This window comes from Kitasatospora sp. NPDC048194, from assembly GCF_043202455.1.
Taxonomy (GTDB): Bacteria; Actinomycetota; Actinomycetes; order Streptomycetales; family Streptomycetaceae; genus Kitasatospora.
In genome coordinates this window covers 112086-169756 of sequence record NZ_JBIDAK010000002.1, presented here as the reverse complement: position 1 = coordinate 169756, position 57671 = coordinate 112086, and the positions used below count along the sequence as shown (strand labels likewise).

Annotated in this window: 47 protein-coding genes and 1 pseudogene (1 of these 48 only partly in view); 23 read left to right on the top strand and 25 right to left on the bottom strand. The window is 73.9% G+C overall.

All coding sequences use genetic code 11. From position 1 onward, the window contains the following. The first annotated feature begins 3 nt into the window (after window positions 1-3). Window positions 4-723, top strand: a complete 720-nt coding sequence (locus tag ACGF07_RS03260) for a TetR/AcrR family transcriptional regulator (protein ID WP_392894908.1) — start codon at window positions 4-6, stop codon at window positions 721-723. Window positions 724-859: 136 nt separating this feature from the next. Here the strand turns inward: ACGF07_RS03260 and ACGF07_RS03255 are convergent, their stop codons facing one another. Then, window positions 860-2497 (bottom strand): amidohydrolase, encoded by a 1638-nt coding sequence (locus tag ACGF07_RS03255; RefSeq protein ID WP_392894906.1) that lies wholly within the window; start codon window positions 2495-2497, stop codon window positions 860-862. A gap of 193 nt (window positions 2498-2690) precedes the next feature. Further along, a complete protein-coding gene (locus ACGF07_RS03250; protein WP_392894904.1) occupies window positions 2691-4169 on the bottom strand; it encodes an APC family permease in 1479 nt (492 codons plus the stop codon). Between the two features lie 192 nt (window positions 4170-4361). On the opposite strand from ACGF07_RS03250, the gene ACGF07_RS03245 reads away from it, so the two are divergent. The 3 genes from ACGF07_RS03245 (at window position 4362) to ACGF07_RS03235 (ending at window position 9256) form a co-directional block, all read left to right on the top strand. Continuing rightward, complete coding sequence (locus tag ACGF07_RS03245; RefSeq protein ID WP_392894903.1) at window positions 4362-6362, top strand: glycoside hydrolase family 5 protein; 2001 nt, start codon at window positions 4362-4364, stop codon at window positions 6360-6362. A gap of 191 nt (window positions 6363-6553) precedes the next feature. Then, window positions 6554-7051, top strand: a complete 498-nt coding sequence (locus ACGF07_RS03240) for a signal peptide protein (protein WP_350744734.1) — start codon at window positions 6554-6556, stop codon at window positions 7049-7051. A gap of 366 nt (window positions 7052-7417) precedes the next feature. Next, window positions 7418-9256 carry a phospholipase C gene (locus tag ACGF07_RS03235; protein ID WP_392894901.1) on the top strand — a complete coding sequence of 613 codons (1839 nt, stop codon included), beginning with the start codon at window positions 7418-7420 and terminating at the stop codon, window positions 9254-9256. A 122-nt stretch (window positions 9257-9378) separates the two neighbouring features. Here ACGF07_RS03235 and ACGF07_RS03230 read toward each other — a convergent pair whose 3' ends face one another. Further along, window positions 9379-10281, bottom strand: a complete 903-nt coding sequence (locus tag ACGF07_RS03230; protein ID WP_392894899.1) for an RNA polymerase sigma-70 factor — start codon at window positions 10279-10281, stop codon at window positions 9379-9381. 260 nt (window positions 10282-10541) lie between these two features. On the opposite strand from ACGF07_RS03230, the gene ACGF07_RS03225 reads away from it, so the two are divergent. The 4 genes from ACGF07_RS03225 (at window position 10542) to ACGF07_RS03210 (ending at window position 14593) form a co-directional block, all read left to right on the top strand. Further along, window positions 10542-11024, top strand: coding sequence for a carboxymuconolactone decarboxylase family protein (locus tag ACGF07_RS03225; protein ID WP_392894898.1), 483 nt, complete (start codon window positions 10542-10544; stop codon window positions 11022-11024). 210 nt (window positions 11025-11234) lie between these two features. Beyond that, the gene (locus ACGF07_RS03220) at window positions 11235-11927 is read left to right on the top strand and encodes a Tat pathway signal sequence domain protein (protein ID WP_350736034.1); all 693 of its coding nucleotides are present in this window, start codon (window positions 11235-11237) and stop codon (window positions 11925-11927) included. Window positions 11928-12206: 279 nt separating this feature from the next. Further along, complete coding sequence (locus ACGF07_RS03215; RefSeq protein ID WP_392894896.1) at window positions 12207-13109, top strand: oxidoreductase; 903 nt, start codon at window positions 12207-12209, stop codon at window positions 13107-13109. A 230-nt stretch (window positions 13110-13339) separates the two neighbouring features. Beyond that, window positions 13340-14593: a threonine/serine exporter family protein gene (locus ACGF07_RS03210; protein ID WP_350736042.1), complete on the top strand. Its 1254-nt coding sequence runs from the start codon at window positions 13340-13342 to the stop codon at window positions 14591-14593. Between the two features lie 147 nt (window positions 14594-14740). On the opposite strand, the gene ACGF07_RS03205 is transcribed toward ACGF07_RS03210, so the two are convergent. The 3 genes and pseudogenes from ACGF07_RS03205 to ACGF07_RS03195 form a co-directional block, all read right to left on the bottom strand. Continuing rightward, a complete protein-coding gene (locus ACGF07_RS03205) occupies window positions 14741-15886 on the bottom strand; it encodes a PP2C family protein-serine/threonine phosphatase (protein WP_392894894.1) in 1146 nt (381 codons plus the stop codon). 546 nt (window positions 15887-16432) lie between these two features. Then, entirely contained in the window at window positions 16433-17839 is a 1407-nt protein-coding gene (gene lpdA / locus ACGF07_RS03200) for a dihydrolipoyl dehydrogenase (protein WP_350736047.1), read from the bottom strand. Between the two features lie 457 nt (window positions 17840-18296). After that, window positions 18297-19738, bottom strand: a pseudogene (locus ACGF07_RS03195) (M28 family peptidase); the annotation flags it as partial. 273 nt (window positions 19739-20011) lie between these two features. On the opposite strand from ACGF07_RS03195, the gene ACGF07_RS03190 reads away from it, so the two are divergent. The 5 genes from ACGF07_RS03190 (at window position 20012) to ACGF07_RS03170 (ending at window position 25166) form a co-directional block, all read left to right on the top strand. Continuing rightward, window positions 20012-20188 carry an antitoxin gene (locus ACGF07_RS03190; RefSeq protein WP_350736053.1) on the top strand — a complete coding sequence of 59 codons (177 nt, stop codon included), beginning with the start codon at window positions 20012-20014 and terminating at the stop codon, window positions 20186-20188. 469 nt (window positions 20189-20657) lie between these two features. Continuing rightward, window positions 20658-21248, top strand: a complete 591-nt coding sequence (locus ACGF07_RS03185; protein ID WP_392894892.1) for a TetR/AcrR family transcriptional regulator — start codon at window positions 20658-20660, stop codon at window positions 21246-21248. Between the two features lie 50 nt (window positions 21249-21298). Next, window positions 21299-22618, top strand: coding sequence for an MFS transporter (locus ACGF07_RS03180; protein WP_392894890.1), 1320 nt, complete (start codon window positions 21299-21301; stop codon window positions 22616-22618). 348 nt (window positions 22619-22966) lie between these two features. Next, window positions 22967-23371, top strand: a complete 405-nt coding sequence (locus tag ACGF07_RS03175) for a hypothetical protein (protein ID WP_392894888.1) — start codon at window positions 22967-22969, stop codon at window positions 23369-23371. A 502-nt stretch (window positions 23372-23873) separates the two neighbouring features. Continuing rightward, the gene (locus ACGF07_RS03170) at window positions 23874-25166 is read left to right on the top strand and encodes a hypothetical protein (RefSeq protein WP_392894886.1); all 1293 of its coding nucleotides are present in this window, start codon (window positions 23874-23876) and stop codon (window positions 25164-25166) included. A 383-nt stretch (window positions 25167-25549) separates the two neighbouring features. Here ACGF07_RS03170 and ACGF07_RS03165 read toward each other — a convergent pair whose 3' ends face one another. Further along, window positions 25550-26551 carry a GlxA family transcriptional regulator gene (locus ACGF07_RS03165; RefSeq protein WP_392894884.1) on the bottom strand — a complete coding sequence of 334 codons (1002 nt, stop codon included), beginning with the start codon at window positions 26549-26551 and terminating at the stop codon, window positions 25550-25552. Window positions 26552-26670: 119 nt separating this feature from the next. Here ACGF07_RS03165 and ACGF07_RS03160 point away from each other — a divergent pair, with 119 nt between their 5' ends. Continuing rightward, entirely contained in the window at window positions 26671-27582 is a 912-nt protein-coding gene (locus ACGF07_RS03160; protein ID WP_392894883.1) for an NAD-dependent epimerase/dehydratase family protein, read from the top strand. Window positions 27583-27743: 161 nt separating this feature from the next. On the opposite strand, the gene ACGF07_RS03155 is transcribed toward ACGF07_RS03160, so the two are convergent. Both ACGF07_RS03155 and ACGF07_RS03150 read right to left on the bottom strand, forming a co-directional pair. Further along, complete coding sequence (locus ACGF07_RS03155; protein ID WP_392894881.1) at window positions 27744-28211, bottom strand: DUF4279 domain-containing protein; 468 nt, start codon at window positions 28209-28211, stop codon at window positions 27744-27746. Between the two features lie 541 nt (window positions 28212-28752). Then, complete coding sequence (locus tag ACGF07_RS03150; RefSeq protein ID WP_392894879.1) at window positions 28753-30096, bottom strand: MATE family efflux transporter; 1344 nt, start codon at window positions 30094-30096, stop codon at window positions 28753-28755. A 148-nt stretch (window positions 30097-30244) separates the two neighbouring features. On the opposite strand from ACGF07_RS03150, the gene ACGF07_RS03145 reads away from it, so the two are divergent. From ACGF07_RS03145 to ACGF07_RS03120, 6 genes are all read left to right on the top strand, one after another. After that, complete coding sequence (locus tag ACGF07_RS03145) at window positions 30245-30784, top strand: PadR family transcriptional regulator (protein ID WP_350736079.1); 540 nt, start codon at window positions 30245-30247, stop codon at window positions 30782-30784. A 78-nt stretch (window positions 30785-30862) separates the two neighbouring features. Beyond that, a complete protein-coding gene (locus ACGF07_RS03140; RefSeq protein ID WP_392894877.1) occupies window positions 30863-31822 on the top strand; it encodes a WGR domain-containing protein in 960 nt (319 codons plus the stop codon). A 257-nt stretch (window positions 31823-32079) separates the two neighbouring features. Then, on the top strand, window positions 32080-32955 hold the full coding sequence (locus ACGF07_RS03135) for a class I SAM-dependent methyltransferase (protein WP_350736088.1): 876 nt from the start codon (window positions 32080-32082) through the stop codon (window positions 32953-32955). A 462-nt stretch (window positions 32956-33417) separates the two neighbouring features. Then, on the top strand, window positions 33418-34302 hold the full coding sequence (locus ACGF07_RS03130) for an isocitrate lyase/PEP mutase family protein (protein ID WP_350736093.1): 885 nt from the start codon (window positions 33418-33420) through the stop codon (window positions 34300-34302). Next, complete coding sequence (locus ACGF07_RS03125; protein ID WP_392894875.1) at window positions 34299-34721, top strand: hypothetical protein; 423 nt, start codon at window positions 34299-34301, stop codon at window positions 34719-34721. Before ACGF07_RS03130 ends, ACGF07_RS03125 begins: the two co-directional genes overlap by 4 nt. Next, window positions 34718-35797, top strand: coding sequence for a bile acid:sodium symporter family protein (locus tag ACGF07_RS03120; protein ID WP_392894873.1), 1080 nt, complete (start codon window positions 34718-34720; stop codon window positions 35795-35797). The genes ACGF07_RS03125 and ACGF07_RS03120 overlap by 4 nt, the downstream gene beginning before the upstream one ends. Window positions 35798-35958: 161 nt before the next feature. Here the strand turns inward: ACGF07_RS03120 and ACGF07_RS03115 are convergent, their stop codons facing one another. The 3 genes from ACGF07_RS03115 to ACGF07_RS03105 all read right to left on the bottom strand — a co-directional run bounded on the left by ACGF07_RS03115 (window position 35959) and on the right by ACGF07_RS03105 (window position 38383). Next, window positions 35959-36402 (bottom strand): GNAT family N-acetyltransferase, encoded by a 444-nt coding sequence (locus ACGF07_RS03115; RefSeq protein WP_392894872.1) that lies wholly within the window; start codon window positions 36400-36402, stop codon window positions 35959-35961. A 131-nt stretch (window positions 36403-36533) separates the two neighbouring features. Next, complete coding sequence (locus ACGF07_RS03110; RefSeq protein WP_392894870.1) at window positions 36534-37580, bottom strand: TIGR03617 family F420-dependent LLM class oxidoreductase; 1047 nt, start codon at window positions 37578-37580, stop codon at window positions 36534-36536. Window positions 37581-37750: 170 nt separating this feature from the next. Next, entirely contained in the window at window positions 37751-38383 is a 633-nt protein-coding gene (locus ACGF07_RS03105) for a TetR/AcrR family transcriptional regulator (protein WP_392894868.1), read from the bottom strand. Window positions 38384-38507: 124 nt separating this feature from the next. Between ACGF07_RS03105 and ACGF07_RS03100 the strand changes: the two genes are divergently transcribed. Then, window positions 38508-40010, top strand: a complete 1503-nt coding sequence (locus tag ACGF07_RS03100) for a carboxylesterase/lipase family protein (protein ID WP_392894866.1) — start codon at window positions 38508-38510, stop codon at window positions 40008-40010. 30 nt (window positions 40011-40040) lie between these two features. Here the strand turns inward: ACGF07_RS03100 and ACGF07_RS03095 are convergent, their stop codons facing one another. The 10 genes from ACGF07_RS03095 to ACGF07_RS03050 all read right to left on the bottom strand — a co-directional run bounded on the left by ACGF07_RS03095 (window position 40041) and on the right by ACGF07_RS03050 (window position 52165). Then, window positions 40041-41639: an adenosine deaminase gene (locus ACGF07_RS03095; protein WP_392894865.1), complete on the bottom strand. Its 1599-nt coding sequence runs from the start codon at window positions 41637-41639 to the stop codon at window positions 40041-40043. 110 nt (window positions 41640-41749) lie between these two features. Further along, window positions 41750-42583: an ABC transporter permease subunit gene (locus ACGF07_RS03090; protein ID WP_392894863.1), complete on the bottom strand. Its 834-nt coding sequence runs from the start codon at window positions 42581-42583 to the stop codon at window positions 41750-41752. Continuing rightward, a complete protein-coding gene (locus ACGF07_RS03085; RefSeq protein WP_392894862.1) occupies window positions 42580-43524 on the bottom strand; it encodes an ABC transporter ATP-binding protein in 945 nt (314 codons plus the stop codon). The genes ACGF07_RS03090 and ACGF07_RS03085 overlap by 4 nt, the downstream gene beginning before the upstream one ends. A gap of 231 nt (window positions 43525-43755) precedes the next feature. After that, window positions 43756-45192 carry an RtcB family protein gene (locus ACGF07_RS03080; RefSeq protein ID WP_392894861.1) on the bottom strand — a complete coding sequence of 479 codons (1437 nt, stop codon included), beginning with the start codon at window positions 45190-45192 and terminating at the stop codon, window positions 43756-43758. A 35-nt stretch (window positions 45193-45227) separates the two neighbouring features. After that, entirely contained in the window at window positions 45228-45701 is a 474-nt protein-coding gene (locus ACGF07_RS03075; RefSeq protein ID WP_392894859.1) for an archease, read from the bottom strand. Between the two features lie 334 nt (window positions 45702-46035). Beyond that, complete coding sequence (locus ACGF07_RS03070; protein WP_392894857.1) at window positions 46036-46548, bottom strand: hypothetical protein; 513 nt, start codon at window positions 46546-46548, stop codon at window positions 46036-46038. A gap of 465 nt (window positions 46549-47013) precedes the next feature. Further along, on the bottom strand, window positions 47014-48558 hold the full coding sequence (locus ACGF07_RS03065) for an RICIN domain-containing protein (protein ID WP_392894855.1): 1545 nt from the start codon (window positions 48556-48558) through the stop codon (window positions 47014-47016). A gap of 587 nt (window positions 48559-49145) precedes the next feature. Then, on the bottom strand, window positions 49146-49829 hold the full coding sequence (locus ACGF07_RS03060) for an alpha/beta fold hydrolase (RefSeq protein WP_392894853.1): 684 nt from the start codon (window positions 49827-49829) through the stop codon (window positions 49146-49148). Window positions 49830-50022: 193 nt separating this feature from the next. Next, window positions 50023-51309 (bottom strand): styrene monooxygenase/indole monooxygenase family protein, encoded by a 1287-nt coding sequence (locus ACGF07_RS03055; RefSeq protein ID WP_392894851.1) that lies wholly within the window; start codon window positions 51307-51309, stop codon window positions 50023-50025. Window positions 51310-51370: 61 nt separating this feature from the next. Beyond that, a complete protein-coding gene (locus ACGF07_RS03050) occupies window positions 51371-52165 on the bottom strand; it encodes a thioesterase II family protein (protein WP_392894849.1) in 795 nt (264 codons plus the stop codon). 289 nt (window positions 52166-52454) lie between these two features. On the opposite strand from ACGF07_RS03050, the gene ACGF07_RS03045 reads away from it, so the two are divergent. Next, complete coding sequence (locus ACGF07_RS03045; RefSeq protein ID WP_392894847.1) at window positions 52455-53957, top strand: carboxylesterase/lipase family protein; 1503 nt, start codon at window positions 52455-52457, stop codon at window positions 53955-53957. 138 nt (window positions 53958-54095) lie between these two features. On the opposite strand, the gene ACGF07_RS03040 is transcribed toward ACGF07_RS03045, so the two are convergent. Continuing rightward, complete coding sequence (locus ACGF07_RS03040; protein WP_392894845.1) at window positions 54096-54737, bottom strand: AAA family ATPase; 642 nt, start codon at window positions 54735-54737, stop codon at window positions 54096-54098. A gap of 473 nt (window positions 54738-55210) precedes the next feature. Here ACGF07_RS03040 and ACGF07_RS03035 point away from each other — a divergent pair, with 473 nt between their 5' ends. Further along, window positions 55211-55390 carry a hypothetical protein gene (locus ACGF07_RS03035; protein ID WP_350736149.1) on the top strand — a complete coding sequence of 60 codons (180 nt, stop codon included), beginning with the start codon at window positions 55211-55213 and terminating at the stop codon, window positions 55388-55390. Between the two features lie 6 nt (window positions 55391-55396). Here the strand turns inward: ACGF07_RS03035 and ACGF07_RS03030 are convergent, their stop codons facing one another. Both ACGF07_RS03030 and ACGF07_RS03025 read right to left on the bottom strand, forming a co-directional pair. Continuing rightward, a complete protein-coding gene (locus ACGF07_RS03030) occupies window positions 55397-56386 on the bottom strand; it encodes an ABC transporter ATP-binding protein (RefSeq protein WP_350736152.1) in 990 nt (329 codons plus the stop codon). 283 nt (window positions 56387-56669) lie between these two features. Beyond that, on the bottom strand, window positions 56670-57671 hold the 3' end of the coding sequence (locus tag ACGF07_RS03025; protein WP_392894843.1) for a hypothetical protein. 1815 nt of this gene lie beyond the right edge of the window; only the last 1002 of its 2817 coding nucleotides appear in the window; its start codon lies beyond the right edge, outside the window; it ends in the stop codon at window positions 56670-56672.

Here is a 57671-nt window from a genome sequence, read left to right as displayed (position 1 = left end):
GGCATGAGCGAACGCGTGGTCCCCGAACCCGAGCGCCGGCGCCGCAGGCCCACCAAGCACGGGGTCGTCCTCTCCCGGGAGCTGATCGTCGACACCGCACTGCGGCTGATCGGGCAACACGGCGCCGAGGCCCTCACCGTGCGGCGCCTCGGCGCCGCGCTCGGTGCCGACCCCAGCGCCGTCTACCGGTACTTCCACAGCACCGACGACCTGCTGCTGGCCGTCGCCGACGAGCTGATCGGGCTCGCCCAGGCGGGCTGGCAGCCCACCGGCGACTGGCGGGCCGACCTGCGGGCCATCGGGCTGCGGATCCACTCCGCCTACCAGGCCCACCCGCAGGCCGCCGTCCTGGCCGCCCACCGCACCACCGGCCGCACCCACGAGACCGCCGCCGTCGAGGCGATCCTCGGGGTGCTGCGCAGGGCGGGCTTCCCGGACCGGGAGGCCGTGCGGATCTACCACGCCTTCGTCGACCAGAGCCTGGGTTTCGCCGCACTGGACGCCGCCGCCCTCGCCCTGCCCGCCGCCGCGGCCCGGGCGGACCTCGAGGTCTGGCAGGCGTCCTACGCCCAGCTCGACCCCGCGACCCACCCCCACATCGCGGCGACCGCCCACCTGCTGACCGCCGACATGCGGTCCAGCGGCTACCCGTACGCCCTCGAGCTGCTCCTCGACGCGGCCGCCGCCCGGCTCGCCGCGGCGGGTCACGCCGGGACGAGCTGAGCGGCGGGCCGGGCCGGGGAGCGCGCCGAGCCGCGAGCCGGGCGGGGCCGGGGAGCGCGCCGAGCCGCGAGCCGGGCGGGCAAGCCAGCGCGCCGAGCTGGGCCGGGAGCGCGCCGAGGTGGGGCGGGCGCGCAGGTCAGTCCGCCGTGTGGACCAACTGGCCGCCCACGTACGTCCGCAGCACCCGGGCCGCCGCGATCTCCTCGGCCGGTCCGGTCAGGATGTCCCGGTCGAGCACGACCAGGTCGGCCAGCCGGCCGACCGTCAGCGTCCCCGCGTCGTCGTGGCCGTTCACATGGGCGGAGCCGGCCGTGTAGGCGGCGACGGCGGTGGCGAGGTCGAGGCGCTGCTCGGGCAGGAAGACCCGCCCGTCGACGGTCCCCGGTTCCATCCGGTTGACGGCGACGTGCAGGCCGGCCAGCGGGTCCGGGCTGCTGACCGGCCAGTCGCTGCCTGCCGCCAGGGTGGCCCCCGCGCGGTGGAGCGCGCCGAACGGGTACTGCCAGGCGGCGCGTTCGGGACCGAGGAACGGGATGGTCAGCTCGTCCATCTGCGGCTCGTGGGCGGCCCACAGCGGCTGGATGTTGGCGATCGCGCCGACTTCGGCGAAGCGCCGGATGTCGTCCGGGTGGACGACCTGGAGGTGGGCGAGGTGGTGCCGCGTGTCGCGGCGGCCGTTCGCGGCGCGGGCCGCCTCGACGGCGTCCAGCGCCTCGCGGACCGCGCGGTCCCCGAGGGCGTGGAAGTGCACCTGGAAGCCGAGCGCGTCCAGCTGGGTGACGTAGCCGCGCAGTTCGACCGGGTCGACGAAGCTGAGGCCCGAGTTGGCGGTGGCGCAGCCGCAGCCGTCCAGGTAGGGGCTCGTCATCGCAGCGGTGAAGTTCTCCGCGATGCCGTCCTGCATGATCTTCACCGAGCCGGCCCGGAACCGGCCGTGGCTCGACTCGGCCCGGCGCGCGACCAGTTCGGGGATCTGCTCGGCGCCCCGGTCGCGGTCCCACCAGAGCGCGCCGGTCACCCGGGCGGTGAGCGCGCCGGAGCGGGCGGCCGCGAGATAGGCGTCGGTCGGGTCCGGCTGGCCGTTGAACTCGCCGAGCAGCGCGTCCTGCCAGCCGGTGATGCCGAGCGAGTGCAGGAGGCGCTGCGCCCGCAGCAGGCCGTCCAGCCGGTCCGCGGCGGTGCCGGCCGGGACCAGCCGGGCGACCAGCGCGGTGGCGCCCTCCTGGAGCATGCCGGTGGGCGTGCCGTCGGCCTCCCGCTCGATCCGGCCGTCCGCCGGGTCGGGGGTGTGGCGGGTGAGGCCGGCCAGTTCGAGGGCGCGGGTGTTGGCCCAGGCGCCGTGGTGGTCGCGGTTGGTGAGGTAGACCGGGCGGTCGGCGACGGCGGAGTCGAGCAGGTGGCGAGTCGGCAGTCCGCCGTCGAAGGCCTCCAGCGACCAGCCGCTGCCGGTGATCCACGCCTGACCGGGATTGGCCTCGGCGTAGGCGCGGATCCGCTCCAGGCACTCGGCCGCGGAGACCGTGCCGGTGAGGTCGCAGGCGGCCGACTCCGTTCCGCCGAACACCGCGTGGATGTGGGCGTCCTGGAAGCCCGGCAGCAGCAGCTTGCCGGAGAGGTCCACCACCTCGGTGCGCGGCCCGATCAGCTCGCGGACCTCGTCGTGCCCGACGGCGGTGATCCGCTCGCCGGTCACGGCCAGGCTGCTCGCCCGGGTGCGGGCGGCGTCGCCGGTGTGCACGGGGCCGTGGGTGAAGACCAGGTCGGCCTGGGTCATGGGTGGTGCTCCGTTCTCGGGTCGTGCGTCAGCGGGGGCGACAGCGGTCGTCGTGCGTCAGCGGTTGTCGGACACCGGCGCCCCCGCGACAGCGGTCGTCGGATGCCGGCGCCCCCGCGACAGCGGTCGTCCGGCGTCGGCGGTCGTGCGTCGGCGGTCCCCTGTCGGCGGGGCGGGTGCGCCGGGGAGGGGATCAGTTCGTCGGGTCGAGGAAGTACGGGGAGCGCCGCCGCCAGCGCGCCCAGGCCGCCGAGGGGAGGCCGGTGACGACCATCAGCGTCACCACGGTCAGCTCGAACCAGCCGTTGTCCGCAGCGAGTTCGAAGTGGTCCGTCGAGTCGTAGAAGGTCCAGGCGAGGTAGCCGCCGACGGCGAGCAGCACGGCCGCGCCGAGCAGCGGCCCGACCACTGCGCGCAGCCCCTGCAGCGGGTCGTCGCGCAGCAGGTGGCGGAAGCGGACGGCGGCCGCGACGGCGGTGAGTGCGTAGTAGAGCGCGACGATGACGCCGATCGCGTTGACGGAGGCCGAGATGAGGTCGTTGACGGTGGGGATGACCAGCGAGGCGAGGGCGAGGAGCACGGCGACACCGGTGATCAGCAGGGTGCCGACGGCGGGGGTGGCGTGCTCGCGGTGCAGCCTGGTCCAGACCCGGCCGAGCACGCCGTCGCGGCCCATCGCGTACATCCCCCGCGCGGTGGGGATCACCGAGGACTGGAGCGAGGCCACCGCGGAGAACGTCAGCGCGACCAACGGGAGTGCGGCCAGCGGCTGGTGGGCGAGCCGGGTGCCGAAGTAGGTCAGCCCGTGCGCACCGTTGTCGGCCAACTCGTCGAGCGGCAGCACGCGTTGGAAGGCGGTGCCGGCGAGCAGGAAGAGCAGCAGCATCACCACCAGGGCGAGGAAGCCGCCCCGGGAGGCGTCGCGCGGTTCGCGCACCTCCTCGCCGACGCTGAACACCGACTCGAAGCCCCAGTAGCAGAACACTGCCAGCACCATGCCCTGCGCCACCGCGTCGAGGGAGGGCAGGTCGAAGGGGTTGTACCACTGGAGCGAGAACGGCTGGTCGCCGGCGAACAGGCCGTAGCCGCAGAAGCCGAGCAGCACCAGGTACTCGAAGACCAGCAGCGCCTTCTGCAGCCGGGCGGCGAGGTCGAGCCCGCGCACCGCGACGAGTGCGGCGCCGATCAGGACGGCGAGGCCGAGCACCGTGCACTGGACGGTGGAGTCGGCGTCCAGTCGCAGTCCGGCGACGCTGTGCAGGTGCGCCTCGTCGAGCAGTTGGATGACCGCCGAACCGGTGACGGTGGTGGTGTACGCCATGAAGACCACCGTGCCGACGGTGTTCACCCAGCCGGTGAGGAAGCCCAACCAGGGGTTGAGGATCCGGCCGACCCAGCGGTAGCTGCTGCCGGCGTCCGGTTCGACGGCGTTCAGCCGCCCGTAGCCGCCTGCGATGGCGAGCACGGGCAGGAAGGCCAGCAGCATGATCGCGGGGAGGTGCAGGCCGACGACTCCGGCCATCAGGCCCAGGCCGATGCCGATGCTGCTGGTGGCGGCCGTGCTGGAGGCGGCTATCACCGCGCCGTCCAGCAGGCCGATGGACTTGTGCAGGGCGCCGTGGCCCGCGTCCGCTCTCGGACCGCTGCCCGTGTCCTTCACCGTGGATGCCAACGGATCACCGCCTTGCTCGTGGGGGGGTGGGGGTGGGGCGGGGGAAGTGCGAGCCATGAAACCGGCGGCTCCGGTCACACGTCAATGATGTTGTCATAAGGATTTCCTCCACTCCACGGCCTCGTATCGGCGAGCTTTCTTGACGTACCGTCAACAAGCTCTTCCCCCGGCCGCCCTCGCCCTGGAGGATCCGTGAAACCCGTCCGCTCTGCCCGTACGGCCGCCCTCACGACTGCGGCCCTGCTGGCCGCCCTGGTGAGCGCCGCCCCACCGGCACCAGCCGCAGCAGCCCCGCCCTCACCGTCCACCCCGCCCGCGCGGACCGCGCCCTCCCCCTCACCCGTGCAGGCCGCACCGCCCGCCGGTTCCTCACCGGTGCTGACCGGTGCTCAGCTCGCGGCCTCCTGGGCCGGCCCGCTGAGCACCCGCGGGCGGTACGTCGTCGACGCCGACGGCAACCGGTTCAAACTGAAGGGCGGCAACTGGGACGGCGCCCAGGGCCACTACCTGGGCAGCGGCGACCCGGCCGACCCGGCGAACAACGAGCACGGCGAGGTCTCGTACAACACCCCGCTCGGGCTGGACCGCGCGCCGATCGGTGAGATCCTGGACGGCTTCCACCGACTGGGGATCAACAGCATCCGGCTGCCCTTCGCCGACGCGATGATCCACGACAGCACGCCCGTGCCGGACGCGGCGGTGGCGGCCAACCCCCGGCTCAGGGGCAGCACCCCGCTGGAGGTGTACGACGCGGTGGTGGCCGCGCTGACCGCCGACGGCTTCGCGGTGGTGCTCAACAACCACACCACCACCTACCGCTGGTGCTGCGGCCTGGACGGCAACGAGCGCTGGAACAGCGGCCAGAGCACCGCCCAGTGGGAGGACGACTGGCTGTTCATGGCCCGGCGCTACGCCGGCAACAAGCGGGTGGTCGGCGCCGACCTGCGCAACGAGGTCCGCCGGGACACCTGGGACGACCCCAACTGGGGCCTGGGGGACGCCCACGACGAGTACGCCGCCTTCGAGGAGGCCGGCAACCGGATCCTCCAGGCCGACCCGGACCTGCTGATCATCATGGAGGGCATCAACTGGCAGGGCATCCCCGCCGCGCTCTTCCCGCACGGCCGCCCGATGCTCACGCCGGTGGCGACGCTCTCCAACACCCTCGTCCGCTCCGGGAAGCTGGTCTACTCGGCCCACTTCTACGGGTTCACCGGCCCCGCCAACTCCGGCGCCGGCAGCGGCCCGGGCGCCACCGACGACCCCCGCTACCAGGACTTCAGCCCGGACCAGCTCGCCCAGGTGGTCGACCAGGAAGCCCTGTTCGTCACCCGGACCGGGCAGCACTTCACCGCGCCGGTGTGGATCAGCGAGTTCGGCGCGGCCGGCCGCGGCTCGACGGACGCCAAGGAGCAGGCCTGGTTCCACACCTTCACGGACATCCTGGCCAGGAACGACACCGACTTCGCCGTCTGGCCCCTCACCGGCTGGTTGGATGCGGGCGGTCGAACGATGGACAACTGGGCCCTGCTCCACTTCGACACAGCGGGCCGCCCGCTCGGCCTGGACGACCCCGGCGACTGGCGCGCGGCCGACTGGCACAAGCTGGTCGACGCCCCCTCGCTCACCGGCCCCGTCCCGGCCGTCCCGCACTGGAACCTGCTCGACCTCGACCACGCCGACCAGAACGTCTCCGCCGTCATGCTCGCCCAGCCCGACTGGTCCACCGGCAACCGCAAGGGCGACTGCCCCGACAGCCAGCGCCTGACCGGACTCGGCCGTGGCAGCAGCCGGGGCCTGTGCACCGACGCCGGCCAGCCGGCCCGCGCCGACGGCCCCTGGACCACCGTGACCGACGAACGGTACGTGACCGAGGGCGACTGGGCTCCGGGCTACAGCAAACTCCAGTGCCCCGACCGCACCTTCGCCGTCGGCTACAGCGTCCGCTCCAACGCCATGGCGGCCCTGCTCTGCGCCCCGGCCGCCGCCGCGCTCCCGCTCACCGGTCGCAACGTCTGGTTCGACCGCGGCGACAACCGCCCCGCCACCGGGGGCGCCACCCCGGGCGACTGGGCACCGGGCTCCTACAAGGGCCAGTGCGCCGACGGCGAGTACCTGGCCGGCGTCGCCTACACGTGGCGCTGGAACCACGGCGGCGTCCCGGACGCCCTGCTCTGCCGACCGCTGGCCTGATCCCCGGCGCACTCCGAGGAGCGCCCACGTGCCCGGCGGATGCGGCATCCGCCGGGCACGTGCAGGGTGGAGGGGTACGAACCGCCCGACCGGCGAGCGAACCGCCCGACCGGCGACCGTCCGTAGCGATACGGACACCGTCCGCCGGGCGAGCCGCCTCCGGCCGCCGCCCTCGACCGAAGGAGGGGCCCATGCGCACCCGGACGATCCCCCGCCGGGCACTGGCGCTGACCGCCGTCGCCCTCGCCGCCCTGCCGGCCGCCGCGCTCGCTTCCCCCGCCGAGGCCGCCGTCTCCGCGCCTCCGGCCGCCACCGCTGCCGCCGCCCCGGTCGACTTCGTCGACCTGCCGAGCAGCCCGCTGCCGCGCGACCACGCAGCACACCGGATCACCGTCACCTACCGCAACCCCTCGGCGACGGACCGGACGGTGGCCCCGCAGATCCTGATCGAGTCCCCCGACCGGGGCCCGGCCCTCAGCCCGGCGCAGATCAGGCTGGAACTGCTGGGGACGGACGGCCGCTGGCACGCCGTGCCGCTCGCCAGCCAGACCGGCACGCTGTTCAGCTCCCTCCTCCCGGCGAAGATCGTCCTGCACGGCCACCACACGCTCACCGAGCACTACCGGCTCACCGTCCTCGACGGCCCGGCCCGGGGCACGATCGCTCCCCGGATCGCCCTCTACGCCTGAGGCCGGTCCGCTCCGGCGCCCGAGGCCGGTCCCTTTCGGCGCCGGGTACGGCACCGCCCCCGTGTGCCGTACCCGGCGCCGATCCGTCGGCGTGCGGCCGTGGGCATCCGCACGCCCTGACGGGATGCCATGACCCCGGGGAGATGTCCCGTTCGCGGGACATTCGGCGGACATCAGCACTCTTGTCCCCCGAGCCCGAAGCCCTGACGACCCGTTCCGTACAGCCCTGGTCAACCCATGGTTAACATGGACCCGTCAACGCCGTTCATCTGGTACTTCTAGCTTCTAACCGCCGCGCCGCTGGAAGCTACGCGCGTCACGGCGCCCACTCCTGACCCAGATGACGATGACGTCGAGGTACCAACCATGCACGCAGTTCCCAGCCGCCGGCGGCTCCGCCACGGTGCCGGTCTGATCGGCGCGGCCTGCCTGACCGCCTTCGCCGGCGCGCCCGCCGCCCTCGCGGCCGACGGCCCGCAGACCGCCACGCCGATCAAGCACCTGGTGGTGATATTCCAGGAGAACGTCTCCTTCGACCACTACTTCGGCACCTACCCGAACGCGGCCAACACCCCCGACGACAAGGTCAGGTTCACCGCCAAGCCCGGCACCCCCAAGGTCGACGGCCTCACCGACGACCTGCTGCACAAGAACCCCAACCGGAACAACCCGCAGCGCCTCGGCCCAGCCCAGGCCGTCACCTGCGACCAGGACCACACCTACAAGGACGAGCAGCTCGCCGTCGACGGCGGCAAGATGGACAAGTTCGTCGAGCACACCGACATCGAGAACTGCAAGGCCCCGATGTACACCGCGCCCGGCCTGGTGATGGACTACTACGACGGCAACACCGTCACCGGCATGTGGAACTACGCCCAGCGCTTCGCGATGAGCGACAACTCCTTCGGCACCAACTACGGGCCCTCCACCCCGGGCGCGATCAACCTGATCTCCGGTCAGACCCACGGCGGCTACCCGGTGGACCCGAAGACCGGCCAGAAGACCACCGACGCCTACGTGGTCGCCTCCCCCGACGCCAACGGCGTGGGCACCGTCATCAACGACCCGGACCCGGGCTACGACGAGTGCTCCAACCCGCAGCACAACCAGCTGGTCATGACCGGCAGGAACATCGGCGACCTGCTCAACGAGAAGGGCGTCAGCTGGGGCTGGTTCCAGGGCGGCTTCAAGCCGACCGGCACCAAGGACGGCAAGGCCGTCTGCGGCGCCGCGCACGACAACATCGTCGGCGCCTCGCAGACCGACTACAACCCGCACCACGAGCCCTTCCAGTACTACAAGTCCACGGCGAACCCGAAGCACCTGGCGCCCAAGGACGTGAGCGAGATCGGCCACGACGGCCAGGCGAACCACCAGTACGACCTGACCGACTTCGACGCCGCCCTCCAGCACGGCGACCTGCCCGCCGTGAGTTACCTGAAGGCCGCCAACTACCAGGACGGCCACGCCGGTTACTCCGACCCGCTGGACGAGCAGCACTTCGTCGTCGACACCCTGAACAAGCTGCAGAAGTCCAAGGACTGGGCCTCCACCGCCGTCGTCATCGCCTACGACGACTCGGACGGCTGGTACGACCACAAGTTCGCCGAGCCCGTCAACGGCTCGCGCGACGGCGCCAACGACGGCCTGAGCGGCGCCGGCCAGTGCGGCAAGGACGCCGGCTGGGGCGGCTACGCCGACCGCTGCGGCTACGGCCCGCGCCTGCCGCTGCTGCTCGCCTCCCCGTACGCCAAGTCCAACTTCGTCGACCACACCCAGACCGACCAGACCTCGATCCTGCGCTTCATCGAGGACAACTGGAAGACCGGCCGGATCGGCGACCACTCCTTCGACGACCACGCCGGCTCCATCGAGGGCATGTTCGACTTCAAGAACGCCCAGCCGGCCACGCTGATCCTCGACCCGACCACCGGCCAGCCCGCCGGCGGCGACTCGACCCCGACCGACCGGCCCACCGGCGGCTCCTCGGCCACCACCCCGGCCGCCCCAGCGACCACCGGCGGCAACCCGGGCACCGGCACCGCCACCGTCGCGGGCGCCACCAGCAGCACCGGAGGCCCCGCGCTGGCCGCGACCGGCGCCGACTCCAGCACCGGCCCGGTCGCGGCCGCCGCCGTCGCCCTGCTCGCCCTCGGCGGCGGCGCGGTCTACCTCGCCCGCCGCAAGCGCGGCCGCCGCGCCTGAGTCCTGCGTGCTCGACCCGCGACACCGCCGGGCCCTCCCCCGAGGGGCCCGGCGGTGTCCGTCCTTCCGGCGGCACGCACCGGCGGCCCCGCCGACCGGCGCGGGTCACCGCCGGCGGCAGGTCAGCGGCCGAGCGCGGTCTCCCGGGTCATCCGGGACAGCTTCTCCGGGTTGCGCACCGCGTACAGACCGGTGATCAGGCCCTCGTCCAGGCGCAGCGCCAGCACGGTGTCCACCTCGCCGTCCACGCGGGACACCAGCGCCGGGCGGCCGTTGACCTGTTCGATCGTCAGCGAGACCGGCAGCCGGGAGATCCGGCACAGCAGCGCGGCCACCGACTCGGCGCCCACCACGGGGGCCGGCGCCGCCTGGACCACTCCCCCACCGTCGCCCAGCAGAACGGCGTCGGGTGCGAGGAGGCCGAGCAGAGCCCGCAGGTCGCCGGTCTCGACGGCGCGCCGGAAGGCCGTCACCGCCTGTCGGGCCTCGGCCGGCGAGACCGCCCCGCGCGGTCGGCGCGCGGCGACGTGGGCGCGGGCCCGGTGGGTGATCTGCCGGACGGCGACGGGGGACTTGTCGACGGCCTCCGCGATCTCGCCGTACTCCAGCCCGAACACCTCGCGCAGCACGAACACGGCGCGCTCGGTCGGCGTGAGGGTCTCCAGCACCAGCAGCATCGCCAGCGAGACGCTCTCCGCCAGTTCGACGTCCTCGGCGACGTCGGGTGCGGTCAGCAGCGGCTCCGGCAGCCACGGGCCGACGTACGACTCGCGGCGGCGGGCGAGCGTCCGCAGCCGGTTCAGCGCCTGGCGGGTGCAGATCCGCACGAGGTAGGCGCGGTGCTCTCGGACGGTGGACAGATCGACCCCCACCCAGCGCAGCCACGTCTCCTGCAGCACGTCCTCGGCGTCGGCCGCGGAGCCGAGCAACTCGTAGGCGACGGTGAACAGCAGGTTCCGGTGGGCGAGGAAGACGTCGGTCGCGGCCTCCACCGGGTGTTCGGCCGCCGTGGGGTCCTGGTTCATGTCCGGCTCCTGCCTCTCGCCATCGGGTTGTGCTGGTGCGCTGGGGTGCGCTGGGGTGCGCTGGGGTGCGCTCGGGTGCGCTCGGGTGTGCTGGAGTGTGCTGGAGTGTGCTGTTCAGTGGACACCGGTGGCCGTCGGCCCGTGACACCGCCCGGCGGTGGCGTCCGTCACAGCCGTCCGCCGTCACGGGCGCCGCGCCGTCCGTGTCCTGTGGTCGTCCGGCGCCGATGCGCACGACGACAACGAGTGAGGACGTCACCGTGGAAACCCGCTTCAACCTGTTCGACAGCCCGACCGCCGCCAAGGTCGCCAGGCGCTTCTCCAGCACCTCGCTGGCCCTCCAGGAGTCGACGCTCCCCAAGGGTTTGCAGGACCTGGTCATGCTGCGCGCCAGCCAGGTCAACGGCTGCGGCTTCTGCATCGACATCCACGCCAAGGAGGCTACGGCCCTCGGGGAGAGCGCGCTGCGGATCAACCTGGTCGCCGGTTGGCGGCACAGCACCGTGTTCACCGAGGCCGAGCGTGCCGCGCTGGCGCTCGCCGAGGAGGGCACCCGGATCGCCGACGGCGCCGGGGGCGTCTCCGACGCGACCTGGGCCGAGGTGCGCAAGCACTACGACGACGACCAGGTCGGCGCGCTGGTCTGCCTGGTCGCGCTGATCAACGCGGCCAACCGGATGGGCGTGATCGTCAACAGCCTCGGTGGTGCCTTCGAGCCGGGTGCCTCCGCCGCGCTCGGCTGACGCCGCCGCGCCCCGCCCGGGCCAACTCCGGCCCGGGCGGGGCGCTTTCCGCATCGCAGGCTCGCTGACGAAATGTCAGCAACTTCCGCGCACCGCCTTGACGGCACACCGACACGGCCCTAGAACGTAGTCAGCTCCCCCGCATCCCCCCACCAGCGGGAGCACTGGCAGTTCGCCTTCTCGCCCCCTCATCGAGGAAGAGGCCTTCCCATGCGCATTCGCCCCCACCTCACCGTGCCCGCCGCCGCTGCCGCCGCGCTCGCGCTGGCCGCGATCGTCCCCGCCGCCGTCCCCGCCTCCGCCGCCCCGTACGCGGCCGGGGCCGTACTGACCGCCGGCAGCGCGGGCGGCACCGCCGTCGCGGCGGGCGACGCGCTGGCGGCTCCGCTCGCCGCGCACACCTCCGCGACCTTCTACTCGACCGCGACCAGCACCACCGGCGTCACCTGTGCCACCTCCCGGCTCGCCGCCACCGTGCTGACCAACCCGGCCGCCCCCGGCACCGCCACCGAGTCCCTCACCGGGCTCACCTTCGGCTCGTGCACCAGCAACGTCACCGGTGTCACCTCGGTGCGGAGCCTGACCGTCGACACCCTCCCCTACGGCGTGACCGTCTCCGACGGCCCGGGGCTGCCCGTCACCCTCACCGGCGGCACGGCCGGCCCGATCCGGGCCACCGCCGTCCTCAACTCCTGGTTCGGCACCATCACCTGCACCTACCAGCTCAGCGGAGCCTTCACCGGCACCGCCGACAACACCGCCCACAGCCTGACCTTCACCAACGAGCACTTCGCCAAGAGCGGCGGCTCCGGCCTCTGCCCCGCCGACGGCTACTTCTCCGCGAGCTACGGCCCGGTCACCGACACCACCCAGTCCGGCTCCCCCGCGGTCTACGTCAACTGACCCGCTCCCGGTCGGCCCGGATCCGCAGGCCCCCCGCGCGGATCCGGGCATCCGCCCCTCAGTGCACCTGCGGGCGCGCCTGCCGCCGTCACGTGGAGGTGCCCCCGAACGACTCTCGCCAGCTCCAACGGCCGGGCGGGCGCGGTTCGTTCCCGATCCGGACGGGACGATCCGCGCATCCCGTACCCGTATCGGAACGCCCTGCGGCTGCCCCATACTCCACCTCCGGCCAGGACGGCCGGACGGCCGTCCGCCGGGACGAAGGGGAACGGGGACACGATGACAGCAGCAGCCGCGGGGACATGGGGACTGGGTGACCGGGAGGTCAGCCGCATCGGATACGGGGCGATGCGGCTGACCGGCAACGGCATGGCCGGGAACTCGGACGGGCCGCCGATCGACCGCGACCTCGCCGTCCGCCTGCTGCGCCGGGCGGTCGACCAGGGCGTCGACCACATCGACACGGCCTCCTTCTACTTCTCCCCGCTGCGCTCGGCGAACGAGCTGATCAACCGCGCGCTGTCGCCCTACCGGGACGACGTGGTCGTCGTCACCAAGGTCGGGCCGGGCCGCGACGCCTCCGGCGAGTGGCAGGGCATGGCCCGCCCCGACCAGCTGCGCGGTCAGGTGGAGGAGAACCTGCGGCAGCTGGGCCGGGACCACCTCGACGTGGTGAACCTGCGCCACGGCGGTGGCGACGGGCGTTCCGTCACGGAGCACTTCGGCGCGCTCGCGGACCTGCGCGAGGCGGGCCTGATCCGGCACCTGGGCCTCTCCAACGTCCGGCCCGAGCACGTCACCGAGGCCCGGGCGATCGCCCCGGTGGTCTGCGTGCAGAACCCCTACGGGCTCGACTGGCGCCAGGCCGACGAGAACGGCCTGGTCGACCTCTGCGGCGAACTCGGCATCGCCTTCGTCCCCTTCTTCGCGCTCTCCGGGCGGCGCCGCGAGGCGGCCGCCGGGCAGGAGCGGGACGACCGGGTTCGTGCGGTGGCCCGCGCCCACGCCGCCACGCCGGCCCAGATACGGCTCGCCTGGACGCTCCACCGCGGGCCGCACGTGCTGGCCATCCCCGGGACGGCCGACCCGGTCCACCTGGACGAGAACATCGCGGCGGCCGGCCTGCGGTTGACCCCGGAGGAGTGGGAGGCGCTCGGGGCGCCGGTCGCTGACGGGCGGTGACGGACGGGCCCGCCATGCTGGGCCGGTACGCCAGGGAGCCGGGCTCGGGGCTCGGGGGCGCTGGCCCTGGGACGCCGGGACTGCGGCGCCGGGACTGGGGCGCCGGAACAAGGGCTGCGGGGCCCTCCCTGCCCGAAGGCGTCCGGACGGGCCCGTCCGGAACCTGCCCTCGCCGCGAACAGACCGGGGCAGAGTCGGACCGATCCGGGCGGGATGGGACGATACCTGCCATGTCCAGCACGTCTCCGTCGGTCCGGGGCCCCGAGGCCCCGCCGGACCAGCTCCGCCGCCTGCTGCTCGAACTGGGCGAAGCCCTGCTGGGCGGCGGCCTCCCCGTCCATGACGTCGAGGAGGAGCTCCACGGTCTGGGGCGGTCGATGGGAGCGCCGGACGCCCGGGTCGCCGCCCTGGCGAACGGGCTGTTCGTGGCGCTGGACGCGGACGAGGCCACCCGGTTCCAGCCGGTCGGCGCCGCCCTCAGGTTCGAGCAGACCGCCGACGTCCTGCACCTGGTCCACCGACTGCGCGCGGGCGAGGTCGACGGCCCGCGGGCGCTGGCCGAGCTGGACCGGATACGCCGGGCCCCGGCCCGCTGGCCCGGCTGGGTGGCGGACCTCGGGGCCCTGCCGGTCGGCGTGGGCGTCTGCGTCTTCCTCCAGCCGGTGCCGGCGAACGTGCTGGCGGCCGGGGCGGGCTCCCTGATCGTGGTGGGTCTGACCATGCTGGCCCGCCGACTGCCGCGACTGCGTCCGCTGCTGCCCGTCACGGCCGGGTTCCTGGTCGCGCTGCTCGTCCTCGCGCTCGCCCGGGCCTCCCTGCTGGACGGCCCGCTGCGCACCATCGTGGCCACCCTGGCGATCCTGCTGCCGGGCGGGCTGCTGGTCACCGGGCTGTCGGAGATCGCGGCGGGCGCGGCCAGCGCCGGGTCGGCCCGACTGGTGTCCGGCGCGGTTCAGCTGGCCCTCTTCCTGGCCGGGGTGGCCGCCGCCGCGACCGCGATCGGCATGCCGGCCTCGGCCCTCGCCAACATCCAGGTGGCCAAGCCCAGCTGGTGGGTGATCGGGCTGGGGCTGGCGCTCGCGGTGGCCGGCGTCGTGATCAACGTCCACACCCCGCCGCCGGCCATTCCGTGGATCGTCGCGGTGATCGCGGTCAGTGTCACCGTGCAGGTCGTGGTGGGCTCCGCGCACGGCGCGGCGATCGGCGGCCTGGCCGGCGCGGTCAGCGCCGCGGTCGCGGCCACCGTGGTGCACTGGCTGCCCGGCGGCCCGCTCTGGCGGGTGCTGTACCTCCCGGCCTTCTGGATCGTGGTGCCGGGTTCGTTCGGTCTGCTCAACACCGCGCAGATCGAGGTCGGCAACGGGGCGCAGTCGGTGCTGGCCGCCGTGTCCGCGGTGTTCGGTGTCTCGATCGGCACCCTGATCGGCTCGGTGATCAGCCGGATCCCGCGCCCCTCCCTCGCGGTGGCCCAGCTGCGGGCCTGAGCCGGCGCGGCACCGACGGCCGCCCCGGAACCGCCGCAGCGGGTCGGCCGTCCAGTGCCGCGCTGGACAGGCCGGGCTCGGGCTGAGCGCCGCCGTCCCGCGCCTGCGTCGCAGGGGTGGCCCGGCCGGGCCGCGCCCCGGCGGTCCTCAGCCCCACTGCGTCTCCTCCGGCGAGACCCCGGCGGACCTCCGGACGGCCAGCAGCGCCGTGTCGTCGGTGCGGCGGCCCCCGGTGTGGCGAACGACGGCGGCGGCGACCTCGTCCACCAGGTGTTCGGGGTCGCCGGCACCGGGCTGACCGGACAGCTGCTCCAGGTGTGCGCGGAGGTCGAAGAAGTCACCCTGCCGGTCGCGGGCCTCGGTCACCCCGTCGGAGACGATCAGCACGGTCTCGGCCGCGGCGAGGCGCAGCCGCTGGGCCTCCGGAAGCCCGCCGGCCAGTTGGGCGAGGCCGATCGGCGCTCCGTTGCCCGAGGGCAGTTGCCGTACCCCCGCCGGTCCCAGGACGTGGGGGCTGTCGTGGCCGAAGTTGACCATCCGGATCTCCCCCGGCGCGCCGTCGGGGAACCAGAGGACGACCGCGGTGACGAACCGTTCCTCCCGTTCCCCCAGCCGGGCCGACATCCGGTTCTGCCGCAGCAGCCGCTCCTCCAGCCGGTACGCGACGCTCGCCAGGTCCTCCAGTTGGAAGGCGGCCTCCCGGAAGCAGCCGACCAGCGCCGCCGCCGTGGAGACGGCCGGCAGTCCCTTGCCCTGCACGTCCCCCAGGATGACCCTGGCACCGAACGGGGTGGCCACGACGTCGTAGAAGTCACCGCCCACTCGCGCCTCGACGTCCGCCGCCAGGTAGCGTGCCGCCGAGTCGACTCCGCCCCAGCCGTGCGGCACCGGACGCAGCATCACCTGCCGGGTGGTCTCGGCGGCGCCCTGGAGATGCCGGACGTAGGCGGCGGCCCGGGCCCGGGCGAGGCTCAGCGGCAGGGCCAGGGCGGCCCCGGCGATCACCAGCAGGAAGTCCTCGATCCCCTGGGACTTGGCCCAGATGCTGTCCACCGCCGGGTAGACGGCGATCGACGCGCAGGAGAAGGCCACGGTGAGCAGCGGGCCGCACAGCCCGGCGGCGACCACGGGAACCAGGACCAGCCAGCTCACGGACGCGAAGGAGTGCGGCGTCAGCCCGTCCACGACCACGACCGCCACCAGCAGCGCGGCGGGCACCAGCCAGGAGCGGTGGCCGTACCGGACCAGCACCGGGAGCGACTGCTGCTGCACCTCTGCGGACTGTTCCGGCACCCGCCCCTCCACTCATCCGCCCATCCGGCGTCCCGGCTCCCCGGTCGCCGTCCCGGCCATCCGGCCGGCTCACGGGCTCACGGCTGTCGGCCTTCCGCTCCCGGCGCCCGCCACTGGCGCGGCTCTCGGCTCCGGCTTACCGCTTACGGCTTCCGGCTTCCGGCTTACGTTGCGGGCTTTCGACGGTCCGCGCGGCCCTTCCGGAAGACACGTCGGTCCCCGCCGGGCGCGTGGCTCCGGGGCGGAGACGTCGGGCCCCACGTTAGGCGGCGCAGCCCGCAGAAGGCCGCGCAACGGGCCCGTGCCCCGGACCGTCGCCCGTTCGGCCCAACCGCCGGGCGCGGTGGCCGCCTGGCTCCTCCCACTCGGCCGACCGCACACACGCGCCCCGCCGGGCCCCGTGCACGGCGCCCGACCGCCTCCCGCGGGACGCCCGCCGCCGGGGCGTGGCGGAGCCCGCCGAGCACGTCCCGCCCGGCCGACCGCACGCATGCGCGCCCCGCCGGGGCACTTCCCGGCGGGGCGCGGTGTCGGACGGGCGGTCCGTCACATGTTGATCATGTGGCCGGCCAGGCCGTGGATGGCCTCCTTGACCGCCTCGCCCAGCGTCGGGTGGGCGTGCACGTTGCGGGCGACCTCGTGGACGGTGAGGTCCCACTGCTGGGCCAGGGTCAGCTCGGGCAGCAGCTCGGTGACCTCCGGGCCGATCAGGTGGGCGCCGAGCAGCTCGCCGTACTTGTTGTCGCTGATGATCTTGACGAAGCCGATCGGGTGGCCGAGGCCGTGCGCCTTGCCGTTCGCGGTGAACGGGAACTTGGCGACCTTGACGTCGTACCCCATCTCGCGGGCCTGCGCCTCGGTGTAGCCGAAGGAGGCGATCTGCGGCTGGCAGTAGGTGGCGCGCGGGATCATGGCGAAGTCGACCTCCATGGTCTCGGCCCCGCCGATGGTCTCGGCAGCGATCACGGCCATCGTCTCGGCCGCGTGCGCGAGCATCAGCTTCGCGGTGACGTCACCGATCGCGAAGATGTGGTCGACGCTGGTGCGGCCCCGGCCGTCCACCGCGATGGCGTTGCGGTCGGTGAGCTTGACCCCGGTGTTCTCCAGGCCGTAGCCGTTCACCCGCGGCGCGAAGCCGATCGCCTGGAGCACCTTGTCGGCCTCCAGCACCTGCTGCTGGCCGTCCTTGGTGACGGTGACGCGGACCTTGGCGTTGGGGTCGCTGTCGTCGATCGACTCGACCCGGGTGGAGGTGAGCACCTGGATGCCCAGCTTGCGGTACTGCTTGGCGAGCTCGGTCGAGACCTCGACGTCCTCGAGCGGGACCATGCGGTCCAGGAACTCGACGATGGTGACCTTCACGCCGTAGTTGTGCAGCACGTAGGCGAACTCGACGCCGATCGCGCCGGCACCCGCGATGATGATGCTCTCCGGCAGCTCCTCGGTGAGGATCTGCTCCTCGTAGGTCACCACGCGCTCGCTCAGGCTGGTGCCGGGCAGCAGGCGGGTGGTGGCGCCGGCCGCGATGATGCAGTGGTCGAAGGTGACGACCTCGAAGCCGCCGCCGCTGAGCGCGACCTGGAGGGTGTGGTCGTCGACGAAGGTGCCCCAACCGTCGTACTCGGTGATGCCGTTCTTCTTCATCAGGTAGTGGACGCCCTTGACCCGGCCGTCGGCCACCGAGCGGCTGCGGCGGAAGGCCTCGCCGAAGTCGAAGCTCACCTGGCCCTCGACCTTGATGCCGAAGGTCTTGGCCTCCTTGGTGAAGATGTGGGCGAGCTCGGCGTTGCGCAGCAGGGCCTTGGAGGGGATGCAGCCGACGTTGAGGCAGACGCCGCCCCAGTACTTGGCCTCGATGACCGCCACCTTCAGGCCCAGCTGGGCCGAGCGCACGGCGGCGGTGTAGCCGCCGGGGCCCGCGCCGAGGACGACGACGTCGTAGTGCGTGCTCATGTTGCTGACTCCTCCGAGGGTGTCACGGTGTCGTGATCTCGGTCCCATGGTGTCAGGACCGGATCCGGCGCACCCATCGGGTCTCGGTGGATGCGCTCCGCGCGGCACCGTACAGCGCCCGGGGCCGGATTGTCAGTGGTGCCCGCTACGGTGGCTCGTACCCGGCCCCACCAGGGGCGATGTCGGAGGGGAGGCTCCGGATGGATGGTGTGCGCACGGCAGGCGGGTGGGCCCGCCGCCCGAGGACGGCAGCGGGCCCACCCGGGCGTCAGGCAGCCACCTGGTGGGCGTCCGCCCCGGCTGCGGGGGCCCCGCCCGAACCGCTGATACCCGTTCCGGGCGCCGCCTGAGCAGCGGAGCCCGGTACTGACGCGGGGCCCGGTACGGACGCGGAGCCCGGAACGGAAGCGGGGCCCGGTACGGACGCGGAGCCGAGCGCGGTTGCCGGGCGCTGCGCGGGTGCGGGGCCCGGAACGGACGCGGGGCGCTGCAGTGAGGAGAGGTCCCAGGCGTAGGTGCCGACGGCGTGGGCGATCACGTCGATGTTGACGTCGAAGGCGTCCAGGTCGAGGTTGTCCAGGTCGTCGCAGGCCTTGTGGTAGCAGGAGTCGAAGGCGCTGCCCGCCGTGCCGCCGTAACGGTCCTGCTGCTCGGGGGACTTGATCCCCTCGGCGCCGGTGTCGGTGCCGCCGGCCGGGATCCCTGCGTCGATGAACGGTCCGTAGTCGGAGCGGCCGTTGAAGGCGGCCGGATCGTGCGGCAGGCTGCGGCCGTCCAGGTACGAGGTGAGGTCCCGCTCGATCTGCGCCGAGCCCTCCGGGCCCGCGCCGCCACCCGCGCTGCCGGAGCCGTTGTAGACGAACTGGGCGTAGTTGGGGGAGGCGATCATGTCGAAGTTGAGGTAGAGCCGGATCTTCTTCCGATCCGCCTCGGAGAGTGACTTCACGTACGCCTCGGAGCCCCTCAGACCGAACTCCTCGGCGGACCACCACGCGAATCTGACCTTGTTCCGCACCGGCCGGACGCCGAGGTTCCTGGCGACCTCCAGGATGCCCGCCGAGCCTGAGCCGTTGTCGTTGACCCCGGGCCCGGCGGGGACGGAGTCCAGGTGGGCGCCGATCATCACGGTGTCGGCGGGGTCTCCACCGCGGGTCTCGGCGATGACGTTCCAGGTCGTGCGCGGCTCCATGCGGGTCCGGATGTCGAGCTTCACCCGCACCGGTCCGGCGGCGGCCCGCGCGGCCAGTGCCTCCCCGGCGGCCCTGGCGATCCCACCCGTGGGGATCCTCCCGGCGTTCGGCTCGCCCAGGGTCCCGTTGAGGTCGCCCTCGGCGTTGTTGTAGATGACCGCCCCAAGGGCGCCGGCCGCCGCCGCTGCGGCCTGCTTCTCGGCGAAGCCGCAGCCGCCCCGGCGGATCAGCGCGATCCGGCCGGTGAAGGCGCCGGCGGGGTAGTCGGCGGGCGTGCAGCCGGTGGTGGTGCTGACCGGCACCACGGCCAGGTCGGCGGTCAGGCCCGACTCCGGGCCGCTCACCGAGTAGGTCATGGCGATCACCGGCACCGACCCGGCCTGCGGGGAGACCACGTCCAGGCGCTCCGCGCGCGCCTCGAAGAAGGTGTACTCGAACTCCTGCCTGACACCTTGAGCCCGGCGCGCCGCGCCTCGTCGTAGACGTACCGCGCCGACTCCTCGTGCCCCTTCGAACCGGCGGCCCTGGTACCGCCGTTGCGGTCCGCGAAGCGTTGCAGCGCGGCCAGCGTCCCGTGCGCGCCCTCGGCGCTGCTGGCCTCGACCAGCCGCTCGGCGAGCCTCGCCCCCCGGCGTGCCGGGTCCGGGTCGGCGTTCGCCGTAACCGTGCCGACCAGCAGCAGCGGGGCGACGAGCCCGGCGGCGGTCAGCGCGGCTCCCGCACGACGCCGGTGACGGACCGTGAGCGGACGCGCGGTCCGGTCCTCGGGAGCGGCGCGGTCCGGCAGGGCGGTGCGGTCGAACGGGGAGGTCCGACGACGCCTGGGCAGCTTCAAGGAGGCTCCTTCCGACAGTCCGTGACCTCACGATTTGACATGACCGGGACCGCCTTGCCAAGGCCGCCACGCGGCCGCGAAATGCGCGGGACGGCCTTCGCGGTAATGCTGGAGGGGTGGGGGCGACTCATCCAGGAGGGTGACCACATGTCCATGTTGGATAAGCTCAAGAGCATGCTGAAGGGCCACGAGGACCAGGCCGAAAAGGCCGTCGACAAGGGCGGCGACACCTTCGACGACCGCACTCAGGGCAAGTACAGCAGCCAGACGGACGTCGCCCAGGACCGGCTCAAGGACCAGTTCCGCGACCAGCCGCCGCAGTAGCGCGCGGCGCCCGTCCTGCCCGTCCGGGCCGGGGGCGTGCTTCCCTAGCCGCCGCCCCGGCCCGGACGCCGGCGCTCCCGGGGCCGCTCCGGCCCCGGCTCCTGCCCGTGCTCCTGCTCATCCCTCTCCCCCTGCTGCGGCTCCGCCACTGGCTCCGGTGCGCGCCCTGGCGCCCCACCGGACTCGGGCGCTCCGGACCCGGGCGCTCCACCGGGCGCGGGCACGTCGGCGAACCCCGGCGCCCCGCCGCGCGCCGGTTCCTCCGTGACGCCGCAGTTCTCGCAGGGGCCGGGCCCGGGCCGCTCGCGCAGCCGTCCGCACTCCGGGCACACCCGGTCCAGCCAGCAGGCCGGTTCGCCGCCCTCGTTCATGCCGGAATTCTGCCGCCACCGCTGCCGCCACCTCCACTCCACCCGCGCACGCCACCCGCGAGTAGACACTGTCTACGCCCTGCTGGTAGACAGTGTCCATGACTGAACAGGAACGCGACCTGCGCGCCCGGCTAGTGGCCGCCGGCGTCGAGCTGGTCACCCGGGAGGGCGTCAACGCGCTCGGGCTGCGCGAGATCGCCCGCCAGGCCGGCGTCTCGCACGGCGCCCCGCGCCGCCACTTCCCCACCCACCGGGAACTCCTCGCCGCCATCGCCCGGCAGGGCTTCGGACGCCTCACCGACGCCCTCGCGGGCGCCGACGCCCTCGCCGCCTCCACCGGCGCCGACGCGCGCACCCGTCTGGAAGCCCTCGCCCGCGCCTACCTCGGCTACGCGGCGGCGAACCCCGGGATGTTCGAGCTGATGTTCCGTCACGACCTGCTGGAAGGCAGCGGTGCCGACCTGCGCCGCACCACACTGCCGCTCTTCCGGACCTTCGCCGACCTGATCACCGAGATCCACCCGCAGTGCGACGATCCCACCGCCGCCACCGCCGCCCTCTGGGCCAACCTGCACGGTCTCGCCCAGCTGCGCGCCTGGGGCAGCCTGCGGCTGGTCACCGGCACCGAGGACATCACGCCGCTGCTGCGCGCCGCCCTGGACGCCCACCTCGGCCCGGCCGTCCGGTGACGCCCCGGCGCCGCCAACGGCTCACCCTTGCCGCGAGCATCACCGGAGCCGTGTTGGTCGCCCTCGACGGCACCGTGCTGACCGTCGCCCAGCCGACCCTCCAGCACGACCTGCACGCCTCCCTCGCGGCCGTGCAGTGGACCAGCACCGGCTACCTGGTCACCGTCGCCGCCCTGCTGGTCTTCGCCGGCCGCCTAGGCGACCACTACGGGCACCGGCGCGTCTTCAGCCTCGGCGTGGCGGGCTTCGCCGCCTCCTCCGCCGGGATCGCCCTCGCGCCCGACATCGGCTGGGTGATCGCCCTGCGCGTCCTCCAGGGCGTCTCGGGCGCCCTGCTCCAGCCCGCCACCCTGGGCATGCTGCGGGCGGTCTGGCCCGCCGACCGGCTGCCCGGCGCGATCGCCGCGCGCACCGCCGCGATCGGCCTCTCGGCAGCCGCCGGACCGCTGGTCGGCGGCGCCCTCACCACCCACCTCGGCTGGCGGGCCGTCTTCCTGCTCGGGATCCTGCCGGCCGCCGCGGCGCTGCTCGCGGCCCTCGCGGTGCCCTCGGCTCGGCCCGAACGGACGGCCGCCCCGGGCCTCGACCTGCCCGGCGCCGGGCTGCTCGGCATCGCCCTGGCCTGCCTGGTGCACTCCCTGGTCGCCCTGCCGGACACCGGCTGGTCCGCGACCACGGCCCTCGGCCTCGCAGCCGCCGTGCTGGCCACCGCGGCCCTGGCCCGGCAGGAGCGCCGCACGGCCCGCCCGCTGCTGCCCGCCGAGCTGCTCCGGTCCCCGGCGGTGGGCCCGGCGCTCGGCGTCCTGCTCGCGGCGTCGGCCACCGTGTTCGGGACCCTCTTCCCGGCCACCTACTTCCTCCAGGACGTCCTCGGGCTGGACCCGCTCCAGAGCGCCCTCCGGGGGGCGCCGCTCGCGGTGGCGATGATCCTCGCCGCACCGGCCTCGGCCCGGCTGGCGAGGCACTACGGCGCGCGCACCACCGTGGTGCTCGGGATGGCCGTGATCACCTCCGGCGCGCTGCTCACGGCCCGGCTCGGCCCCTCCTCGGGCACCGTCGCGATCGGCTGCTGCTTCCTGCTGCTCGGCAGCGGCTTCGGCGCGGTGATGACCACGGCCACCTCGGCGATCGTCCGGGGCGCCGCCGCCGCGGAGGCCGGGGTGGCGGGCGGCCTCCAGCAGACGGCGATGAACATCGGACCGGCACTGGGCGTCGCCCTGGCCACCACCGTCGCGGGCCGCACCGCGCCGGGCGCCGCCCTCACCGCGTCCGCCCTGGCGACCGCCGCCGTGGCCACGGCCGGAACGCTCCTGGCCCTCCGCCTCCCCCGCCAGGCGGCTCCGAGCCGGAAGGCCGTCGAGCAGCCGTGACGCCGCCGCCCGGACCGGACGGCGATCTTCGAGTGCGGCCTGCCCCACCGACCACGGCCACGGCACGGCGGTCCGAAGACCCGGGCGAGTGGCTCCGAAGGCGGGCAGCCTGGGACGTCCGGCATCCGGGTTGCGACGACCGAAGAGCCGGACACCCTCCTGACCGCACTCCGACCCGTCGCCCGACCCGGCACGCATCACCGACTCCGCCACGGCGGAGTGCGGGCGCTCCGGCGACACCGCGCGCCGACCGGCGTCGGCGGGCCGGGCCGGGCCGGGCCGGGCCGGGCCGGGTACAGCGGCAACCGCTCGCCCTCGTGTCACTCCGCCGTGCAAGGATCCTTGACCATGATCTCCGCCGAGCAAATGACCAACCGCGCTGGTGACGAGGGCGTGATGCCGTTGCTCACTCTGGACGAGTTCTTCGACGGCAACGACAACGAAGGATGCATCGCGCCGAACCAGTGGGGCTACGGGCGGCCCGCTCTCGCGGAACTGGCCGAGCGCTTCCGCGCCATCGAGGGGCGCGAGGACGTCGCCTGGGTCCGGGTGCAACTGCACCCGGAGACCTTGGAGATGGACGAACTCGCCGGTGAGGCCGTCGCCATCTGCACCACGGCGGACGAGAGTGCCTGCTCTGCGTGGATCGATGGGTTCGAGGCCAGCGGTGTGATCCCGGAGCTGGTGGATGTCTTCCGTGACATTCCGGAGGTGCCACCCGGCGCGACCGTCTGGTCCGTCGTATGGGACTAGGCTCGGCGGCGATGGTGCCGGTCCCAATCACTCGTTGCTGACACCTGGCTCTCTCCCCGCCGCGCCGCGCACGCGCGCCCCGCCGGAGCCCTTCCGGCCCCTGCCTCTGCCCCTGCCCCTGCCCCTGCCCCTGCCCCTGCCCCTGCCCCTGCCCCTGCCCCTGCCCCTGCCCCTGCCCCTGGAGCCTGTCCGGTGGGTCGAGCAACCGGCAAGCAACAGGACCGTTCTCGCGTGCGCGGGGCGGGGTGACCGCCCAGATCCGGAGTCGGCTCGCCTTGCGCCCATCTTCGGCAGAACGTGGGACGAGGCGGTCGCCGGAAGTCCCATCGCACAGCCACCAGGACCTCAGACAGACGAACCACCATCTGACGTGCCATCAATGTGTCATCCCTCACGCGGCATTTGACGCGTAACCGGACGGATCGATCTTGCCGCGAAGACGATCACTCGGCTTGGATGGCCGTACCGACGCGTCACAGTCGGACCGCTGACGATGGGGGAAATGAACGAGATGCGCAGGAACGTGACAGCGGCAGTCATGGCGACCGCCCTGGTGGCCGGCTCCATGTTGGTCACCGGAGCCGGGACGGCACAGGCCCGGGACGGCGACGGGGCCGCGGCGGACACCGACTCCGCGATCGTGGCGGCCGCCGCGAAGGCCGCACCGCTGACCGCGCTCGCCGACGCCCTCGGCGAGCAGGGCCGCAGCGACGCCTACGCCGGCATCTACGGGAACCTGTCCGTGGACGAGGGCGCCGGCACGGTGACCCTCTACGTGACCGACCTCAGGGACGGCCAGAAGCTCATCGCGGCGGCCAAGGGCGCGCACCCGGGCATCGACAGCGGCCTCGCCAAGCTGGCGAGCGCCAAGTACGCGAAGAAGGACCTCGACGCGCAGGCCGACCGGCTGATCGAGTTGGGCGCGAGCGGCGTGACGGCCGGGTCCGTCTACAGCGTGGCCGTCAACCCGGACGGCTCCGGCCTGACCGTCGCGGGAAAGTCCGACAAGCTCGACTCGATCCGCAGCGCCATCGCCACCGGCTTCGCCGCCGACCTCACCGCCGCCCCGGTGACCGTCCAGGCGGGTGACCCGGTCACGGCTGCCTCGTGGCGCTGGAACGACAGCGCGCCGTTCATCGGGGGTGACGTCCTGGTCGGCTCGGCTCACAGCGGCGGGACCAGCCTGTGCACCTCCGGCCTGGTCCTGGACGGCGCCAACGGCGGCGACCTGGTCACCGCCGCCCACTGCTTCCGCCAGGGCACCGACGTCTACGGCGAAGGCGACTCCGTGGGCGACTTCTACGGGACGCACGGCCACAAGATCGGCCACGTCGTCAACACCAACCCGTACTGGGACGCCCAGGTCATCGAGGTCCCCGGCAGCAACGGCTCCGGCACCGCCTCCGACGAGGCCGACCAGCCCGCCGGCAGGTGGTACCGCGTCAAGGGCGTGTCCTACTCGTACAACGGCCAGTCGGTCTGCCAGGACGGCACCCACTCCTACTACTCCGGCCACGGCGTGCCCTGCGGCATCAAGGTCCAGAACGACGACGTGCGCTACCGCCTCGCCTGGGACGACGGCTCCGTGCACACGGTGCGCGGGGTCATGGGCCACAACGCGAACTGGGCGGTCACGGAGGGTGACTCCGGCGCGCTGGTCTTCAGCGTCACCAACGGCACCGACCGCCGGGCCAGGGGCATCGTCTCCGGCCAGTCCGGCAACACCAACCTGTACTGGACCGAGGCCCAGGACATCATCAACGCCATGGGCGTCGGGCTCAACCCGCGCACCTGACCGCACGTCCGCACCCGAGCGACCGGGCCCCGGATCACCGTGCTGGTGACCGCCAGGCCCGGCCCGTTCCTCGAACCGGGCTCGAGCCGGCCGGCGCGCAGCAGGGCCCCGGCGTGCACGGCGGTCAGCGCCAACCGGCGGCCGGGGCTGTCGTGCAGGTCCTGGACGATGCCGCTCCCGCAGCCGGGCCTGATGCGCCCGCCTTGTCGAGGCCGGTGGGCGGACCGCCTCGGCTGCCTCGGCGCAAGCGGTTGGCCCGCCGGTTCCTCGGTTCCGGGATGCCTGCCGATTACTCGACCCACCGGACAGGCCCTGGTCCCGCCACCTGAACCTGCTGCCGTTCCCTCCCGTCGCCGCCCCGGAGCGTCGCCCGGCCCGTGCGATCACATCGCGCTGCGCCCCGACGGGGCCGACCGACGGCTCGCCTCCCGGCCGGACGGCCCCTCGCGGTGCGTGAAGGCCGCCCGGTAGGCGGTCGGCGCCAGGCCGGTGCGGCGGGTCAGGTGCAGGCGCAGCGAGTCGGTGGTGGCCAGGCCGCTGAGCCGGGCCACCCGGTCCATCGGGAGATCGGTGGTCTCCAGCAACTCCTGGGCCCGCAGCACCCGTTGGTGCAGCAGCCACTGCAACGGACTGAGCCCCGTCTCGGCGTGGAAGCGCCGGGTCAGGCTGCGCACGCTCATTCCGGCGTGCGCAGCCAACTCGGACCGCGTGAGCGGAAGCTGCAGCCGCTCCAGCGCCCACGCCCGGGTGGCGGCCAGCGTGCTGCCGGACTCCGGCGGCAGCGGCGCGGCGATGAACTGCGCCTGCCCGCCGGGCCGGACCGGCGCGGCGACCACCAGCCGGGCCGCCTCGTTGGCCACCGTCGCGCCGTGGTCGCGGCGCAGCAGGTGCAGGCACAGGTCGATCCCCGCCGACAGCCCGGCCGAGGTGAACAGGTTGCCGTCCTCGGTGAACAGCACGCCCGGGCGCAGGTCGACGCGCGGGTGACGCGCCGCGAACTCCTCCGAGCGGGCCCAGAACGTGGTCGCCGGCCGCCCGTCCAGCAGCCCGGCCTCGGCGAGCACGAACGCGCCGGTGCAGATCGACGCCACCCGTCGGCCATCCGCGGCCGCCCGTCGCAGCACCTCCAGCACCTGCGGCTCCACGTCCTCGCGTGCCACCGTCCCGGTGACGATCACGGTGTCGGCGTCCGCGGCCTCAGCCAGCCCGTACGGAACCGCCACCGACAGACCGGAGTTGGTGGCCAGCGGCCCCGGTCGCGCGGTGCAGATCCGCACCCGGTAGACCGGCTCGCCGCCCACCCGCACGCCCCCGAGCACCAGTTCGGGGATGGTCAGGTCGAACAGGGTGGCCGGCGGGACGGCGATGACGGCGACACGGTGCACTGGCCCGAACCTCCGGATCTCTGGCATTCGGGCCACTATCCCACGGGTCGCCGCCCCGGAAGGCTGGGGGCAGTCCACCCGGCCGGCCCGCGGCCGGGCCACCTCATGCCAGGAGCACCATGCCCACGCACGTCGTCGTCGGATCCGGCGCCACCGGATCGGCCCTCGCCCGCCTGCTCGCCGATTCCGGCGAAGTGGTCCGACTGGTCAGCCGCCGGGGCTCGGGCCCCGAACACCCGCTGGTCCACCGGGTCGCCGCCGACGCCACCGACACCCACCGCCTCGCCGAACTCACCCGCGGCGCCCGCACCCTGTACCAGTGCGCGATGCCGCCGTACGACCGCTGGCCGGAGCTCTTCCCCACCCTGGGCGCCGCCGTGCTCACCGCCGCCGAACGCAGCGGCGCCGACTACGTGATGCTCGGCAACGTCTACGGCTACGGTCCCGCCGACGGCCCGCTGACCGAGGACCGGCCGCTCGCCCCCACCACCGCCAAGGGCCGCGTCCGCGCCGAACTCTGGCAGCGCGCCCTCGACGCGCACACCGCCGGGCGGGTCCGGGTCGCCGAGGTCCGCGCCGCCGACTTCCTCGGTCCCGGCGCCCTCTCCCCGTTCAGCCTGCTCACCGCCGGCCCGCTGCTGGCGGGCGTCCCCGCCGCCCACCTCGGCGACCCCACCACGCCGCACAGCTGGACGTACACCGGCGACGCCGCCCGCACCCTGCGCGCCGCCGCCGACTCCGAGACCTGGGGGCGGGCCTGGCACGTTCCCTCCACCTCGCATGCCCCCGCCGCCGAACTCGCGGCCCAACTCGCCCGCGCCGCCGGCCGCCCCCTGCCGGAGCTCCCTGCGCTCGACCGCGCCGCCCTCGCCGGACTCGGCCGCACCGACCCGGTGGTCGCCGAACTCGTCGAGATGCTCTACCTCTACGACCGGCCCGCGCTGCTGGACGCCACCGACACCGAACGCCGACTCGGCGTCAGCGCCACCCCGCTGCGGCAGGTGCTCGCCGAACTGACGACCGGCTGCTGACGGGCGGGCGGGCGAGCGGCCAACAGCCCGGCCGGCATTGGGCCGCCGCCCACGTACGCCCCCCGCGCAGCGGGCGTCTGTCCTCCATCGCACGGACGTTTTGCGAGAGTTGGAGGAGAGACTCGGTCGCCCGTTCCGGTGTGGATCATTCATCCGCCGGATCAGGCGAAGTCGTACTCGTCGACGTCCAGACCAGCACCGGTGGCGTGGAGAAACGCCAGCATGTCGCGCCCCAGGTGCCACCCCAACAGGTCTGGACCCTCGATGAGCTCTGGGGAGGCGCTGGCGAGGCGGTCCTGTCCATCCTCATCGTTGAACATGCGCACAACTTCCAGAACGGCACTGGGGCCTTGACGATCCTGGGCGTCGAGCTGCCGGGCCAGGGCCGCGATTGCATCGACGTGCGGTCCGAGCCGCGCCACGACGCGGGCAACCTGTTCGTCGACGCTCATGCCCGGCTCACTGCATACGATCTTCCATCGGTGAAGGACCGGAATCACTTGGGGTTCGGTGAAGCGGCTGCCTCGAACCGTGATCTCGTCCGGTTCGATTCCCAGCACAGCCGTCATCTCCGCGGCCGACATGGTAAGGCTGGACAGCACGAAGTAGACGTACTGACTGATGAACATGCGGGAAGGATAGGCGTCGCACCGGTTGGCGGCTCGCCAGTTGGCCTGGAGCACTGGGCAATTGGCAGGACAATGCCCGAGCCCGGGACCGGCGCGCCGGTCAGTGCTGGTGGCCGGTCCCCGCCCTCGCAACGAGGGCGGGGACCGGCCCGATTCGGGCTCGATGAGGATGCTGCGGGCCACCAGGCACTTCAGCTTCGCCCGGGTGCCTTCGGAGTTCCATGGCTCGGTGCCGAGGCCGAGAGCCCGGCAGACGTCCCTGGCATGGAGTCCGCCTCCGGCCCGCTCCATGGCGGCCGGGCTCGCGCCGTTTCCGGGCAGCAGCGTCCCCGGCAGCGGGAGGCCATCCTCGACAGCCAGATCCACCACGGTCTCGCGCGGGTGATCTTCCGACGCTTCAAGGTGTCTTCCCGGCAACCGACGGCCGCATCGGGGCCGCCCCGCCTCACGCGCGCCCCGCGCGAGGGGCGAGGGGTCCCCGGCTCTCCTCCGGTGCCCGACGAGCCCGCCGTGTCGCCGAAGCACACCGCCCGCCACTCCGTCACTCGACGGGCTGCAACGTCCGCGCCGCGCCGACCGCCGCCACCGGAGCGGTCGGGCGGCGGGTGAGGAGGTGCAGCGCCGCGAGTTGCACCACTGCGCCGACGGCCTGGCCGAGCCACACGCCGTTCACCCCGAGGGGCCCCGACAGACCGACCGCGCAGGCGAGTTGGGCGCCGAGGCCGAGCAGCACCGAGCACGCCAGCGCCCGCCCCGCGCCGGTCGCCTGGTGGACTCCGCCGAGGGCGACGACCAGGGCGTACGGGAGCAGGTAGACCGCCGCCATGCGCAGGAAGCCGACGGACTGGGCGGCGACCGCCCGGTCGTCGGTGAACAGCGCGGTCAGCGGGGCGGCGAGGGCTGCCGATGCCGCCGCCGTCCCGGCGCCGAGTACGGCGGCCAGCCGGACGACGGCTCGGCGGAGGGGTGGCAGGGCCCCGCCGTCGCCGGCTCCGGCGAGGTGGGAGGCCCGCAGCGCGACCGCCTGGCGCACGGCGTAGAAGGCCATGGTGACGACCAGCAGCAAGCGGTAGCCGATCCCGTACCCCGCCACCGCCGCCACGCCGAAGCCTGCCACCAGGCCGAGTTGGGCCGTGCCGACGGCCATCCGGGCGGTGAAGTCCAGACTGAACGGCGCGCCGGCCCGGACGATCCGCAACGCTGCCGCGCGGGTGCCCCGTGGGGCGGCGCCGGGCTTCCGGACGGCCGCGCCGGTGCGTGATCGCAGGCGCAGCGTCACGGCGAGGGCGATCGCCCGGGAGGCCGTCAGGGCGAGGGCCGCGCCGGTGACGCCGAGGGCGGGCAGCGGGCCGGGGCCGAGGATCAGCAGGGGATCCAGCACCAGGAGCAGGGCGTTGGAGAGCAGGGCGATCCGCATCGGGGTGCGGGTGTCGCCGGCGCCCTTGAAGAGCTCGTCGGCGACGCGCTGGGCGAAGAAGAGAACGAAGGCCGGGAAGGCGACGGTGAAGTAGTCGGCCGCCCGGGCGGCTGCCTCGCCGTCCAGGAAGGCGCCGGCGAGCCGGTCGCGCAGCAGGAAGCCGGGCACGGCAAGGACGAGGCTGCCGGCGGCGCAGAGCCACCAGGCGGCCCGGGTGATGCGGGCGGCCTCGCCGTGGTCGCCTGCGCCGTGGGCGCGGGAGAGTTGGACGGCGGTCCCGGAGGAGACCATCAGGACGAGCCCGAGCAGCAGGTTCTCCACGGTGCCGGCGAGGGTGACGGCGGCGACGGCAGTGCCGCCGAGGCCGGCGACCCAGAACGTGCCGATCACCGAGGCGACCACGCCTGACAGCAGTTCGACGTAGACCGGTCCCGCCAGTGCGGCCAGTCGGGGCAGGTGCCCGCCCATGGTTCCCCCTCGCTCCTCCGCCGGCGCGCCCGCAAGCGGCTACATCGATTCGAGCTATGCCCGAACAGAGATACATCGGATCGATGTATCTCGGCAAGAGGTAACATGACCGCGCATCAGGGCGCTCTCCGACGAAAGGCTCCCGACCGTGCTGACGCTCGCGATCCTCGGCTTCCTCTACGACCAGCCGCTGCACGGCTACCAGCTCAAGTCCCGGATCACCGGCCTGACCGGCCACGTCAGGCCGGTCAGCGACGGCGCGCTCTACCCGGCCATCACCCGACTGGAGAAGGCCGGCCTGCTCGACCGGCGCCCCGAACCGGGCACCGGAGCGGCCCCGCGCCAGACCCTGGAACTGAACGAGCGGGGACGGGCCGAGCTGCTGCGGAGACTGGCCGACCCGGAACAGGCCGAGATCACCGACCAGATGCGGTTCTTCGCCCTCGCGTCCTTCCTCCACCACCTGGCCGACCCGGCCCGGCAGGCCGCCGTCCTGCGCCGCCGCTTGGCCTTCCTGGAGGCCCCGAGCAGCTTCTTCTACGACGGCGACGACGGGGACGGCCTGCCCGTCACCGCGGAGCGCGAACCGAATCCGTTCCGGCGCGGCATCCTGCTGGTGGCCCGGGCCTCCAGCGCCGCCGAACGGGCCTGGCTCACCGAGACCATCGCCGACCTGGAGCGCCGTTAGGAGCCGTCCGGGCGAGCGGTAGGGTCACCCGCGTGGCGGTCCCGGCGCGGGCCTGCCGCAGGCGGTTCGGGAGGCCCGATGACCAGGTGGCGGCGGTTCGAGCGGCAGGGCGCCGCGCTGGAATACTGGGAGATCCGTCAGGAGGGGATCCGCTGCTTCCTGCGCTGGGGCTCCGACCGGACGTCCGGCAAGGCGAGCACGACGATCCTCGACGACGAGGAACAGGCGCGTCGCCACGCAGTGCGCAAGGTCGACGATCGTCTCCGCAAGGGGTTCACCGAGGTGGAGCCTCGCTGCGATCCGGCAGAGGCCGAGGCCGGAACACCGGTGCTGGAGCTCGTCAGCAGGGCTGCCGGTCCGCACCCGCCGGTGCCGGAGTTCCTGCCGGTCGACGGGTTCGACCAGGTCTTTCGCTGCGCGCGCACGCCCGATCACCCGCGGGGATTCTTCGAGTACTACGTGCTGCGCGAGCAGGGTCGCAGCGCGGTCCGCTTCGCCGTGCGAGCCGGCAGCCACCAGGACGCGGTGGTCGCCGGCTTCCTGGACTTCCTCTGCTCCAGGCGCGACCTCCCCTTCGACGGCCGGTCCCACCGCAAGGTGGCGTTGCCGGATCCGGTCGGGCCTTTCGGTCACGCGCTGTTCTGCTCGCCCGCACTGGGCCGGGCCGGCGCTGCGCATCCGGCGACGGCGGCGCGGGTGGCGACAGCCTTCCCCGTGTTCGACTGCGAGATCGGGGACGAGGATCCCGAGGTGCTGGTCGACGCCCGCATCCACGGTCACGCCTCGCTGCCCTTCAGCGACTGGGGACGACAGCCGCATCCCGCCGTCGACATGCGCTTCGACGTCCAGCCGTCGCTCTACCGCCCGTCACCGAAGTTCAAGGCCTTCCGGCCGGCCGACGTCCAGAAGCTCATGGACGCACTGCCGACGGCAGCACCGCAGAGCTGGCTCGAGGTGCGGTCCTTCCGAGGTGAGACCACGCGCCTTCGACCCGACACGACCGTGTCCTTCGCCGACGTGTGGTCCTTCCTGATCTGAGGAACCCGAGGACCGGCCCGGCTGCCCCTGCCGCAGCCCCCCCGAGCGTCCGAACGGCGACGGACGGCGCACCGGAACGTCGGTCACCACCAGGCCGTTCGCCCACTGCCGAACGGCGGGGCCGGGGAACGGATTTCCGCCCTTCCGCACCTGGTCCCACCCGGCGCGCGCGTCGCTATGATGACCTCTCTCACGTCCACGGCGCCCCTCCGCGGCGTGATCCACCACCGCGCTCCGCCCGTCTCCTGGAGGCAGCCGTGCCCAGTGAAGTGACCGCAGCCACCCGTCCCGCGCCGCTGAAGCTGGACGACATCCCCGGCTGGTTCTTCGGTCTGGACCGGGCGGCCTTCACCCACCTGCTGACCGCGCAGACCGCCGCCGGCGTCAAGGGCGACATCCTGGAACTCGGCAGCTACCTGGGCCGCAGCGCCGTCCTGCTCGGCGACCACCTCCAGCCGGGCGAGCGGCTCACCGTCTGCGACCTCTTCGACTCCGAGGCGGGCGACGCCGACAACGCCGCCGAGATGGCGATGTCCTACCGCAAGACGCTCACCCGCAGCGCCTTCGAGTCCAACTACCTGGCGTTCCACCGCGAGCTGCCCGAGATCGTCCAGGCGCCGACCTCGGTGCTGGCCGACGGCCGTATCCCGGCGGGCAGCTGCCGTTTCGTCCACGTGGACGCCTCGCACCTGTACGAGCACGTCGCCGGGGACATCACGGTGGCCAGGGCCGCCCTGGCCGCGGACGGCCTGGTCGCACTGGACGACTACCGCTCCGAGCACACCCCGGGCGTCTCCGCGGCGGTCTGGGAGGCGGTCTTCACCGGCGGCTTGCGCCCGGTGCTGCTCACCCCGATGAAGTTCTACGGCACGTGGGGCGACGCCGCGGCCGCCCGGCAGGTGCTGCTGGAGCGCGACTGGCGGGGCGAGGGCTACACCGTGGACGAGGACACCATCGCCGGGCAGCACGTGCTGCGGCTGAACTACCAGGTCAAGACGCCCGCGACGGTCCAGCGCTCCGCCTCCCGCCGCCTCGCGCTGGACCTGCTGCCGCCGGTCGCCACCCGGGCGACCCGCCGGATGCTGCGGACGCTGCGCGAGCGCCGCGCCGTCCGGCCGACGCCGAGCGCCTGACCCCCGCGCGCGAAGGCGCTGGCGCCGTCCCGGCCGACAGGGCGTGGCCGACGGGAGGCATGCCGGCACCGCGCACGGCACCAGACGGCCCCGGGGCGACCGTGCCCGGGGCCGTTCCTCGTCCCGGCACACCTGCCGTTCACCGGCACGCCTGCCGTTCGCCGACACGCCCTGCCGGTCGGCTGCACCCCGTCCGGCAGCTGCGCCCTGCCGCTCGGCTTCGCCCTGTCCGTCGGCTGCACTCGCCGGACCGCCGGACCGCTGAGGCGGACGGACCGGCTCGTTCCACACCGCCTTCAGTGGTGATATTCCTGTCATATTTTCAATTTCTCTTCACTCTTGCGGGGGTATTTCCGTTAAAAATTTGCCCATGGCACCTTAAAGCTCACATAGTGAAGAAGCCTCAATTGGGTCTAGCGAAGACCAAGTCAAGGCAAAGACTTCACGAGTGAGGAGAGATCCGTGTTCGACGGTTTCACCGAGGTCGGCCCCGGTCAGCGGCTCCGCGAGGAGGTCGCCCGCCCCGGCACCACGCCCCTGATCGGCGTCTACGACATGTACTCGGCCTCCATCGCGGCCGAGCACTACGACGGGCTGTTCGTCTCCGGCTTCGGCTTCGCCGCCTCCTACTACGGCCTGCCGGACATCGGCTTCATCGCCTGGCCCGACATGGTCGCCTTCGTCGAACGGCTGCGCGGCGCCTTCCCCCGGCACCACCTGCTGGTCGACATCGACGACGGCTACGTCGACCCCGAGGTCGCGTGCCACGTCGTGCGCCGGCTGGAGCGCATCGGAGCCTCGGGCGTGATCCTGGAGGACCAGAAGCGCCCGCGCCGCTGCGGCCACGCCGACGGCAAGCAGGTCCTCCCGCTGGACGAGTACCTCGAGAAGCTCCACCTCGTCCTCGCCAACCGCACCGACCTCCTGGTGGTCGCCCGCACCGACGCCACCGAGGAGCAGGACATCCTGCGCCGCGCCCGTGCGCTCGCCGAGACGGACGCCGATGTGGTGCTGGTGGACGGCGTGCGCAGTGAGGAGTGGATCCGCCGGATCCGCCAGGTGGTCGGTGACAAGCCGCTGCTGTTCAACCAGATCGCGGGCGGCAAGTCGCCCCGCCTGTCGCTGCCCGAGCTGACGGACCTGGGGGTGGACGTGGCGATCTACAGCACGCCGTGCCTGTTCGCGGCGCACCGGGCGATGGAGGAGGCGCTGGCCGGGCTGAAGGTGGCCGACGGGCGGCTCCCGGCGACGGCCGGCGAGAGCCGCCAGATCGGGGTGCGGGAGTCCACCGAGTTGTTGGAGCGGAACATCACCCGCTCCCGTCAGCTCCTGGCGGTGACGGGATGACGGCCGGACCGCACGGGCCCGCTCCGCCTCGGTCGGCCGCCGCGCTCGAGGCCCGTGCACGACTGGTCGACGCGCGGCGCACCACCGGAATGCGGGTCGGCGAGGAGCCGGTCGGCGGAACGCCCGTCAGCGGAACGCGGATCGAAGCGCTGCGGACTGCTGTGCTGGGGCCGGCCGTGGCGTGCGTCCTGCTTGCGGCCGGTGCCCCGCCGGCCTTCGCGGGCGGCGGGCTGATCACGGTCATCGACAACTCCAACGCCGACTCCTGGCTGGAGGTCGACCGTACGGCCAACCTGCAGAACGGCAGCGGCTCGGCGGGCAGCGACCACGACGGCGCCGGATCCCTGGTCGGCGGCCTGCTCGGCCCCACGGCGGCCGCCGGCCCGTCGCTCCGTCCGGTGCGAGGGAGCGAGCGATGACCGGGCCCCCTGCGAGCGCCTCGCGGCGGCGCCGGCCGGACGGGTACCTGCTGGCACTGGCCAGTACGGTCGCCCTGGCCGCCCTGTTCCCGGTTCCCGGCGGCGCCCCGGCCCGGTTCGCCGGGGTCGTCTGCGACCTGGCGGTGGCGCTGCTGTTCTTCCTCTACGGCGCCCGCCTGTCCACCCGCGAGACCCTGGCCGGGCTGCGCCACCTGCGGCTGCACGGGCTGGTGCTCGCCGCCACCTTCGGGCTGTTCCCGCTGCTCGGGCTGGCCACCGGTCTGCTGACGCCGGTTCCGCTGACCGGGCAGCTCCAGGCCGGGGTGCTGTTCCTCTGCCTGGTGCCGTCGACGGTGCAGTCCTCGGTGGCGCTCACGGGCGCCGCCGGTGGCGACGTCCCGGCGGCGATCTGCGCGGGGACGTACTCCAGCCTGGCCGGGCTGCTGCTCACCCCGCTACTGGCGGCCGGGTTGCTGGGCTCGCACACCGTGCTGTCAGCGGACGGCCTGCTGCGGATCGGGGTCCAGCTGCTCGCGCCGTTCCTGCTCGGGCAGGTCCTGCGGCCTTGGATCGGCGACGCCTTGACGCGCCGCAAACGGCTGTTGGCGCCGGTGGATCGCGGTTCGATCCTGCTGGTCGTCTACACGGCGTTCAGCGCGGCGGTGGCGCAAGGCGTGTGGAGCCAGGCGACGCCACCCGCCCTGCTCGGGCTTCTCACGGTGCTGTTCGCCCTGCTGATCGCCGTCCTGGCCGTCACCCTGCTCGGGGCCCGGCTGCTGCGGCTGGACCGCCGGGCCGCGATCGCGGCTGTGCTGTGCGGCTCGCAGAAGAGCCTGGCCAACGGGATGCCGATGGCCGCCGTGCTGTTCGGGCCGGAGGCGGGGCTGATGGTGCTGCCGCTGATGGCCTACCACCAGCTCCAACTGGTCGTCGGCACCGTGCTCGCCGGGCGCTGGGCCCGGGCGCCCGCCGCGGCTTCCGTCGAGGGCCGGCCACCGGTCGCGCTCGGCGGTCCGAGCGCACTCGGCGGTCCGGGCGCACTCGACGGTCCGGGGGCGCCGCCGGCTCCCGGGTGACCACCGTCGGAGTTCGGCCGCGGCACCGGGCGGGCCCCCGAACCGGACGGGGTCGCGGTTCGAGGCAGCCCCTTCACCGAACCCAGAAGGGTCCTGGTCCTCCACCGACGGAAGGCCTCATACCGACCGGGAGCCTGGCTTGAGCGCTGAGGAACGAGAACTCAGGTGAGTTCGCGACGGAAGACCACCATCGACCGGCCCGGACCGAGGTAGTCCTCGACGATCTCGTCGCTGAACCCGATGCTGCGGTGGAAGGCCACCGAGCCGGTGTTGGGCAGCGAGGTGATCGCCTTCAGACGGACCGCGCCCTGGGTCCGGGCCACGCGCTCGAACTCCTCGTACAGCCGCCGGGCCAGGCCGAGGCCCCGAGCGTCGTCGCGGGTGGCGATGAGGTGGACGTAGCCGGTGGCGTCCGGGGTGACGAAGCCGACCAGGTAGCCGAGGATCCCGGCCTCGCCGCGCGCGACGAAGCACGTCGAGCCGAACTCCCGCACCAGGACCGGGAGGTGGCCGGCTCGAAGGTCGCGCTCGCCCCAGTAGCGGTGGTGGTCCTCGACCACCTGGACCAGGTCGGTGATGTCGGCGGTCTCGATCGTCGGCTGCATGTCCGAGATCATAATCAGGTGGGGGGAAGGCAGCCGCGCCGGCTTCCCCCTCGCCTCAGCCAGAGACTCCTCTCGGCGAACACCACGTCGCGATCAGAAACGAACCACCCGGAACGTCACCTGACGCCTTCTCAGCCCAGCGCCCGCACCGCCTCCAGCACGTCCAGCCCGAGTTCCGGGTCCGCGTCCTCCGAAAGGTTCACGGACAGGCGGGTGACCAGCCCCGCGTAGCGGCGGTGGATCTCCTGCGCGACCTCCTCCACCGAACCGGAGACCGCGAAGGTGTCGAACACCTCGTCGTCGATCAGCGCGGCCATCTCCGCCCAGCGCCCGCGCACCGAGTGGGTGTGCAGTTCCTCCTGCAGTCCCTCCCAGCCGTGCTGGGCCAGCACCGGCCGGTAGGCCGGGGTGGAGGCGTAGAAGGCGAGCCGCTCCCGCACCCCGGCCCGGTTGGCGGCGAGTTCCTCCGCGGTGCGGCCGGTGGCGGTGAGCACGTTGCCGACGATCTCGAACGGCCGCCGGGTCCACTCAGCGCCGGCCGCCTCGGCCCGGCCGCGCTCCTCGGTGAGGCCGGGCAGCACCTGGTCGGCCAGGTAGGCGGCCGAGGTGAAGGGGTGGCTGAGGAAGCCGTCGGCCACCGCTCCCGCGGCGCGGGTCATCAGCGGGCCGACGCCCGCCAGCAGGATCCGGGGCACCCCCGCCGGGACCGGATCCGGCGAGAACACCGGCGTCATCACCGTGTGGGTGTAGAACTCGCCGCGGAAGCGCAGCCGTTCACCGGTCTGCCAGCTGCGCCAGATGGCCCGCACCGCCTGCACGTACTCGCGCATCCGGGCGGCAGGGCGGTCCCAGGGCATGCCGAAGCGCTTCTCGATGTGCGGCTTGACCTGCGAGCCGAGCCCGATGACGGCCCGCCCGCCGGAGGCGGCGTGCAGTCCCCAGGCCTGGTAGGCGAGCGTCATCGGGGTGCGGGCGAAGGCGACCGCGATGCCGGTGGCCAGTTCGATCGACTCGGTGCGGTCGGCGGCCCGGGCGAGTTGGAGGAACGGGTCGTACGCCGTCTCGGCGACCACCAGCCGGTCCATGCCCCGGCGTTCGGCCTGCTCGGCGGCGTCCAGGATGCCCGCCGGGTGCCCGGAGGCGGTGGCGTCGAGGCGGAGGGCGGCGGGTCGGTCCATGGGCGGGCTCCTGGTCACGGGCGGCGGTGCTACCGGGCTAGCCTGCCACGCGGTCAGCAGCCCCCCGAACCTGCCGGTCCCTCCACCGCGACCGGCCCCCCGCACCGACCGATCCCCTCCGCGTCGGCCGGAACCGCTGCGCCCGCCCGTACCGTCACCCCGTCACCCCGTCACCCCGTCACCCCGTCACCCCGTCGCCCCGTCGTCCCGCCGCCGAACAGCCGGTCCAGGTGCCGGTCGATGGCGGCCAGCGCGGCCGCCGGTTCGACCACGCCGAGCTCCAGGAGCGTGGCGAAGCCGGTGAGCGCGAGCAGCAGGTCGGTCTCCACCACCGGGTCGCACTCGGGCGCGATCAGCCCGCCGGTGATCGCCTGCCGGACCACCTGCTCCACCAGGGCCCGCCCCTGGATCAGTCCACTCCCGGCCCGCACGCGGACCTCCTCGTCGTGCAGCGCCTCCAGGACGTAGGCGGCGCTCATCCGGCTGGTCGCGCGTGAGTCGGCGTGCAACGGCAGCAGTTCGACCAGCATCGCTCGCAGCACCTGCCGGGGGTGCGGGGCCTCGCCGAGCGCCGACAGCGCCTGGCGCACGCGCAGTGCGCTCTGCTCCCCTGCCAGGTCCGCCGCGAAGGCGAGCAGTTCCGCCCGGGAGCCGAAGTAGTGCTGCAGTTGGCCGAGCGAAATGCCCGCCTCCTGCGCGACCTCGCGCAGGCTCAGGTGCGTGGCACCGCGCTGCTCGACGACCCGCCACAGCGCCCGGGCGATGCTCTCCCGGCGCTTCCCGTGGTCCACCTGCTTGGGCATGCCCCGCCACCCCGCCTCTCCCGGCCGTCGTAACTTCCGGCCATCTTTTCCATACAGTTGACATAATACATCTGACCCATAACGCTGGGGGCCACCGAAGGATGTCCGAAGGAGGAGCCTCCCGATGCTCGGCCGACCCGTCGCCCCACCCCTCGCCCGCATCGCGGAGGGAACCGTCCGCGGCTTCCTGGACCGGGGGTTGCCGGTCTTCCGCGGCATCCCCTACGCCCAGCCGCCGGTCGGTGCTCTCCGGTTCGCCGCCCCGGCCCCACGGGAGCGCTGGCACGGCGTCCGCGAGGCCTTCGAGTTCGGCCCGAGCGTCCCGCAGTCCGGCCCGCTGCCCGCCCCGCCGACCCGGGGCACCGACTGGCTGACGCTCGACGTCTGCACGCCGGACCCGGGCGGGGCGGGCCTACCGGTGCTGGTCTGGCTCCACGGCGGCGGCTACATCTCGGGCACCTCGGGAGATCCGCTCTACGACCCGGTTCGGCTCGCTCGGGCCGGATTGGTCGTGGTGGGCGTCAACTACCGGGTGGGCGCCGAGGGTTTCGCAGTGCTGGCGGGCGCTCCGGCCAACCGCGGCTTCCTGGACCAGGTGGCGGCGTTGGAGTGGGTGCAGCGCAACATCGCCGCGTTCGGCGGCGATCCGGGCCGGGTCACCGTCGCGGGCCAGTCCGCCGGCGCCGGCTCCGTCGCCGCGCTGCTGACCATGGAGCGGGCGCGCGGACTGTTCCGCCGGGCCGTCGCCCACAGCGTCCCGGGCAACCTCTGCACCCCCGCGCTGGCGGCCGAGGTCACCGCCGCGCTGGCCGGACAGCTCGGCGCGGCCCCCACCGCCGCCGGGTTGGCCGAGGTCGACCCGTGGCGGCTGGCCGCGGCCGTCACCGACCTGGGCGCCGCACTGCCGGAGCACCTCGCCCGTTGGGGCCGCCTGGCGCAGAGCGGCATCGCCACCGTTCCGGTGGTCGACGGCGAGATGCTGGCGGAGGAGCCCTGGACCGCCCTGGCCGCCGGGCGGGCCGCCGGGATCGAGCTGCTGGTCGGCCACGCCCGGGACGAGTTCCGGCTGTTCAGCGTCCTCGCCGGACGGCACGGTGGTTTCACCGAGGAGGAGGCCGGTACCGCGCTGGACCTGTTCGCCCCGCAGCCGGGCGGCCCGGACGCCTACCGCGCCGCCCACCCCGGAGCCGCCCCCGGGGACCTCCTCGAGGCGGTCAGCTCGGACGCCCTGTTCCGGATGCCCTCCCTCCACCTCGCCGAGGGCAACGCCGTGGCCGGCGGCACCTCCCACCTCTTCGAACTGGCCCTCGCCGCACCGGCCCTGGGCGGGGTGTTCGGTGCCTGCCACGGTCTGGACGTCCCCCTGGCCTTCGGCACCCTCGACAGCCCCACCGCCCGGCAGTTCCTCGGTGACCCACCCGGGCCGGACGCCGTCGCCGCCTCCCGCGAGCTGCAGCGGGCCTGGGTCCGGTTCGTCTCCACCGGCGATCCGGGATGGGCCGCCTACGAGCCGCGGCACCAGCTCACCCGGGTCGTGGACGCCCGATCAGAGACGGTCCGCTACCCCGAACAGGCCTCCCGGAGGATCTGGGCGCGGCACGCCCCCACCGCCTTCGACCTGGTGTGACGAAGGCGGCCGGAGCGGCCGCGCCCCCGGTCAGGAGCTGCGGCGCGGCACCGACGCCTCGAAGTCGGCGAAGCCGCGCTCCTGACGCCACTCCTGCTGCGCCTTCGGGCTGGCCGCCAGCAGCGCCGCGCAGCGCTTGCCGGGGCGGTCGTTGCCGAGCGCCTCGCCGGCGCACTCGGGCGCCGGGCGGAAGCGGTCGGCGTCCTTCCAGAGGCTGCGGCCGGGCAGGAAGCCGTACTCCAGCGAGTTGCGGGCGAGGTCCTTCAGGTCCCGGTACCCCAGGTCGTAGCGGGTGGTGGCCTTCTGGTACTCCCCGGTGATGTCGCCGCGCGAGACGCCCGGGTCGTCGGTGGCCAGCGCGGTGGGCACGCCGTGGCTGCGGTAGAGCGGGAAGGGGTGCTCCTGGCCGGAGACGCCGAGGATCTGCTCGTTGCTGGTGAGCGGCACCTCGATCAGGACGTGCCGTTCGGCCAGGGTGTCCAGCAGTTCCTCGGAGTCGTCCTCGTGGACGACGTCGACGCCGTGTCCGATCCGCTCGGCGTGGCCGGTCAGCACGGCCTCCCGGATGTGCGAGCGCAGGTCCTCCGGCTTGACGAGCCCGGGTACCAGCTCGCCCGCGTGCAGGGAGATGTGGGCCTTGGGGTAGAGCGGGTGCAGGTAGTCCAGCATCCGCATCTGGAGGTCGTAGTTCTCCAGCGAGGCCGGGTAGTCCTCGGGCTGGACGAGGTTGACGGCCACGAACCGGTCGTCCCGGCTGGCGAGTTCCATGCCGAGCAGGAGCTGGGTGAAGACCCGGGCGGGCGTGGAGGCCCGGGAGGCCTGGGAGATGATCCGGACGGTCACCGAACAGCCGGGTGCGGGGCTCCTGGTGCCGCAGTTCTCGGTGGCGCGGTACTCGTCGAACATCTGGTCCGCGTCCGAGCGGGCCTGGGCGACGAGCTTGTCGATGCCGCCGTCGGCGAGCAGCTTGTCGCGCAGCCTGGCGAGGTCCGGGTCGTAGCCGACCTTGGCCGCGAGTGCGGCGGCACCCGGCGAGGCCGGGGTGAGCATGGTCTCCAGGTAGCTCTGGTTCTGGTCGGCCATGGTCTCGGTGACCTCGGCCAGCATCCGGCCCGGGTGGCGCCAGCTGGCCTCGCCGAACTTGCCGAAGGTGGCGAAGAAGTGGTCGTGGCCGGATTCGGCGCCGGGTGTGAAGTCCTGCATCGACCAGGCGCGGATGACCTGTCGGCGGAACGCCTGGTCGGTGACGGCGTCGGCGGCCGGGCGGGCGGTGGCGGTGCAGGGCGCCACCTGCGCGGTCAGGGTGACGGTGTCGATGCAGAGGCCGTCCTCGTCGGCCAGTTGGATCAGCAGTTCGGTGGAGACCGCACCGGAGAGGTGGTTGTGCAGGTCACCGCCCTTGGGCAGGTCGCGCAGGAAGGCCCGCAGCCGGCCCGGGTCGTTCCGGATGCCGTCCAGGTAGGCGTCGACCCGGCGTTCGGCGGCGGCGCGGGCGGCCTGGGCGGCGGGCAGCGGCGCCGCCTGGGCGGCGGCGGGGAGCAGGGGGGCGATGAGCGCGGCGCAGACGGCGGCCGCGGCAACGGTGGTTCGGCGCAGTGTGATCACAGCGGTATGCTCGCGGCCGCGCATCCGGGCCACCGGGAATTCCGGTTTTTGTCCTGAACACACCACCCAGCCGGGTGAGCGGCCACCCGAACGCCGCCGCACGCATGACCGAACTCCCGGCCGTACGTTCGGAGTCAGATCGCCAGATCGCGCCGCTCCAGCAGCCGGAAGGCCGCCAGCAGTCCGAGCAGCCCCACGCCGACCAGCACCCCCAGCGCCGCCCACGGCACCCCGCCGCGGGCGAGCACGTCGCCCGGCGCGTAGTAGTGGAACGGGCTGAGGTAGCGCAGCGGTTCGGCCGGGGACCAGGCCAGGGCGACGAAGTTGAGCGCGAAGCCGACCGCGCCGAAGGCGACGGCCGCGCCGATCACGTGCGCCCGCCGCCGACTGAGCGCGGACACCGCCAGGACCGGCCCGGTCAGGCAGAACGCGAGGGCGCAGCCCAGCAGTCCGGCGGCGAACACCCCGCCCTCGGGGACGGCGTCGCGCAGGTGCGCGGAGAAGACCACGCCGAGCGCGACGGTCAGCGTGGCGGCGGCGTTGAGCAGCACCGAGGCGGCGATCAGCGCACCGGCCCGCTCGGCCAGCAGCCGGCGCCGCGAGACCGGACGGGTCATCAGGAGTTCGATGGTGCCGGACTCCACGTCGGCCGCGACGGCGGCGGCACCGAGCGAGCCGATCACGGTCAGCTGGAGCGCGATCCAGAACGGGTGGGTCAGTCCGGCGCCGAGCAGACCGGGGTAACTGGCGATGGAGACGTCACCGTTGGAGCCGCTGAAGGCCCTGAACGCGCCGGGCGGGGTGCGACGGGCGCCGAACAGCTCGGTGGGCGGGACGGTTCCGGCGATCACCACGATCAGGGTCTCGAAGACGACCATGCCGAACAGCAGGGAGAGCAGCATCCGGCGCCGCCGGTGCAGGGCCAGCCAGACCAGCGGGAGGCGGCGGCTCACGGTCGCGGGCGTCATCGCTGCTCCTCGCGTTCGGCGTCCTGCTGGTCGGTGGAGCGGTAGAGGTCGAGGAAGGCCTCGTCCAGTCCCGCCTCCTCCACGGTCAGGTCGGCGACCGGGAGTTCGGCGAGCAGGCCCCGAACGGCCGGCACCACGTCGTCCGGCGGCACCAGCAGCTCCACCCGGCTGCCGTCCCACCGCGGCGACCAGCGCTCGGCGGCCCCGAGCGGCCGGGCGCCCCGGTCGTCCGCGAACAGCAGCCGCACGCGCCGCGCCCGTGCCTGGCGCAGTTCGGCCACCGAACGGACGGTCACCAGCCGGCCCCGCCGGACGATGGCGACCCGGCCGCAGGACCGCTGCACCTCCGGCAGGACGTGGCTGGAGAGCAGGACGGTGCGACCGGCCGCGGTCTCCTCGGCGAGCAGTTCGAAGAAGGTCTCCTGGACCAGCGGGTCCAGCCCCTCGCTGGGTTCGTCCAGCACCACCACGGCGGGCTGGTGCTGGAGCGCCTGGACCAGCCCGAGCTTCTGCTTCATGCCGCGCGAGTACTGGCCCACCGGTCGGCCCAGATCGGCCGGGGAGAGCTTCAGCCGTTCGCACAGTTCGCGCTGCCGGCGCACCGGGGCGCCCTGGAGGGCGGCGAGCAGGTCGAGGGTCTGCTGCCCGGTGAGCTCGGGGTAGAGCCGCAGTTCGCCGGGCAGGTAGCCGAGCGCGGGGGCGAGGCTCCGGTGGTCGGCCACCGGGTCGAGGCCGAGCACCCGCACCCGGCCGCTGCTGGGACTGAGCAGGCCGACCAGGCAGCGCAGGGTGGTGGTCTTCCCGGCACCGTTGGGGCCGAGCAGCCCGAACACCTCACCGGCCGCGACCGTGACGGCCAGGTCCTCGATGCCGACCGTGGCGCCGTACCGTTTGGTGAGGGCGGCCATTTCGATCACCGGTGCGGTCGCGTCTCCCGGCATGCCCACCTCCTGTGACGGCGCCGCACCCGGCGCGTCGGCGCGTGTCGGACCTTCGGACATCCAAGCGCGCCGGGGCCGGGGAGTCGAGGGACACGGCCGCAGCACCGGAGCACCGGGGGACGCGCCCGGGGCGGCGGGGCCGGGGGCGTCGGGCGTCGGAGACGGGCGCCGCGGGCGGGGGGCTCCTCCACCTTCCGCCCTCGGAGCCGCATTCAGCCCTCGGAGCCGCACTCAGCCCTTGCACACGCCCAGCGGCACCAGGCGGGCGACCCGCCGGGCCAACCCCGCGGCCTCGGTGGCGGTGGCCACCGCGTCCACGTCCTTGTACGCCTCGGGCGTCTCCTCCGCCAGCGCCCGCAGTGAGGCGGGCCGCACCGCGATGCCGCTCGCCTCCAGCTCTCCCCGGAGCCGCTCACCGCGCACCGCGCGCAGCGCCTGGTGGCGGCTCCACACCCGGCCGGCGCCGTGGCAGGCGGAGTGGAACGCCTCGTTGCCGGGCAGCCCGACCATGACGTACGAGGCGGTGCCCATCGTCCCCGGGACCAGCACCGGCTGACCGGCTCCGGCGAGGTCCCCGGGCAGGTCGCGGTCGCCGGGCGGCAGGGCGCGGGTGGCGCCCTTGCGGTGGACGCAGAGCGTGCGCACCTCGCCGTCCACCTCGTGCTCCTCCAGCTTGGCGAGGTTGTGCGACACGTCGTAGACCAGCTCCAGCCCGACCCCGAACGCGGTGGCGAAGGCGCGGCGGGCGGCCTCGGAGAGCAGTTGCCGGTTGGCCCGCGCGTAGTTGGCGGCGGCGGCCATGGCGCCCAGGTAGGCCCGGCCGCGCGGCGATTCGACCGGGGTGCAGGCGAGTTGGCGGTCCGGTAGGTCGATCCGGTGGCGGTGCAGTTCGCGGTCCATCGTGCGGACGTGGTCGGTGCAGATCTGGTGGCCGAGCCCGCGCGAGCCGCAGTGGATCATCACGCAGACCTGTCCGGGCCGCAGCCCGAAGGCGGCGGCCGTCCGCGGGTCGTGCACCTCGTCGACGGCCTGCACCTCCAGGAAGTGGTTGGCCGAGCCGAGGCTGCCGACCTGCTGCAATCCGCGCTCGACGGCCCGGGTGCTCACCTCGCCGGGGGCCGCGCCCGCCAGTACGCCCCGGTCCTCGCAGCGCTCCAGGTCACGCGGGACGCCGTGGCCGTGCTCGACGGCGTAACGGGCTCCGCCGAGCAGCAGGTCGTCCAGTTCCTGAGGCCCGGCGAGCTGCCAGAGACCGCCGCGACCGAGTCCGCGCGGCACGGTGCGGTCCAGCAGGTCCATCAGGCGGCGGATCCGCTCGGCGTCGAGCTCTTCCCGGGCCACCCCGGCGGCCAGCAGCCGGACGCCGCAGGAGATGTCGAAGCCGACCCCGCCGGGCGAGACGACACCGCCCCGGTCGACGTCGGTGGCCGCGACCCCGCCGATCGGGAAGCCGTAGCCCCAGTGCACGTCCGGCATCGCGAACGAGGCACGGACGATCCCGGGCAGCGTCGCCACGTTGGCCACCTGCTCCAGCGCCTTGTCCCCGGCGGCCTGCGGCAGCAGCGCACCGCTCGCGAACACCACGCCCGGCACCCGCATCGGCGGGCGCGGCTCGATCCGCCAGCGGCAGCGGCCCGCCTCGACCAGTGCGACCTCCACCTCGCTCACCCCGCTCCGGCCTTCCGCCTTCCCCCTCCCGCGCGTCAGACGTCCACCGTGGCCGCGCCGGTCCAGCCGTCCGGCCCCGAGCTCAGCTCCAGCCCGTGCAGCGAGACGGCCTTCGGCACGGCGCCGACCACCTCGGCGGTGGCCGCGTCGGCCATCCGGAACCGGACCTCGACGCTCCGGGCCCCGTCCAGCCCCTCGATCGCACCGAAGGCGACCGCGACCGGCAGCTCACCGTGCACGTCCATCCGGTAGATGACCTCTTCCAGGACGCCCGCGAGCAGATCCGGATCACTCACTGCGAGCACCGTGCAGGCCCGCTCGCCGACGATCCGCGCGCCCGACAGGTCGGCGAAGCTTCCGACCACGGCGTGCACCAGCTCACCGATGCAGCCCTCGGCCGTCGGCGCCCAGGCCTCCACCCGCAGGTCCGCCGTGTGCGGCACGCTCCGGTGCCCGCTGCCGGACCGGCCCGCAGGCCCGCCACCGTCCACCAGCAACGCCTCCCGCACCGGTTCCGTCCTCCCCTTCCAGCCTCGTCCCACGGGCCGGACGGGGGCAAGTACGGACAGGGCCCCTCCGCTGCTCCCCCCGAACTGCGGGTCAGCCCCGGCGCTCGGGGGGCTCGGGCGTCACGAGGGGGAGCCGCTTCCCGGGGTGACGACGGCGGTGGCGGGTCTTCTACCGGGCGGCACTGCCGGTGGTCCGCGCCGGGCCCGGCGGGGACGCCCGACGCGGCACCGCGGTGCTTCGGCGGACCCGAGCCCGGGCCCTGTCCCGGCGGCCCGGTGCCGGCGTCCGGCCCCGCGCTGAGGGGAGGTCAGCCTTCGAGCGTGAAGGGCGCGGCTACTCGGCGCCACGTGCGGGCCACCCGCTGTCCGAGGGCCCCGCCAGCCGCACGGACACGATGCCGTGCAGGACGCGGCCCGCCCGCTGTTCCCGGTCGAACTGCCGGTTGAACACCTCCAGGCGTTCCTCCGGCCCCAGCTCGACGAGTCCCGGCGGCCAGGTCCTCGGCGGCACCAGGATCAGGACGGCCGCACCCCTGCCCTCGGCGGCTGCCAGCCAGCCCGGCGACGCCTCCACCCGGGTGTCCGGCTCCCAGATCTCGCGCCCGCCGACCAGCACCAGGCGCCGCACCCGGCCCTCACCTACCTCGACGGCCCCGCTCGTGACCGAAGGCTCGCCCGCCGCGAGCGTGAACCCGCTGTCGACCGCGGCCTCGACGAACTCCGCGTAGAGGTCGTCACCGACCTCCACGATCAGTTCCGCCAAGGGCGGCCCCTGCGCCGCCTCGCGCACGGCCAGCGCCCACACCATCGGAGCCTGAGCCCGGTCGTCGTTCGTCTCGTCAGCCACACCCGTCCAACGAGCCGCGGGCGCCGACCGCTCCGCTCCACCCCACGTTCGGCCGTCCCCGGCCCTCCTCGGGCGTCGACGGGAGACGGCGTGGATCATCGTATGACCATCCGGATGGATCTTCCGGAACGTCTCGGCGCCACCCGCCGTCGCGGGCCGTGCCGGAGTCCGCGGGGGTCCCGAGCACGGCGGTGGCCGCGGACGACCTCGACGCCGCCGGGCGGCACGGCGCAGCGGTGGTGGTCACCCACGGTACGGGCGGGTGTCCTGGTCTCCGCCACGGCGCCTCCGGCGCCTTCCTCGGCCTCCGCGAAGTCCTGCGCCCGGACCTCCCGGCCGGCGGCACCGACGGCCCGACGGCCCCGACGGCCCCGACGGCCCCGACGGCCCCGACGGCCGCGTCCCCCGGCCGCACAGTGGGCAGGGGGACGCGGTGGTACCGCTGAGCCGGGCGGGCGGCTCAGGTCAGCACTCCAGGACGCCCGTGGCGATGCCCTTGAACGCCCCGGTGAGCATGCCGATGGCGACTCCTTCGGGGCCGGTCAGGGCACCCGTGACGCCCCCGACGACGATGCTGGTGCCGATCTTCTTGGCCATGCACTTGTCGTGCTCGTCGCTGTTCCTGTCGTCCGCCGCGGCCACCACCGAGGCCGCCTCCGTCATCGTCCTGACGGTCCCCGCCGCGGCGGGCTTGCCGCTGCCCAGGGAGTAGGTCGGGGGCGTGATGGTGCCGATGACGGTGTCCCCGGTGACGCCTTCGACGGTCTGGGTGACGGTGTTGCCGTCCACGGCGAGTGCGACCCGGTGGGTGGCGCCGTTGGTGTCCGTGACGGTGCCGGGCTGCACCGTGGCGATGGTGGTGCCGTTGGCGTCGTCGACCCGGACGCCGCCCTGGTAGGCGGTCAGCCTGCCGCCTGCGGGCACGTCCACGGCGGCCTTCGCGGTCCTGGCCAGGGCGGCGGGCTTGACGCCGGTGTTGCTGCCGCCGCCGGGCGCGTCGGTACTGGTCCGGGCGACGTACATGGTGGAGCCGGCCGCCGAGTTGATCACCGGGACGGTCACGGTCGCGTCGGAGGTCCACGGCTGGTTGTCGGTGTCGAAGGTCCACGTGCCGGTGACCTTCTTGCCGACGGCGGCGAAGTCGACCCACCCGTAGTTCTTGGGCGGCACGTCGATCGCGATGCCGTTCACGGTGGCCTCGTCGGACTGGTAGGTCTGCGTCGCACTGAGCTGGCTGCTGATCATCGCCTGGACCGGGGTGGAGACACCCACCGAGGTCGACACCCCCGCGGAGTACGACTGCGACCAGCCGGAGTGGTAGATCGTGGTGAAGACCTGCTTCATGGTGGCGCCGGTGTCGTTGTACCAGACCGAGGAGGCGGGCTGGCGGGGCAGGACCTCGGGCTGTCCCTCGGACTTCTCGGTCCACGAGCAGGTGGACGTCTTCTTCGCGCACAGGTCGGCGTAGTAGTCGAGGGCGAGGCTCCTCGCTTCGGCCGCCTTCGACGCGGGGACCGTCCATTCCTGGCCGGCGCTGCCGTTGCACACGTTCGGCTGGGCGAGGATGCCCCACAGGTGGAGGCCGCCGCGGTTGTCCATGCAGTACTCGACGCCGCTGGTGTCGTCGCGGCGCACGATGCCGAAGGTGTTGGGCTTGCCGTCCACGGGCCGGAAGTGCCACTGCTCGCCGTCCTTGCCGCAGGACTGCTGGATGGCGGGCTGGGAGGCGTACACGCACTTGCCGGAGGACGTACTGGCGAGGTTGAACGTACCCGGCGCGCCGAGCCTGATCAGCCGCCAGTTCGTGTAGTTGGTGCCGTCGGGGGTGACGGATATCTGGTTCCCGTCGTTGTCGCCCGTCGCGTTGAGGGTGCCGTCCGGGTTGGTGAAGGTGTAGGCGTCCGTCGTGGCGGCGCCCGCCGGTGCGGCGGCGAGGACGGGCGCGAAGAGGGTCAGGGCGACGGCCGGTGCGGTGAGCAGTTTCGCCGTCTTCATCAGGGTCCTGTTCATGATTGCCTTCTCTGCTGGGCCGTTCGGTGTCGGACGGTCGTGTGGTGTCCCCGGGCGGGCGGTGTCCCCGGGCGGGCGCGGGGTGGCGAAGGGGCGGGCGGACGGGACCCCAGGGCGCTGGCGGACCTCACCCGGGTGGCCGCATCCCCGGCGCGGCGAGGCCGTCGGCCGCCCGGAAGGTGCGCTCGGTGCGCGCCGGGGGAGGCAGCCGGGAGGAGTCGATCACCGGCGAGAGGGCCGGTGGCACCGTCCCGCGGAGGGACCCGTTCCGGAGCCGCCAGGTGCGGCGACCCGACCGGATCTCCGGCGGGTCGACCTGAAGGGGGCGGGTCGGGGCCGCAGTTCGGTCACGCCGGGCTCCACTCGATCGGGCAGCACGCAGCAGGCCCCGTAAGCCGCCGCGAACACGTCAAAGACACGGTAGTGACGGCCGATGACAGACCGGTGAAACGGCGAAGGCGCCCCGCCGGCTCCGCAGGCCGAGGCCGGTGCCGAGGGGCGCTGAAGCCGAAGGACGCTGATGACGAGGTGCACTGATGACGAGGTGCGGCTGATGAGGAGGGCATCGCCGTGCCGACTCGGCTCCTCTACGAGTCGGCGGCCTCCGCCAGGACGCGGGCGAGTTCGCGGGGGCGGCTGACCATCGGCCAGTGGCCCGAGTCGAGGTCCACGAACGCGAGGCGGCCGGCGCGAGCGAGCTCGGGGCTCGCACCGGCGGCGATCCACTCCTCCGCCTGGGCAGGGGCGAACTCGGGGCAGACGAGCACGACGGGGACGTCGAAGCGGCGCTCGTCGGTCAGCCGCACGACTCCCCTGGCGACCGCCTCAGGGACGGGAACCGCCGTGGACGCGATGCGGTCGCGGGTCTGCTGGTCCAGATCGGCGGAGTCCGCGCCCTCGAAGGGACCCCAGCCCGGGAAGGGCACGGCCCCGTCCACGACCGGGAATTGATCGGCATAGGGCCGCCCGTCGGCGGCGGGGAAGCCGCCGACCAGCGCGACCTTGGCCACCCTCTCCGGCCTCCGGTCGGCGGCCAGCCAGGCCAGCGTCGAGGCGGCGGAGTGCCCCACCACCAGCGGCTTTCCGGGAGCCGCGTCCACCGCCGCGAGCACGGCTTCCAGCTGGTCGTCAAGCGTCGCGGAGGCGACGCCGTCGCCCTGGCCCGGGAGGGTGAGCGGCACGGGGCGGTGGCCGAGCGCGGTGAGCTCCGGCACGACGTCGTCCCAGGCGGATCCGTCGAGCCACAAGCCGGCGATGAGCAGGATGTCCACGGTGGTTCTCCCGGAGAGGAGTCGGATCTGGTGGCCGGCACGCTACCCGGCGGCTCTGACACCGGGTCATGGCCTGGGTCCGCGTTCCGACCCGACCGGGCGGACCCACGCGGTCACCGCACCGGGCGAAGCGTCACCACACTGTCCGACGGGTCACCACACCGGCCAACGGGTCACCGAACCGGCCGACGGGTCACCGAACCGGCCGACGGGTCACCGAACCGGCCGACGAGCCACCGCGCTGGCCGGCGACCGATGAGAGGTACGCGGCGGTGAGCTCGGGCGTGGCCAGCCAGGCGGCGTGGTCGCTCGGCTCGGCGTAGGTGTTGGCCAGCCGGCGGGCGACCTGCTCGTGGTCGGCGGCGGCCGCGAAGACCCCGTGCAGGTGCTCCGGCACGGTCAGCATCGAGGCGGTGAACTCCACGGCGTGCCGGGCGTGTTGCTGCCAGAACCGCTCGGCGGTGCGGCACATCCAGTCCGCCGTGTACGGGGCGTCGCCGTGCTCGACGATCGCCCGCCGGTACGCCTCCGCCGCGCGGGCCGCGCCGTTGGCGCCCTGGCCGGTGATCGGGTCGTTGACGACCACGGCGTCACCGAGGCCGAGCACGTGGACGGCGTCGACGCCCGTCCCGAGCTCCGCCACCGGGCGGCGCACGGTGGGGGTCACCGCGCCGTGGAGTCCGGCCCCGGCATCGGTCGGCTCGGCCTCCTGCCAGAGCTCCGCCTCCCAGGGCAGGTACTCGGCCAGCAGCTCGCGGACACGGGCCAGTTGGACGTCGGGCGCCGGGCCGTCGCGGAACGCGTCCAGCGGTCCGCCGGGCAGCGCCTCCCACAGCAGGATGTCGCAGGGGCCGGAGAGCGTCAGGGCCGGCTGCAGGTACAGCTCACCGAGGCCGGGCAGGGCGTGCATCCGCGCCCTGGGCCCGGCGGACGGGTCCGGCGAACCCACGCCGTGCGCGTAGAGGCAGGACAGCGCGCGCTGCGGCCGGTCGAAGGGCGACCGTGCGGCGTGCCGTTCGAAGATCCCGGCCAGGTCCCCGCGCCCGACCGCGACCACGGTCAGCTCGTGCCGTCGGGCCAGCTGGTGCAGGCCGGCGCGGTCCAGCGAGCCGTACTCGACCCGCCCGCCGCGCTCCTCGAGCAGTTCCAGCCAGCGGGCCAGCTTGATCCGCTGGTCCACCGACTGGCCCGGCTCGTCCAGCGTCATGGTGAACTCCAGCGCCCTGGTGGCCGGCGGCGCCGCGAGCACCGCGTCCACCGCGGAGACGGTGGGCGCCTCACGCGCCCACAGGTCCAGTCCGGCGGCCGCTTCGATCCGCAGCGCCGGGCCGAACAGCACCTGGGTGGACAGCACCCGCCCGCGGCGCACCTGTTCCGGGGTGCGCTCGGCCACCAGCGTCACGGCGTACCCGTCGGCCACCAGCCCGAGCGCGAGCTGCAGGCCGGCCTGGCCCGCTCCGACGACGGCGATCCGGCGCATGGCGGCCTCCCACGTGGTCTGCTGGCGGGCCGGACCGACCGATGGCCCGCCAGCAGGCACCCTAGTCGAGCGGTCGGACAGTGGACAGGGGACGAACGGGCGTCTCACCGCCCAGGTGGTCCGCGATCAACCGCACCACGGCCTCGACCTGGTCCGCCACGTAGAAGTGCCCGCCCGGGAAGACCCGCAGGTCGAAGCCGCCGGTGGTGTGCCGCTCCCACTGCGCGACCTGATCGACCGTCGCGTTGCCGTCGCTCTCCCCCACCAGCCCGATGATCGGCTGCGGCACGACGGCGTCCGGCGCGGCGCGGTACGTCTCGATCGCGGTGTAGTCGGCCCGCAGCGCCGGCAGGATCAGCTCGCGCAGCGCGGGAATGGTGAGGATCCGCTCGTCCGTCCCGCCGAGCCGCACGATCTCCCGGAGCATGCCGTCGTCCGACAGCCGGTGGATCTCGCTGTCCCGGGGCAGCGAGGGCGCGCGCCCCGCCGACACGAACAGCCGCTCCGGCCCGGCCAGGCCGTCCCGGGCGAAGCAGCGGGCCACCTCGAAGGCGACGGCCGCACCCATGCTGTGCCCGAAGAGGGTCAGCGGCCGGTCCGACCACTCCCTCAGCTCCCGGTAGGCCTGCTCGGCCAGCTCCGGCACCGAGTCGATCGTCGGCTCCGCGTAGCGGTTCTGCCGCCCCGGGTACTGGACGGTGAGCACGTCGGCGTGCGGCGCGAGCGCGTTGGCGTGGTCCAGGTAGTAGCTGGCGGAGCCGCCTGCGTGCGGGAAGATCACCACCCGGGCGGGCGCGGAGTCGGACGGGTTGAACCGACGGAACCAGGGGTTGTCGACGGCGGCGCTGCTGGGCATGCGGGGTGTGACCTCTCTCCGTGACGGAACCTGCCGCCCCCAGTCTCGCAGTGCGCTCGCCCGGCCGGCGCCGACGGCGGCGATCTCCGGCCTGTCGGTGCGTCGGTGCGCCGGTGCGTCGGTGCGCCGGTGCGCCGGTGCGCCGGTGCGTCAGCTCGTCGGTGTGTCAGTACGCCGGTGCGTTCGGTCAGTGCGCCGGTGCCGGAATTCGGTTGCGAGGGACGGGGACACCCGGAAGGGTCTGCATCGCACACGAACACCGCACTACCTCCCGGGACCACTCACCGCCATGGACACCATCGTCGTCAACACCCTCCACGGTCCGGTTCGCGGCCGCTTCCGGGACGGCACCGCGTCGTTCCTCGGCGTCCGCTACGCCGCTCCCCCGTTCGGCCCGGACCGGATGCGTGCGCCCCGGCCGCCCGAGCCCTGGAGCGAGGTGCGTGACGCCCTGCGGCCCGGTCCGGCGGCGCCCCAACCGGGTTACGGTCCGGCCATGGCCGGCCTGCTCCTCCCCGCCGGGGAACAGGGCGAGGACTGTCTGAACCTCAACGTCTGGACGCCCTCCGCACACCGCTCGCAGGCCGGACTGCCCGTCATGGTGTGGATCCACGGCGGCGCGTTCCGCAACGGGTCCGGTTCGCTGCCGACGTACGACGGCTCCGCGTTCGCCCGCGACGGCGTCGTCTGCGTGACCCTCAACTACCGTCTGGGGCCCGAGGGTTTCCTCCTCCTGCCCGACGGCACGGCGAACCTCGGGCTGCTGGACCAGATCGCCGCCCTGGAGTGGGTGCGCGACAACATCGCCGAGTTCGGCGGGAATCCGGACAACGTGACGGTGTTCGGCCAGTCAGCCGGGGCGATCAGCATCACCGCCCTCATGGCCATGCCCCGCGCCGAAGGCCTCTTCCACCGGGCCATCACCCAGAGCGGGGCCGGGCACCACGCCCACTCCCCCGCGACCGCGCGCCTCCTCACCGAGCGCCTCGCCGAACTCGCCGGTGTGGAGTGCACCACCGAGGCCCTGGCCGCCGTCTCCCCGCAGGATCTGATCGCCGCTGACGCCCTGCTCGCGCAGGAGATCGCCCGTAGCACCGACCCGGGCCGCTGGGGCGAGTCCGCGGGCGGGGGCACCACCGTCCTGCCCGTCTTCGGGACGCAGAACCTTCCCGAACGACCCGTCGACGCGGTCGCCGCGGGCGCGGGCCGTCATCTCGACCTGCTCACGGGCGTCACCAGCGAGGAGTTCCGACTCTTCCTGGTGCCGCTCGGCATGGCGGACCGCATCGACGACACCTTCCTGTACGGCTTCCTCGCCGCCCTCGGACTCGACCCCGCCGCCGCGCGGACGCGCTACGCCGCCTCCCGGCCGCAGGCCGGTGCCGCCGACCTGTTCTCCGCGGTGATGACCGACCACGGCTACCGGATACCCGCCCTCCGGGTCGCCGAGGCGCGCGCCCTCCACGGCGCCGACACCTACGTCTACGAGTTCGCGCAGCCCTCCCCCGTGCTGGACGGCGTGCTCGGCGCCTGCCACATGGCCGAGCTCGGATACCTGTTCGCCGGTGGCTCCGACCCGCTCGCGGACCCGGCGCACCATCCGAAGCTGTCCGAGACCGTCCGAGCCGCCTGGACGTCCTTCGCCCGCGACGGGCGCCCCCGCCACCGAGGGCTGCCGTCCTGGCCCGCCTATCTTCCTGACCGGGAGGTGCTGCGGCTGACGGCCGACGCACCGGCGGTGGTCCGGGATCCGCGGCGGGACGAACGCCTCCTCTGGGACGGACTCCGCTGAGCAGGCGGCCGGCCGACGGGCCCCGACGGGACGCGTGCCCGCGGGGCCCGGGTCCCGGCCGCCGTGGCCGCACCGTGGCCCGTCGCCCGCCCGGGCCGACCGCACGGGCCATGGGTGCCGTGCGCCCCGCGGTGGAGGTCAGCCGAACCGAACCCCCACGGCGCGCGACCGGGAGACCCCGTCCAGCAACAGGACCGACACCGCCTCCGGCGTCGGGTGGGGCACCGGCGCAGCTGCACGCGTACGCACGGCCGGCAGCGCAGGTGTCGGCGCGGGCGCCACCGGAGGGGGCAGGGTCGGCCCGTTCGACCGCACGTGGCCCGTGAAGGCCCGCGACAGCCGTTCCAGACCACGCCGATGGCGGGCGAACACCCGTACCGAGGCGTGCCGCCCGCGCGCCCGCTGGCCCTCGAGCGCGGTCATGGCGCCGACGTCCAGCAGCACCAGGTGCAGCTCTCGCCCCCGCCGACCGGCCTCCCACGCGAGCCATCGCCGCATCCACGCGCGGCTGCCGCAGTCGTGCACCAGCAACGGCCCGCCCCGCCGGACCGACCTGCGCAGCAACCGGAAGTGCTCCCACCGCGCCCACGGCCGGTACACCCCGTACGGCAACCACGCGGGCATCAGCGCCTCGCAGGCCTCGTGCACCGCCCGCGGGTCCACCACCGGGGCGCCGCAACCGTCACCGGCCCGGCCCCCGGACCAGCGCCGCAGCAAGGTGCTCTTCCCGGCCCCCGGCAGCCCCGACACCACCACCACGGCGTCAGCCGGGTACGCCACGACGAACTCCGCCCCGTCCGCGCCCCGTAGATCCACCACCCCGTCCGGAGCCAGCACCGCAGTCACCGTGCCACCCACCGCTCCCCCGTCCACCGCTCTCACGTCTACCGCTTGGCCGCGCACCGATGTGTCCGCGCATCGATCGCCCGCCCAGCGCTTCCGCGCTGCGCCCGACGGGGAACCCTAACAACGCGCCGCCCCCGGCCGGTCCGCCGCCACCCGAGGCGGGCCCGGACGGGGCGCCGCACGGCAGGTGGCGGCGGGTCCCGTACCGGGCGCGCGGTCGGGTCGTGGCCGTCGCCGGGGCGCGCGAAGGGGCGTGACGCGCCCCCATGATGCTTCGAGCGCCCGCGCGGGCGACCTCTCGCGCGGCGGTCGCCGGGAAGAACCGACCGTGGGCACTCGACCGTGCGAGCCGAACTGCCGATACACCTCCGGCGGCGTTCCCTCGCACTGCCTCCAGGAGGCACATCTTGACCTGGCTACGCATCCTCACCGCACTGGGCATCCTGGCCGTGGCAGCCAGTGCCGTGCTCGTCTTCGCCCGCTGCACCGCCCCATCCCACGGCGACCGCGACGGGGCCGCGCCTCCCGACCTCCGGAGGGACGCCGAGAACAGCGGCCTCTTCCAGCGGATGGGCGGCGACGGCTGAGCGTCGTCAGTGACCGGCGACGTCGTCCGGCCGGACCTCGATGTGGTCGGCGGCGAGGTCGACCGCCACCCGGTGCTCCATGCCGAGCGCCTCCAGGAACTTGACGGGCAGCTGCACCCGCCCGGTGCGGTCCAGCATCACGTACTCGCGCTCGTTGACCGACTCCTCCCCGTGCTCGTCCGTCACCGTGCGGCGCAGCACCTCGCTGCTGGTCCGTCCGTCCCGGATGGCGACCGTGCGGCGCACCTCACCGGCCACCATCGGGTCGTGGGTGACGATGACGACGGTGGCACCGAGTTCCCGGTTGACGGTGCGGAAGGCGTCGAAGATCACCGCGCCGGTCTCCGAGTCGAGCTCGCCGGTCGGCTCGTCGGCGAGCAGCACGGGCGGGTTGTTGGCCATCGCCACCGCGATGGCGACCCGCTGCTGCTGGCCTCCGGAGAGCTCGCCGGGCCGCCGGTGGGCGAGGTCCCCGATCTCCAGGGCCTCCATCAACTCGGCCACGCGGGCGGCCTGCCGCCTCGATCCCCCGGCTCCGGAGCGACGACCGCGCAGCTGCATCGGCAGGGCGATGTTCTCGGCCGCGGTCAGGAACGGCAGCAGGTTCCGGGCGGTCTGCTGCCAGATGAAGCCGACCACCTCGCGCCGGTAGCGCAGCCGCTCCTTGGCGGACATCTCGAGCAGGTCGCAGCCCGCCACGGTGGCGGTGCCGGCGGTCGGCACGTCCAGCCCGGCGAGGATGGTGAGCAGGGTGGACTTCCCGCTGCCGGACGCGCCGACCAGGGCGACCAGGTCGCCCTGCCGGATGGTCAGCTCCAGGCCTTGGAGCGCCTGGACCTCGATGCCCTCGGCGCTGAAGATCCGGACCAGCCGATCGCAGACGATGGCCGCGCCCTCCGCGTGGGCCGTGGGCGAGGCGGCGGCGAGCGCCCGCTGCCGGAGCTCCTGCAGGCTGGGGGCCTCGACCGTCGGCCGCTCCTGGTGGCTGGTGTTCACCGTTGGTCTCCTGACTCGGCTGTCTGGATTGTCCGGGCCGTCCGGACGGTCCCGGCTGGTCGGCCTGTCTCAGCTGTCCTGACGGTCGTGCGGATCCGGCTGGTCCGGCCGGTCCGGCTGATCCCGATGGCCCGGTCGGCCCGGCTGGTCGTGCCGGTGCGGCCGATCATGCCGGTGCGGCTGATCGTGCCGGTACTGCCCGTACAGCGGGTACTGCCGGTCCCGGCCGCCCATCGGCTCCCGGTGGCCCGCGCCGTCAAGGCCCCTGCGGCCCGCCGGGGCGTCATGACTGCTCCCCGGCCCGCAGCTCGACGGCGATCTGGCGCCGGCCGGCGATCAGCGTCTCCAGCACCACCGCGAGGCCGATCAGCAGGGCCAGGCCCGCCGTGGGCAGCAGCACCGGCATCAGCGTGGGGGTGATGACGTCCCCGACCTTGGCGCCGACCAAGGTCGAGATGTCGAAGGCGCTGCCCAGCAGTCCGACCGCCGCCACCGCGGCCAGCCCACCACCGACGGCCGCCGCCAGGGTCTGCGGCAGGGCCTCGGCGAGGATCAGTGCCAGCCCCTGCCGGGGCCGCAGACCCATCGTGCGCAGCCGGGCGAGCACGGCGGTGCGCTCGGGCGCCGCTCGGAACAGCGTCAGCAGCACGGCTAGCAGGGCGAATCCGGCTCCGGCGGCGGCCGCGTACCGGAACAGCCGCCCGGCGGCGTGCTGCAGCGGGTCGTCGGCCAGTTGGACGCCGAGTTCCCGGCTGCTGTGCACCGTGTACCCGACGGGCAGGCCGTGCGTGCCCTTGCCGGCGGCCGCGGCGTCGTCCGCGATCAGCTTGGCCAGTCCGCTCGGTTGGGCGAGGCCGCTGTCGCGCAGCGCCGCCCTGACCCGCTCGGGGTCCGGGTCGCCGACGGCGAACCACTTGTTCGTGCGCTGGGACTCCGGCAGCCGCTCCCAGGCCGGGCCGGCGGCCACCACGACGAAGGGTCTGCCCGGGTCGGGGACGGCCGGGCTGGCGGTGACGATCCCGGCCACGGTGGTGCGCAGCCCGTTCCCGTTGGGCGTGCGGACCTCGGGTGCGCCGGCGCTCAGGCGCTTGGCCAGGTCCCGGCTGAACAGCGCGGGGATCCTGGTGTCCGGGCCGCCGGGGGCGGCGGCGAGCTTCGCCGGGTCGAACTCGCCGACGCCGAGCGTGCGGGAGATCTCGGCGTAGGCGGTCGGCTCGACGACCACGAGGATGGCATCGGTGTAGTCCCCGTCGGCGCCGACGAAGCGGGCGTTGGTCTCGACCCA

What these genes read in the sequence shown, in the direction of transcription:
- ACGF07_RS03150 (WP_392894879.1), bottom strand. Translation starts at nt 30,096, where the DNA reads ATGGGCGGGCACCTGCCCCGACTGGCCGCACTGGCGGGACCGGTCTAC.
- ACGF07_RS03220 (WP_350736034.1), top strand. Translation starts at nt 11,235, where the DNA reads ATGCGCATTCGCCCCCACCTCACCGTGCCCGCCGCCGCTGCCGCCGCG.
- ACGF07_RS03170 (WP_392894886.1), top strand. Translation starts at nt 23,874, where the DNA reads ATGAACGAGATGCGCAGGAACGTGACAGCGGCAGTCATGGCGACCGCC.
- ACGF07_RS03085 (WP_392894862.1), bottom strand. Translation starts at nt 43,524, where the DNA reads ATGCCGGGAGACGCGACCGCACCGGTGATCGAAATGGCCGCCCTCACC.
- ACGF07_RS03210 (WP_350736042.1), top strand. Translation starts at nt 13,340, where the DNA reads ATGTCCAGCACGTCTCCGTCGGTCCGGGGCCCCGAGGCCCCGCCGGAC.
- ACGF07_RS03120 (WP_392894873.1), top strand. Translation starts at nt 34,718, where the DNA reads ATGACCGGGCCCCCTGCGAGCGCCTCGCGGCGGCGCCGGCCGGACGGG.
- ACGF07_RS03155 (WP_392894881.1), bottom strand. Translation starts at nt 28,211, where the DNA reads ATGTTCATCAGTCAGTACGTCTACTTCGTGCTGTCCAGCCTTACCATG.
- ACGF07_RS03185 (WP_392894892.1), top strand. Translation starts at nt 20,658, where the DNA reads ATGACTGAACAGGAACGCGACCTGCGCGCCCGGCTAGTGGCCGCCGGC.
- ACGF07_RS03190 (WP_350736053.1), top strand. Translation starts at nt 20,012, where the DNA reads ATGTCCATGTTGGATAAGCTCAAGAGCATGCTGAAGGGCCACGAGGAC.
- ACGF07_RS03125 (WP_392894875.1), top strand. Translation starts at nt 34,299, where the DNA reads ATGACGGCCGGACCGCACGGGCCCGCTCCGCCTCGGTCGGCCGCCGCG.
- ACGF07_RS03115 (WP_392894872.1), bottom strand. Translation starts at nt 36,402, where the DNA reads ATGCAGCCGACGATCGAGACCGCCGACATCACCGACCTGGTCCAGGTG.
- ACGF07_RS03095 (WP_392894865.1), bottom strand. Translation starts at nt 41,639, where the DNA reads ATGCGCGGCCGCGAGCATACCGCTGTGATCACACTGCGCCGAACCACC.
- ACGF07_RS03255 (WP_392894906.1), bottom strand. Translation starts at nt 2,497, where the DNA reads ATGACCCAGGCCGACCTGGTCTTCACCCACGGCCCCGTGCACACCGGC.
- ACGF07_RS03175 (WP_392894888.1), top strand. Translation starts at nt 22,967, where the DNA reads ATGATCTCCGCCGAGCAAATGACCAACCGCGCTGGTGACGAGGGCGTG.
- ACGF07_RS03105 (WP_392894868.1), bottom strand. Translation starts at nt 38,383, where the DNA reads ATGCCCAAGCAGGTGGACCACGGGAAGCGCCGGGAGAGCATCGCCCGG.
- ACGF07_RS03240 (WP_350744734.1), top strand. Translation starts at nt 6,554, where the DNA reads ATGCGCACCCGGACGATCCCCCGCCGGGCACTGGCGCTGACCGCCGTC.
- ACGF07_RS03110 (WP_392894870.1), bottom strand. Translation starts at nt 37,580, where the DNA reads ATGGACCGACCCGCCGCCCTCCGCCTCGACGCCACCGCCTCCGGGCAC.
- ACGF07_RS03235 (WP_392894901.1), top strand. Translation starts at nt 7,418, where the DNA reads ATGCACGCAGTTCCCAGCCGCCGGCGGCTCCGCCACGGTGCCGGTCTG.
- ACGF07_RS03260 (WP_392894908.1), top strand. Translation starts at nt 4, where the DNA reads ATGAGCGAACGCGTGGTCCCCGAACCCGAGCGCCGGCGCCGCAGGCCC.
- ACGF07_RS03045 (WP_392894847.1), top strand. Translation starts at nt 52,455, where the DNA reads ATGGACACCATCGTCGTCAACACCCTCCACGGTCCGGTTCGCGGCCGC.
- ACGF07_RS03140 (WP_392894877.1), top strand. Translation starts at nt 30,863, where the DNA reads ATGACCAGGTGGCGGCGGTTCGAGCGGCAGGGCGCCGCGCTGGAATAC.
- ACGF07_RS03050 (WP_392894849.1), bottom strand. Translation starts at nt 52,165, where the DNA reads ATGCCCAGCAGCGCCGCCGTCGACAACCCCTGGTTCCGTCGGTTCAAC.
- ACGF07_RS03055 (WP_392894851.1), bottom strand. Translation starts at nt 51,309, where the DNA reads ATGCGCCGGATCGCCGTCGTCGGAGCGGGCCAGGCCGGCCTGCAGCTC.
- lpdA (WP_350736047.1), bottom strand. Translation starts at nt 17,839, where the DNA reads ATGAGCACGCACTACGACGTCGTCGTCCTCGGCGCGGGCCCCGGCGGC.
- ACGF07_RS03100 (WP_392894866.1), top strand. Translation starts at nt 38,508, where the DNA reads ATGCTCGGCCGACCCGTCGCCCCACCCCTCGCCCGCATCGCGGAGGGA.
- ACGF07_RS03215 (WP_392894896.1), top strand. Translation starts at nt 12,207, where the DNA reads ATGACAGCAGCAGCCGCGGGGACATGGGGACTGGGTGACCGGGAGGTC.
- ACGF07_RS03065 (WP_392894855.1), bottom strand. Translation starts at nt 48,558, where the DNA reads ATGAACAGGACCCTGATGAAGACGGCGAAACTGCTCACCGCACCGGCC.
- ACGF07_RS03160 (WP_392894883.1), top strand. Translation starts at nt 26,671, where the DNA reads ATGCCCACGCACGTCGTCGTCGGATCCGGCGCCACCGGATCGGCCCTC.
- ACGF07_RS03230 (WP_392894899.1), bottom strand. Translation starts at nt 10,281, where the DNA reads ATGAACCAGGACCCCACGGCGGCCGAACACCCGGTGGAGGCCGCGACC.
- ACGF07_RS03090 (WP_392894863.1), bottom strand. Translation starts at nt 42,583, where the DNA reads ATGACGCCCGCGACCGTGAGCCGCCGCCTCCCGCTGGTCTGGCTGGCC.